Genomic DNA, 40535 nt, shown 5'->3' on the forward strand with positions numbered 1-40535 from the left:
ATTCGATAACCGCCTGGGAGCGATCCAATGCATCCAACATACCGCTTTTTAAGATCAGTTCGCTTTGGTCAAGCCACTCAACGGCAGTTCCCGTAGACTTGCCCGCATCATCAAACAGGGGCATCAGCGTCAGCTGAAAGTTTAGTGAACCTATGCTGATACTCGACGTCATCACCTCTCTGAGGTTTGCCAACATGCCCCGCTGGTGGGCCGGGTTTTTATGAAAGATGTCGATATTCTGACCAATTAAATTATCCGCCGAGAACTGCGGCAGTACTTTTTGCAGTTCGGCTTCCGCTTTTTTCAGCAGTGCCAGTACCGCTTTATTGGCATAAACGATGGTTCGATCCGCGTCAGCAATCATGAAGCAACTCGAACTCATTTCCAGAGTCTGGATCTGTCTGTCTGCATTAGCAGAGGCTTGTGTAGAGGGCTTAAAGAGGTTTAACACGTTCATATGTCACTCCTGATCATCTTGATCGCTTGTATCAAATAGAGCCAGCGTTTCGCTGGAAATAAGGCTTTCAATGTTCACAATAATCACCATGGACTCATGCACCTCGGCAAGACCATGTAAAAACTGGGTATCAAAAGCCACGCCGAATTCAGGTGGCGGCTTGATATCCTCATCATTCAGCTTTATCACGTCTGAAACCGCATCCACCACAATGCCAACAATGCGGTTACAGACATTCAGCATGATCACGATGGTAAACTCGTTATACGTGGCTTCACCGACGTTAAACTTGATGCGCAAATCGACGATGGGCACAATGTCACCACGCAAATTTAAGACGCCTTTGATAAAGGGCGGCGAATTGGCGATTTTGGTCACAGGCTCGTAGCCACGAATCTCCTTCACCGACATAATGTCCAGGGCATATTGCTCCTGGCCCAGAACAAAACTGAGGAATTCTCGCTCAGGCTCCGACGCACTCTCAGCTTGCCTTTCTTTCTCGAGTATCTCGCTCATAGGTCTGTGCCTCCGCTACTTGTGTATTGACGTCTTCCGCCAGTGATTCCATATCCAGAATAATGGCCACCTTGCCGTCACCCATGATGGTGGCTCCGGCTGCGCCAGGAACGCGCTTGTAATGCTGTTCTAAACTTTTAATGACCACTTGCTGTTGTCCCAACAGACGATCAACCATCAAACCGAATCGCTTCTTGCTTGTTTCGATCAGGATGATAATGGCATCGGTTGGTTCGCCAATGGCACCGTCGATATCCATGCGTTTTGACAAATTCAGAATGGGCCAATACTGATCTCTGACCCATAACAAATGCTCATTGGCTATTTGCCGTAACTGGTGAGAGGCCGGTTGAATTGACTCGATAATAGAAACCAGGGGTACCACGAAGACCTGATCGGCAGAAGCGACACACATGCCATCGACAATCGCCAGTGTAAGGGGAACGCTGATAGCGAATGCGGAACCTTTGCCAGCCGATGACTCAATGCTTATGCGCCCACCGATACTCTCAATATTGCGCTTCACTACATCCATACCGACCCCGCGACCGGAGATGTCGGTAACTTGATCTGCGGTCGAAAAGCCGGGCGAAAAGATTAACTGCCAGATATCTTCATCATTGTCACGGTCAGGAACAGCAATACCATTTTCAGTGGCCTTAGCGAGAATTCTCTCTTTATTCAGGCCTGCTCCATCGTCTTTAATACTGATGACAATATTGCCACCACGCTGCGCCGCTGCGAGTGTGATCTGCCCCACCTCAGACTTACCTTGTGCCACCCTTGGTTCAGGCATTTCTATGCCATGGTCGATACTGTTTCTAACCAGGTGAGTCAGTGGGTCCACCAGCTTCTCAACCAACCCTTTGTCAATCTCGGTACCCCCACCTTCTATCTTTAATTCAACCTGTTTACCCAGCTGGCCAGCAAGATCTCTGACCAATCGGGGGAAGCGATTGAATACGAAGGAAATGGGTAACATCCTCATCGACATCACCGCTTCCTGCAGTTCCCTTGTATTCCTCTCTAGCTCGAGTAATCCCTGTTCCAGCTTTTCCTGATCACGGTCTTCCGTTTGTTGCCCGACCACGGCTAACATCGACTGAGTGATCACAAGCTCGCCAATGAGGTTCACCAACATATCTATCTTGGAAGTATCAATCCGAATGGATTTAGATTCGGAAGCATTTTTACCGTTGCTGGAGGAAACTGGGCGCGCTGGTGCAGGAGCGGGCTTTCTGTCACACCCGGATGTTTTTGGTAAGGACGATACTGAGGCATTGGGTGAGGAGGGCTCGTTATCAAAAAAGCCAAAGCCACTATCATCTTGATTTTCTGACTGTGGCTCTGACTCGAAGAAACCGAACGCATCCTCTGCTTCGGAAGTGGTTGATTCAAAAAAGCCGAATCCTCGCTCCTCATTGCCGGAATCAGATTCAGGACAATCGTTATCTATCGTCTCTTGTAATAGCAGAATAGCCTGATCAATTTCAGCCTGGTTAATAGGTTGAGCGTTACGGTAATCTTCCAGAACGGTTTTCAGTACATCTACCGTTTGCAGTAACTGGTTAACGATAGTGGGGGTCAGCTCTTGTGTGCCATTTCGGGCTTTATCCAACAGGTTTTCCATAACATGGGTCAGTCCACCCAACCCGTCAAACCCGAAGATGCCGCTTCCTCCTTTTATGGAATGTGCTGCACGAAATATGCTGTTGAGATGCTCGGTATCCGGTGATTCGGGCTGAATCTCCATTAACAAGCGCTCCATGGTTTCCAGATGCTCCTGACTTTCATCGAAGAACACCTGGTGAAACTGTTCCATTTCAACCGTCATAAGCGTATTTACCCCAAAACCTTAGCAACCAACTGTAGGAGCTTAGAAGGGTCGAAAGGCTTCACCATCCAACCTGTTGCACCTGCCGCCTTGCCCTGACTCTTCATGTCACTGCCCGCTTCGGTTGTCAGCATGACGATGGGTGTCGCAGCAAACGCCGCCATTTGTCGAAGGGCTTTAACCAGAGATATCCCATCCATATTGGGCATGTTGACGTCTGTTAGCACGAAGTCGAAACTATGGTCCTGACAAATGTCCAGCGCATTCTGCCCATCTGTTGCTGCAGTAATGTCATAACCTTCACTTTTTAACGTGACCTCTACCATCTGTCTGATTGAAGGCGAATCATCAACAATTAGAATCTTCTTACTCACCGTTATCTCCTCGTTCACCCGCTTCGGTGCGGACAACCTTCCTTTTAGCTGTCGATTAACTCCCCTGTCATGAAGAAAAAGATGCTTTAAATCGTCATAACAGGACGTCAGTGCATCTGAGTATAAACCCATAAATTCGTGACTCAGGCTGGATTCTGGAAACATTGACATATGTCAAGTTTTGCAGATGACAGCAGGGCTAAGTCCAGACTTGCAGCTATATTGTTGGTAAAGCAGAGACAGGCTGAGTGCTAACAGCGAGATTATCGTGCGCCTGGAGGTTTACCGGTTTTCAAAGCGGCAAACCTATCTCATGTGCCTGCACTGCACTTGCGAGAAAGATACACAAAGAGAGTAACGCGAAGGCCAACACGTTTTCAGACTTAAAAATGGATGAATGCTGTGAAACAAAAATTGTTAATTGCTGATGACGAGAGCGACATCAGAGATCTTCTCAAAGAGTTGTTCGAACACGACTTCTCTCTTTTGTTTGCCAAGAACGGGCAAGAAGTGATGGAGCAGATCAAAAGTAACCCTGCGCTCATAATTCTGGATATGCACTTACCTGGCTTGTCGGGAATCGAAATCTGTCAGCATCTGGCAGAGATCAGTGTTGAGGAGAGACCTTCGGTCATTGTGCTCAGTGGTGATACCTCTGATGCATTAGTCAAACAGGCCTATAGCCTCGGCGTCAGCGATTATATCGGTAAGCCTTTTAACCTCGTGACGTTCCATGAACGCGTGGTGAGGTTCGCTGATGACATCAACTCTATTCAGAAATTACAGCAAAAGGACAAGGAAATTCAGTCTCTTGCACAAACTGCCATGAAGCAGGCGTCTTCTTATGGCAGAGCACTTGAGTTAGTTGCAAAACTGAATGACTGTGACACCCCTCTGGATATTATGCGTGCTGTGGCAAACAACCTGCTTAATCAGGATCTTAAAATTGCCATTCAATTACGCTCAGATTCACAGACCTTTAATTATGATGTCGATACTCAGGAATGCTCACCGATCGAGCTACAGATCTTTGATGTACTCAAAGATCATGGACGGATTTACCACTTTGGTCGGCGCACCATCTTCAATGATCAACATGTCTCGATTCTGGTCAAGAATATGCCCTATGAGGGTACCTTCTCGTTTGATGCCGTATTAGATGTTGCTGCTAAATTAATCCTGGCGGTGAACTCACGTTTTGTTTCGCTTCTGGAACATCAGTCACTGATCAGTACGCGCGATACATTGCAATCTGCCATGCAAATGTTGTCTCAGGGCATTAATAGTATGGAAGCAGAGCGCAGAGAGTTGATTGAACAGATTGAACTTAAAATTGGGCTTAGCTTTCACGAACTCGATATGACTGAAGCACAGGAACAGTTTTTTATGCAGTTGATTGAAAATCAATTGCGCAACCGGGAAAAGAGCACCAATCTGGCACCGCTGCAACAACTGATCACATCCTGTGTGGATGGAATGATGCTCTCTGAATCGAGTAAAGCCCTGAGAAAAGAGCATGTTGAGGTTTCTGATTCTGATGTAGAACTCTTTTGAGAGTGAGAGCAACGATGAGCAAAGTCAAAAAATTGTATGGGCAAGTGAGGTTCACTTACTCAACTAAAGCTGCCAGTGTATGGCACAGGAGATAGGCTGATGTCTCATATCGTAATTATTGAGGATGTCACAGAAATCGGTCTTAACCTTTGTGAATTTGCAGAGCATGCTGGTTTCTCCAGTCGTTTCTTTTCCCGGTTTGATGAAGCCACTCTGTCCGATTTACAGGATGCCTCACATATTATCCTTGATCTGAATATGCCCGGGCATGATGGCCTGGATGTACTCGAGGTACTCAGCAAAGAACGAATCCATGTACCTATTATTCTGTGCTCCGGTGTGGCAGAGGATATCATCGACAGTGCGGTGGATGTATTGCAAGAGTCTGGGCTGGTTTTTGGTGGCAAGCTGCCAAAGCCTTTTAGCTATGAGCAGTTTAAGGACTTAGTGACCGGAGTGGCATTGCCAGCATTGAGCGAAAAATCCCGAATCACGCCCAGAAAGCAAATCAATTTGACCCGGGGTGATCTTGCGATCGCAATACGAAGAAATTGGTTTTATCCCGTATTTCAACCACAGATCGATGTAGAGACGAACACGGTGTTTGGTGTGGAATGCCTTGCCAGACTCAATCATCCGTTATTTGGCCAGTGTGGACCAGATGCCTTTATTAGCAAATTGGTACAAACAGAACTGATCGATACCTTTACAGAACATTTCATCGCCGAGTCACTGTGCCGGCTGGCAAAGATAGGCTTCCCCCCGCAGATGCGAGTGTCATTTAATATCGACCCCAATTCATTGCGCAAAAATTTTCTGGCCAACCTGGCGGCCCATGTTTCCGATCACTACATCAAAGCCAGTCAGATCTGTCTGGAGATTACCGAGCTATCTGCCGTCGCCATGTCAAAAGAACTTAAATCCATCCTGACCAAACTCAGAGTGCATGGTTTTCATATTTCCCTGGATGACTTTGGCACCGGTTTTTCAACGGTGCATGAGCTTGATCTTCTGCCCTTTAATGAACTGAAAATTGACCGTTCATTTGTATCTCACCTTACTGAGCGTTCCGGCACCCTGACCATTATCAAACACACTCTGGGTCTGGCAGCAGATATGAAGCTACTGGTTATTGCCGAAGGCGTGGAAACATCGGAACAAGTGGAACACTTAAAAGCGTTAGGATGTAAATATATGCAAGGTTTCTATTACTCCAAACCTCTTGAGCTCAGCGCCTTAGAATCTTTTTTAGTAAACTATCCACAGCAGCCCACCCCTGCGGGAAGTGGCGTGGAAAACCGGCACGATTAGACGAGCATAAAAACCATGTTGACGGCGATCATTAATCAGGATTTGCAAAAAATCAAAGCCTTGACCGGCAAGTCTTCGCTGCTGGTGGCGATACTCACCAAAACAGGAGAGTTCTGCTCCCTCAACTCAGTGTGGCGGAAAGCATTCAACTGGGAAAAAGAGGAGTTACTGGGAAATGCATTCACCACGCACATCCACCCAAAACATCAAAACAATGCACTGTCCGCATTAAGAAAAGTGGATAAAGGGCAAGAGACCTTAGACTTAAACTGCTTGTATCGGTGTAAAAACGGTGAGTTTGTCGAAGTGCAATGGGCCATGACGCCGGGAACAAAGAACAACGAGACCATCTTAACCGGCAGAGTCATGGCTGAAATCTATGAATTAGAGGAGCGTATTCAGGATAATGCTGCGTTGTTCGAGCGTGCTACCCGTTTGATTCGTTTAGGGCACTGGTCTATTGACCTGTCTTCTAAAGCGCTTTTCTGGTCCAATGAAATCTATAACATTCATGCTCTTACACCAAAGAATTACACACCCGAACTGGACTCTGCCATTGAGTTTTATCACCCCGAAGATAGAGCCATAGTAAGAGAGCTGGTTGACCGGGCTTTTACCACTCCCGCTCCATGGGATTTCAAATTAAGAATCATCCGCAGCGACGGAGAGATACGTACAGTGCACTGTATCGCCGAACCCCATTTTAATGACAACGGTGAGGCCATAAAACTCTCAGGGTCATTTCAAGACATTACCGATCATGAAGTCTTAAATGAACAAGTAGAGCTACTATCCAAGGTGGCTGAAACGACGCTGGCAGGCGTGGTGATCTGTGATGCCAATAAAAATGTGATTTGGGTGAACAATGCATTTGAAACCATCACAAAATACACCGCGGAAGAAGTGTATGGGAAGTCACTGGGCCAGTTCCTGCAGGGCCCAGACACGGATCCGGAAACCGTACAGGAAATTCGCACCACCCTGGCAGCGGGTCAGGACGTCAATGTGGAGATTCTGAATTACGACAAAAATGGCGCACCATATTGGAATCAACTGCTGATTTCCCCCATCACCAAAGGCGGTACCATCGTCAATTTCATTGGTATCCAGCATGACATCACAGCCCGCAAGCGCGAAAGTGAAATCAGCTCACGTAGCCAGAAAATGGGGGCAATAGGAAAATTAGCAGGAGGCATTTGTCATGATATGAATAACATCATGGCCATCATCTCTGGCAATACTCAGTTACTGAAATTAAAAAATTCCAATCCGGATCTGGAAAAATGCATTGCCAACCTGGAGAGAGCCACAGAAAGAGCTTCCGGCGTAACCAAAAGGTTACTAAAAACCGTCAGAAACGAGGCGCGCAAACCAGATATCATCAACCTGGATGAGGAGCTGCGCCACACCATTGAGTCAGTCTCACCTTCTTTTCCAGAGGGTATCATTGTTGGCGCAGATTTAGGTTTTCACGCCTCATTATTTTGCAACAAGCATACCTTTCTGGATGCCATTACTAACTTGTTGGTTAATGCAAAAAACGCCATAGAAAAAGAGGGGCGCATAACGCTTCGCTCTGAACTCTCGTCCTTCTTTCAGCCAACCTTTGGCGAGGTCATACTTCACCCCAGAGAAAGTGAAGAGTATTGCCTGATTCAGGTAGAAGATACCGGAAAAGGAATTAATAAAAGTAACCTCTCAAAGATATTCGACCCGTTTTTTAGCACTAAAGCCGAGAAGAGTAGCGCGGGTCTTGGATTAAGCCTGTTATTTCAATTTGCTTTAGAGGAAGGCTATGGCATCCAGGTGTCTAGCCGGGAGAACATGGGAACCACTTTTTCACTATGGATACCACTTAACCGAACTGACAATTCCGAGTTGGCAATATGAATATCGTTATTATTGATGATGAACCCCTGATCACAGAAGTACTTACGGTTTTTATGGAAAATAAAGGCGCAAACGTACTCACATTTAATCGGGCAGAGGAAGGTTTGGCGCATATTAAAACCCATCACAAAGACATCAATGCTGTGGTCACCGATTATCGGATGCCCGGAACAGTGGATGGCGGCGACATCTATCGGTATATCAGGGCAAATCACACGCACATCATTTGTTTCATCATTTCAGGTTTTATTGACGGCAACCCTAACGGGATTAATCCGGAACATATTATTGGTAAGCCCCTGGATTTTAATGATTTGGTTGAGCGCATTTGGGCCTCATGTACTGAGTAAGGGCAATAGATATGAAACCCGGTTATTTCACGCTGAACGAAGCCAACACTTCATTAAAAACGAATTTAAAATCTGATACTTACGAGATTATTAATTTAATAGAGATAAGACATAAAAGCGGTCTAAACTATAGAGATATCGACACACAGGTCGACGTCACGGATGGTATTAAGGCATAAGTATGTCAAATGGCAGCAGGAGTCGCGAGGCTGAGCTCTCCCAAAAGGTATCAGACCTCGAAAAAGAACTGGAGAAATATAAACTTCGCGCTGAGCGTTACCATCATTTATTCCTCAATATGGAACATGAGGTACATGTCTGGGAGCTGGTGTACAACAGTGATAACAGCATTCGTACCTGGAAGCTGTTGGACGCCAATAGGATGGCATTAAACAACTGGAATAAAGAGCTCGAAGATGTTCAGGGAAAGACCACCGATGAAATCTTCGGTACCGACGCCACCCTACAGTTTTTGCCTGTAGTTGAAAAAATATTTTCTGAGAAAAAGCCGTACTCCTGGGAAACTTACTTCGACGGTACAGACCAGGTGCTGAGTATGACCAGCATTCCCTGCGACGGGTACTTCATCAGTACCGGCATTGATATTTCCTTTATTAAAAGAACCGAAAACGATTTAAGAGAGACCGTGCTCAAACTTAAGGAAGCGATCTCTGCGGGAAACATCGGCCTGTGGGACTGGGATCTGGCTACCAATCAGACCTTCTTTTCTCCGGAATGGAAGCGTCAGCTGGGTTATGAAGATCACGAAATCAAAAACGAATTTCAAGAGTGGGAGGGCCGGGTGCACCCGGATGATGTCGACAAGACCCTGAAAAAAATTAACGCCACGCTAACTGAAGGAAACGAGTATCATGACATCGAGTTTCGGATGCGCCACAAAAATGGTTCTTACCGCTGGATCATCGCTCACGCCTCTCTGCTAAAAGACGACCAGGGTTTACCGGTTCGTCTGGTGGGTTCACATATTGATGTGACTGAACGCAAAGTCATGGAAGAAACCGTATTACAACAACAAAAAATGCAGGCCCTGGGTACATTGGCGGGAGGCATTGCGCATGATTTCAACAACTTACTCACCCCCATTCTGGGGTATGCCCAGCTATTGAAACTCAGGCTGGAAGAAGCGCAAAAAGAAGCGGAGTATGTCTCACAGATTGAGGATTCGGCCAGTCGCGCTAAAGATCTGGTACAGCAGATTCTGATTATGAACCGCGAGTCCGTTGAGCATATCGAAGCGGTATACATCGATAAACTGGTCGCCGAGGTGTTAACCCTGTTCAAAACAACAGCCCATAAAGATATCAGCATCACCCAAGATTTTGAGGACGAACTTCCGGCCATCGGCGCAGATCCCTCAGAATTGTATCGGGTCGTTTTAAATCTGTGTACAAATGCCATCCAGGCGATGCCCAGAGGGGGAGAGCTTAATATTCAGGTGCGTCAGGAACTCGCCAGAATCACCACAGATGCTTCAGACAGCGTCGGCAATATTGAGCCAAGTGATTGTATTTGCCTGACGATCCGTGACACCGGTGTAGGCATGGATGAACCCACTCAAAGCCGGATTTTTGAACCTTTCTTCACAACAAAGCTGAAAGGAGAAGAAAGAGGCTCAGGATTGGGGCTTTCCATCGTTGCCAGTATTGTGCAGCAACACAAAGGCATGATTGAAATTGATAGTAAACTTGGTAAAGGTACCGAGTTCCGCCTGTATTTCCCCATTATTCCTGCGGATATGCCCCCACCCACAGAGACAGAAGAGATATTGGAATACAGTGGCGATGAGGCCATTTTACTGGTCGATGATGAAACGTCGTTGTGTGATTTAGGCGCATCACTACTGAGTCAAATCGGCTATCAGGTAGATACATTTCAGAACGCTCAGAGCGCTCTGAAAGCGTTAGAAAACGACCCGAATCGGTATACGCTAATCATCACAGACTATGCTATGCCAAAAATGAATGGTCTGGAGTTTATTGAGAAACTCAGAGCGTTGGATCTGAATATTCCCATCGTAATGGTAACTGGGTTTACTAACCTGATAAGCGAAGAAAACCGTATAAAGTGGGGTTGTGATGCCCTCATCGGCAAGCCCTATACGATGAGAGAACTCAGCAGGACTATCGGTCAGTTGAAGAAGCAATAACCTTCAGCTCCTTTACCAACAAAAACTTCAGAGAAACCTAGTTATTCGTTATTCATCTTCATGAAGGTTCTCTTTGCAACATGAGAGCGAATACCATAATCTTGATATACCTACTAAAAGCAACCACATAGTAATTGGAACCGCGCTAATATCATGCTTGAAAACATCAGTTTCGCCCAGAAACAGCGACTCGCCTACATCGACTTTTGTTTACTTTTTAAAGGTGCCATTTATCGGCAGGATCTGATCAACCGCTTTGAAGTTGGGTTGTCTGCGGGCTCGCGAGACTTCAGTTTATATAACGAGTTAGCGCCGGTGAATATGAAGTATGATGCCCGGGAAAAACGCTATTGTCAGTGTGCCTCCTTTCGCCCTTTGTTTGAACATGACGCCCAGCGAACACTGCTTAAACTGGCCAACGACATTTCCGATGGGTTTGACGCCATAGGCGATATTCATTTTCCTGTCGAGGCTCCTTCCAGCCTGAATGTGCCGGATATTTTTATCGTTGCAAAACTGGTGCAGGCCATTCTCAGCCACAAGGCCGTGAACGTGATTTATACCTCACTGTCCAGTGGTTCAGGCAGCCGTGAACTGGTACCTCATGCCATCGTTGATAATGGGTTGCGCTGGCATGTGCGGGCTTTTGACCGTAAAACACAAAGCTTCAGAGACTTTGTACTCACCCGCATCAGCAAAGTCACCATCAAAGAAGCACCACTGCCCCATGAAAATCGTGAAGCCGACCAGGAATGGCAGCGGCTGATCCCCTTGCAACTGGTACCTCACCCTAAAAATATTCAGTATCGCACCGCCATCGAGATGGACTACGGCATGGAAAACAGCCAACTGCTTATAAAGGTGCGGGCCGCCATGGCCGGCTATCTGCTCAGACGCTGGAATGTGGATTGTACCGAGCGGGCCACCCTCAAAGGCGCGGAGTATCAACTGTGGTTACAAAATCGTTTTACCCTGAATAAGGTAGACAATCTGACCATTGCGCCGGGTTATCGTGAAGGGGGGATGTGAAGGGGGCATCATTACGATAATCCCATGGTCCATCGCTGCTGCTTTGGTTGCAGACAAACCCGACAGCATCACTGATACAAATGGTTGCAAAAAAGCGCTGCAGTTGATTGCAATAGTCATTGAACAGCAGTGAATCTGTGGTGTATAACAGCACGGGGAAATGGAGTTCTGTACACCCCTAGGTCGCTTATCTTGAGCACAAGTGTTGTCGGCACGCTTTATACCTGACCCCATTCTTTTTAAGGCCCTCTTAACCAATTTCATTTATAAAGGACGCACCGTGAAATTTCATCGAGTCAACAAGCCTCTTCAATACATACTGTTTTCAGCGGTCGCCATTGGCGGCCTCAATGGCTGTGCTTCAACCTCATCAAAGGTAGTGGAAACACCCACAGTAGCCAGCTACAACACCCAATACAGCGGTGAAAAAAATAAGCTGGTCGTGGGCCAGTTTGTAAACCGCTCCAGTTTTCAAAACGGGATCTTTTCAACGGGCACAGATCGCCTCGGCAATCAGGCAAAGACCACGCTGATGAGTCACTTGCAACAAACCAACCGGTTTACGGTGCTGGATCGCGATAACCTTGACATGCTTGCTGGTGAGGCTGAGCTGGCTGGCACACAGCAGCGCCTTTCCGGTGCCAAATATGTGATTACCGGCGATGTCACCGAATTTGGACGCAAAGCCGTTGGCGACAAGCAGCTGTTTGGTTTACTGGGAAAAGGCAAATCACAAATCGCCTATGCCAAGGTGACTCTCAATGTGGTGGATGTGGCCACATCTGAAGTGGTGTATTCGGTACAGGGCGCCGGAGAATACAGTTTATCTGAACGCGAAGTATTGGGCTTTGGCAGCACCGCCAGCTACGACGCCACCTTAAATGGCAAGGTACTGGATTTGGCGATTCGTGAAGTGGTTAACAAGCTCGTCAATGGCCTCGAATCAGGCACATGGAAGATATGATGCGCACACTTGCCATAAAAACCGCGCTGTGTGCAGGCTTAGCGCTACTCGGCTTAAGTGGATGCAAAAGCACAGGGCCACAGTACTATTACGGTGAATACAACACGGCGGTCTACAGCTACTTTAAAGCCGACAAACTGACACTTGAAGAACAAATCAGCATCCTTCAGAAGGTTGTTGAGCAAGCGGCGGCAAAAGGTAAGCCTGTAGCCCCTGGCGTGCATGCCCATCTTGGCATGTTGTATTTCGAGACCGGCAATACTGCACAGGGCAACCAGCACTTTATCCAGGAAAAAACCTTGTTCCCGGAATCTGCCCGCTATATCGACTTTCTGATGAACCAGGGCAAGGACGCATAATATGAATCATGTTAAAAGTTGCATTGTCATTGGTCTGTTGCTGCTCACGATGGGTTGTGTCAGCATGCCGCCGGCACATGATTACAGCGCCTTTCGTGCCGCTAACCCTCGCTCAATTGTCGTACTGCCCCCGATTAATAACACGCCTGAGGTGATTGCACCTTACAGCATGATGTCGCAGGTGATTGCTCCGATTGCAGAGTCAGGTTTTTATGTCTTTCCCGTGGCGCTGGTAGACCAGACCTTTAAGACAAACGGACTCACGGTGGCACAGGATGTTCACGCAGTTCCTGTGCACAAATTGCATGAGATTTTTGGTGCCGACGCAGCCTTATACCTGACCATAGAAGACTATGGAACCAGCTATGTAATTATATCCAGCGATACCGTGGTGCGCGTCTCGGCGACGCTGGTCGACCTGCGCAGCGGCGACGTTTTGTGGCAGGATCAGGCCAGTGCATCATCGGCAGAAACCCGCTCTGACAGTGGTGGTCTGGCAGGCATGCTGATCAGCGCGGCCATCAGTCAGATCATCGAAACAGTCACTGACAGAGGGTTTGATATTGCCGCCATTACCGCGGCAAGGCTGTTATCGGCAGAAGGTCACAATGGCCTGCTGCATGGCCCGCGCTCCCCCAAATACGGTCAGCCAGCCACCAGCGAAAAATCTCAGTAACCGGTCAATAAGCACAAGCCTGGCTTGTGCTTAGTGGATTTATCTCAATCACGCCTCACGGCCCTTCACCTGAACCCATTGTTCACAATCTGAATGCTACCGACAGAGTTCAGCAGAGGTTTTTAACAGGTGACAGATACCGTGTCTCAAGGCAACATGGACAGCAGAATTGAAGATAGTCACTACACTCAATAAAACCGCAATGTTAAGGATCTCACTCATGCTGAGGCTGGCAGGATTGATTCTGATGATAATCTGTGGCTCGGCGCGAAGCGCTGTGCAGCCCCCGACCATTGTGTGGCTGACCGATGACCGTGATGATCTCCAGTATTATCTGAGTGACAGCCCCTACTCCATTGGTATGGACACCACCAATATGGTGCTGACACAACTCAAAGAGTTCGATATCCGCTTTCATTTTGCATCGGTAGCGCGCATGGACAAGCAGTTGCAAGACAGGCCTGATACCTGTGTCGCCAATCGTATCAAAACCCCTGAGCGAGCCCGTCACAATCAATTTAGTTTGCCGCTCAATGTGCACCTTCTGGCTCGTCTTTATTACAACAACCCCAACATCCGTATTCCAGAATCCCTCATCAATGACCGGGGCCAGGTTACCAACCTGCGCGCATTACTCGATGCCAACCCCGGCACCAGCCTGGCACTGCTTGAAGGGATTTCATTTGGTGTCGATGTTGACCAACAACTGCAGCAGCTCTCTGCCCGACAGGTCACCTACTATAACGTCGATAACCGCTATCAGTCGGGGCCCAAGTTATTAAAAGACGGTTTTGTGGATTTCGCTCTGGATTATCCATCGAAAATGAGACACCACCTCAAAACCGGCGCAAAAGAGTCACCTTATCAGTCAATTGGTCTTGCTCAGGCGCAGCAGTTTGTGGTCAGTCATATTGCCTGTAGCGATTCTGCGCTGGGAAAAAGCGTGATAGCCCGGGTCAATCATATTCTCAAGTCAGTCTATGCAGAACAGGCCTACATTGACGCCCATCTGCGTCATACCCCAGAGGCAAATCATCAGGAAATGAAAGCGTTTGTGACCCACATAATCGAAGGTTATCAGGACTGATACCGGCTCTTTCCTGCAACGCGACGAAAAGGGCCACATTCATTCTGTGGGTCACAAACACGAACTGGAGTTTACCCTCTGAAGCAGTGCTACAAAGCGCGATGACAACACCATCGGAGCAATGTGCTGAACGTCCCTTTGTGATGTCATACATCCCACCATCACAGCGCTGTCAGCTAAACCAAACGGATACCCACCGGGTAAAACCGGTTATTTGACGTGTGTGAATTGAAATTAACGGCCGATGGCGATAGGTTGAGCCTCCATAACTGGCCGGTGCAGTTTTACAACAGCATGTTCGGCTCTTCAGGCATTAAATCCGCAAAAGAGAGATAACAATGAATTTAACGCGCAAATGGCTATCCGCCGCCATCGCCACGGCTTTACTTGGCACCGTTGCCGGCTGTGGGCAGAACCCCACGTCGACAGAACAAACTAGTCAGCCACAAACAGAACAGGCCCAGCCTCAGCAAACCGATAATCCCTTGCTGAGCGAATGGAGCGGCCCATATGGGGGCGTACCAGCCTTTGACAAAATGGACTTGTCGTTATTACAACCGGCCATGGAAAAAGCCATACAAAACCATTTGGCCGAGCTGGATGCCATTGCATCACAACAGGCTGAGCCGACGTTCGACAACACCATTGTGGCTTATGAAAAGTCCGGCGCTGATATTGCGCGCGTTTACCCCTACTATGTGATCTGGAGTGCCAACCTCTCCTCCGAAGCGTTTCGGGATATTCAGCGTGAACTGGCACCTAAGCTGGCCCAGTACCAATCGCAGATAAATCAGAATGATGCCCTGTTTCAGCGCATTAAAACAGTTTATGAAAGTGACGCACTGCAAAACATGCGCCCCGATCAGCAGCGTCTGGTGGGCCTGATTTACGACAGTTTTGCCCGTAATGGCGCCACCTTAACCGGTGATGCTAAAGCCCGGTATGCCGAGATAAATCAGGAGCTGTCTAAACTGCATACCCAGTTTGGCAATAACGTATTGGCCGATGAAGAAGGCTACGTGCTGTATCTGACCGATGAGCAGCTCGGCGGCCTGCCTGAGTCTGTTATTAACGCCGCAGCCCAGGCGGCTGCCGATCGCGGTAAAGAAGGCATGTATGCCATTACCAACACCCGTTCATCGATGGACCCTTTCCTCACCTATTCCACGGAACGCGCTTTGCGCGAACAAGTCTGGAATGACTACTATAGTCGCGGCGACAATGGCGGCGAACATGACAATAACGCCATCATCGCTGAGATCCTCAAACTGCGTGATGAGCGCGTCGAGCTACTGGGCTACGACAACTATGCCCAGTGGCGACTGGAAGATCGCATGGCGAAAAACCCGGAAAATGCCATGGATCTGATGATGTCAGTATGGCCCGCAGCGCTGGCCCGCGTCGAACAGGAAGTGGCAGATATGCAGGCCATTGCCGATAAAGAAGGCGACGATATCACCATCAAGCCCTGGGACTATCGTTACTATGCAGAGAAAGTGCGTCAGGCGCGTTATGACCTCGACTCTGATGAGGTGAAGCAGTACCTGCAACTGGATAAGCTGCGTGAGGCCATGTTCTATGTGGCAGGACGTCTGTTTAACTTTGACTTCACACCGGTGGAAGAAGGCAGTGTGCCGGTATTCCATGAAGATGTGAAAGTGTGGGAAGTGACCGACAAAACCAGTGGTGAGCATATTGGTCTGTGGTACCTCGACCCCTTCGCCCGTCAGGGCAAACGCTCAGGGGCCTGGGCCTACAGCTATCGCAATCACACCACCTTTGATGGCGAGCAGACGGTGCTGTCATCCAACAACTCTAACTTTGTTAAAGGTAAACCTGGCGAACCGGTGCTGATCAGCTGGGATGACGCAGAAACTTACTTCCATGAGTTTGGTCATGCCCTGCATGCGCTGGCCTCCAATGTAGCCTACCCCACGTTAAATAGCGGTGTCAGAGATTACACCGAGTTCCAGTCTCAGTTATTAGAGCGCTGGCTGCTCACTGACGATGTGATTGACAACTATCTGGTACATTACCAGACCGGTGAGTCCATTCCTGATGAACTGGTTGCCAAAATCAAAAAGGCCGCCACCTTTAATGAAGGTTTTAAGACCACTGAATACCTGGCCTCCGCGCTGGTAGACATGAAGCTGCATACCAATGACCCGGAAGGTATCGACCCCGACGCTTTCGAACGCAAGACACTGGAAGAACTGGGTATGCCTGACGAAATTGTGATGCGCCACCGCACACCGCACTTTGGCCATATTTTCTCTGGTGAGGGCTATTCAGCGGGCTATTACGGCTACATGTGGGCAGAGGTACTGACCTCTGATGCCGCCGAAGCCTTCGCCAGCGCCCCCGGCGGATTCTATGATGAAACCATGGCAAAAAAACTGGTCGAATACCTGTTTGCAGTGCGTAATGCCATGGACCCGGCCGAGGCGTATCGCGCCTTCCGTGGCCGTGACGCCAAGGTTGAAGCGCTGATGCGTGACCGCGGCTTTCCGGTAAAATAAGTACCCGCTGTACTCAAAAAAGCGAAGCCTTTAAACCGGCTTCGCTTTTTTATTGCCCCTTACTCGAAAAAAAGGGCTGCATCCTCTTGCAGATATCCTTGCCCCGTCATCCTTTTCTTTGCTTAATGTCAGTAACTGACTTACGCTCTGTGGGTGATCTAAGTTAACAGCCTCCCTCATGCGGTACTGACTTGACAGCAAAAGCAGTTCCCCTAACAGCTCAAGGATATCCCAGTGATGAATAAATTTTTAAAAGCGCTCTTCGCGGTCTCGCTCATGGTGTTCAGTCTCGGTCAGGTATCTGCAGGGCCCTACAGCTCAGACGATGTGATCGCCAGTGAGCAACATCAATACAATAAACAGCAAATACTGTCCTTTTTGGCGCATGATGAAGTGCAAAACCAGCTCGTTGCTTTGGGCGTTAGCCGCGAGAATGCGCAGCGACGCATTGCCAATATGACCAAAGAAGAGCTGAACGCGTTAAACAATCAAATCAATGATATGCCTGCCGGCGGCATTGTTGGAACGATTGTCACCGTTTTGGTGGTGGTGGCAGTACTGGATCTGATGGGTGTTACAGACGTTTACCCCTTCATCCGTCCGATTAACTAAGACTCTTTGGCACTCTCACTTTGGCAGGCGGCCTTTTTGGCTAGCCTGTGGGTCTTTCTGAGCGGTTGTCAGAGCCCACCGCAAACCGAGCGGTTGCTGACAACACCTCCCGAAATTGCGCAACAACACCTTATTCCGGATGTACCTTTTTATCCTCAACAACAATATTTTTGCGGCCCGACGACGCTATCTGAAGTAGCGAGTTTTTATGGGCTCGAAAGCCCCCCTCAAGAGGTTGCCCGGAATACCTTTGTTCCCGAGCTCGAAGGCAGTCTGCAAATTGAGATGATTGCTGCGGCCCGACAACTTGGCCTGGTTGCGTACGCTCAGCGTGGCAACCTGAATCAATTATTAAGTCTGGTAGCGGAAAACATGCCAGTAATTGTGCTACAAAACAACGCCATTCCACTGTTTCCACAATGGCACTACGCTGTCGTCACCGGCTACGATCTGGACACAAGCGAGATCATCCTCAATAGCGGCATTACCGAGCAACATCATCTGAACTTTTCGACCTTTGAACGCACCTGGCAGCGGGGCAATTATTGGATGCTGATTATGTTGCCCGGCGACAAAGCAAGCGACCACCTCGATCCATTTGTGTATACCAAAGCCTGTCAGGACTTACTCAATACAAACCAGCATGACATTGGTATTGCCGCCTTGATGACCGCCACAACACAATGGCCCGAATACTGGTTGCCTTACTTTTTGCTTGGCAACCACTATTTCTCGGAGCAGCCCCTGCTTGCAGAAAAATGGTTTGCCAAAGGGTTGTCGTTTGCACGTCAAGAGGTAGCGTATTTGAACAACTACGCCATTTTATTGAGTGAACTGGATTGTAATGATGATGCCTTACAACTTATTCAGGCAGCCCTTGCGATACATCCTGAAGAAACAAACCTTCTCGATAGCCAAAGACAGATTCACCAGGCCGCTGCATCAGCCATTAACAGCGGTTCGCAATGTCAGGCAGCGGCAGACGCTAAGAGGTAGCGGCGAGAATTCAGCTTACCTCAGGTTGTGTCCTATGATGGCATGCTCCCAGTGGTGATTTTTCCTGTGCAAACACAACAAGACTGCTTTGTGATTTCGCGACTACGCACTTTTCGCCGCGGCTTTGCTGCGAATAAACGCCAGCGCCTCATCAGATAAACAGCCATTGGACAAATAAGAGCGGGCTTTGCCCTGATAGAACAACCACCCCCGCGAAGTCGGTTCAATGTGGCTGATGTTTTCCCAGTCAACGCTACTGTTCACATAGGTGGATTTAATGTGAATCCCCTGCTCGTCCAGAGTCAGAGTCACCTCGTGATTGGCCGCCCTGCTGAGCATCTGCCTTGCCAGCCACCAGGGCTTTTTAAAACGCACACTCAAACCTTCTACGACACCGAGTCCGATCAGAAACCAGGCCAGAAAAGCGGTAAAAGGAGTAAACAACAGCACCGCCACTCCTGCAAGGGCCAGCCCCACTGCTGTGCCATAAGCTTTAAGGCCGCGTTCGAGCTTCACCGACTCATCATAGGTCTCACTGAAATGAGGTTTATCGAGAAAGTAAGTGGTGGTGTAGGAAAAACCTGTGTTCATGGTCAGAGCTACCGACGTGCTGATGTGAATGGCCCTAATGTAACCCAATTGCCATGGCGCTGACGAGCCATATGAAAGTGATGCGCGCTCTAGAATCGCCCCTGCGGTTCAAAAATACGCCGGCGCTGGCTGCTGTCATCACATAATCCGCGGCCTACTGATAAATGAGTTTATATAGCGCTATAATAGCCGAAGCATCTGTTACTCCGGGATTGAGAGCAGTCATTCTCCTGGGTGAACTCAGGTCTCAAGGACGTCAACAGAGATAGCGCACGTTAACCCTATGTTATTTATAAAGTTTATACTGACATCTGCGATACTCTTCAGTGCAACCGTCACCGCTGCAGAGTCATATAACTTTGCCTCCATCAACCAGCTTGCTGAGCAAGAAGTCGGGCGTATTGTGCTACCGCAACTTTACGCCAAGCTCAATATCAAGGTGAATATCCGACCTTTGCCGGGAAAGCGCGCAGAATATCATGCTGTTAGCGGACAACTTGATGGTGAGATTATGCGAATCTATTCCTATGGCGAAGAAAATCCAACGATGCTTCGGGTACCAACGCCCTATTATTATCTTGAAACCATGCCTTTTGTGTTGGCTCACCGGCAGCTAAAAATTGGTCACCGAGAAGATCTACTCAGGTTTACGCTAGGTAAAGTCAGAGGCGTCAAACATACCAATAACATGACCAAGGGCATGGATAACGTGCATGATTTCGATTCCACCCTGGAAATGATGCGTATGCTTCAGGGTGGCTATATTGACGTGGCCCTGACTAACACCCTAGACGGCAAGCTGACACTGCGACGTAAAAATATCACTTCAGTAAAAGCTACGGAAGTGGCGCTCGACAGACTGCCACTTTACCATTACATCCACCATAAGCATGAAGATTTGGTTTCACGCATCAATGGCGTTATGGCCAAAAGCAAAGCCAGTGGCGAGCTGGAAAAACTGATCGCTGAGGCTGAACGCCAGGTCATAGCCCGGGTCACCGAACTTAAAACAAAATAGTGGCCTTTGTGAACTAACGATTCTTTCGACCCAACTGATATCACCCAACTATACTTCAATACATATGGCTGGCTACCACGAAGCGGCAGAGTCACATACAACACAGCGCAAAGACTAACGTGGGAAACTGACATGATGATTTTCAGGTTTATGCTGTTGGCTGTTCTACTGATGAGCAGTAAGGTCTTGGCAGAAACTTATCACTTCGCCTCGATTCATTCACTGACTGAACAGGAAGTCGGGCGAATTGTACTCCCCCAACTCTATAACAAGTTAGGTATCAGTATCAGCATCTCCCCTCTGCCCGCTAAGCGCGCCGAGTTCAGCTCGATCAAGGGTAATATGGATGGGGAAATCATGCGCATTTACTCCTATGGCGAAGCTAACCCTTCCATGCTCAGGGTACCCACACCCTACTATTATCTGGAAACCATGCCGTTTCTCAGGGCAGGACATGATCTTCGTATCGAAAATGTGGCTGATCTGTCAGAACTCAGTGTTGCCAGAATATGGGGCGTAAAACACACTCTGGAGCTGACGGATGGGCTGAAAAACGCCCATGACGTGGACAGTACAGAAAAAATGATGCGCCTGCTAATGCAGGGCTTCGTTGATGTCGCACTGACCAGCAAGCTTAACGGACTGATGACGTTACAACGCCACAAATGGGATAGCCTCGAAGCCTATCATAAGCCCCTGGCTCGCCAGCCTCTTTATCATTATGTACATAACAGTCACGCATCACTCTTGCCACGCATAGACCAGGTCATAAAGGACAGTAAACAAAGCGGTGAGCTTCAACGAATGATCGCCAATGCCGAGAAGCTGGTACTAGAAAGCGCTGAAAAAAAACACTAAAAAGCTCAGTCAAATTAGCGGGTTGCCGATATTAATCCTACACTTTAGCCAATGTCGACAGGGTCAGGCACAGCCGCCCCATGAGCTTATATGTGTTTAAACCCTATTCAAGAGCCTTTTAGCAAGGGGCCGTGACGCCAGGCTTAAGAATCCAGAAGCGTAAGGCAATTTGCCAACCCCCATTCAGAAGAGACCATATGTTCAGCATTTCCAGTATTCGCAACAAGTTGATTCTCATAAGCCTCCTGGTTCTTATCGGCATGCTCGGCATGTTGTTATTACAAAGTATTACCAGCTCTACCATGAACAAGCTTAATGCCGTTGATGTTGCCATCAATCAGGTGCAAAGCGGCATGCTGATGCTCCGGCGCAACGAGAAAGATTTTCTGCTCAGAAATGACATCAGCTATCAGGGCAAATTCAATGACAACTACAATGCGCTGCAAACCACCACCAGAGCCCTGAAAGCCGACTTGCAGGATGTCGGCTTTGCCGGTGACAGAGCGCAAACGCTGATTGATATTCTCAGTGAATATAAAAAGAAGTTTGATGAACTGATTAACAAGAGCAGTGAAATAGGGCTCACACCAGAGTCAGGCTATTACGGCGCCCTGCGCAGCGCCGTGCATGATGTCGAAGAACAGGTTAATGAGGTCAACAGCGCTGCGCTCAAAGCAGATATGCTGATGCTAAGACGGCATGAAAAAGACTTTATGCTGCGCAAAGACATGAAGTACACCAACCGCTTTGAAGCGGGCTATGATGACTTTATGAGTACCCTTTCGCAAAGCGATTTACCTGCACAAACCAAAGCTGAGATTGAGCGCCTGATGGGCCAGTACCAGCGACATTTTTCTGCCTTTGTTGCCGGGCAAAATGAATTAGGGCTGACCAGCAAGACCGGACTCATGGGAGAAGTTCGTGACCAGGTGCGTGCCACCGAGGCCGTATTAAGCGATTTGTCAGACGATATTCAGGTGCAGATTAGCGACTATCGAACGCAAGCCACTCTGCGGTCTTCAATCATCAGTCTGCTTACTATCGCGGTAATCATCGCGGTTATCGTGCTGGTTTCTTTGAGTATTTCCAGACCGGTCAGATATGTGGCCGACTTGATGAGAAGCATCAGTGATAACAAAGACTTATCCCAACGCTATGAGTATGACGGTGCCGACGAAATTAACGCCGTGGGTGAGTCTTTGAATCAAATGATGCAGCGGTTCGAAGAGTCCATGTACGAGGTTTATCAGTCAACCGAAATGTTGAGCACCTCTGCTGAAGAACTCAACTCCATTACCCAAAGTACCCGCGACGGGGTTAACCGTCAGCAGCATGAGACCGAATCCGTTGCCGCGGCGATGAATGAAATGACCACAACAGTTCAGGATGTATCCCACTCCGCATCCGAAGCGGCTGAGGCCTCAAAGCAGGCCGACAAAGAATCGGTAAAAGGTCGGCAGTTGGTGAATGATGCAGTAGAGGGGATTCGCGAGCTGGCCAAGAAAGTGGTTCAGACAGCCGAAGAGATCAACGTGCTGGAAGAAGAAGCCAAAAACATCTCCACGGTGCTGCAGGTCATCAGCGAAATTGCCGAGCAAACCAACCTATTGGCACTGAATGCGGCCATTGAGGCAGCGCGGGCCGGTGAACAGGGCCGGGGTTTTGCTGTGGTTGCCGATGAGGTGCGCACGCTGGCGTCAAGAAGCCACGACTCCACCGAAAAGATCAGCACCATTATCGAGCGCCTGCAACAAAAAACCAATGCTGCAGTACATGTTATGAAACAGGGACGGGATCTGGCTGAAAGCTGTGTTGAAAAAGCCGATATTGCTGGCAAGGCACTGGAACAAATCACCATTGAAGTCTCTGCCATCAGTGAGAAAAACTATATGATTGCCAGTGCAGCCGATGAGCAAAAAACGGTATCTGAGGAGATTAACCGCAATGTGGTGAACATTAACGACATTGCCAAAGCCTCCACCGAAGCCGCCTCTCAGACCCTGGAAACCAGCCACTCACTGGCCCAACTGGCAACCGAACTGCAAAATGTTGTGCAGCAATTTAAAATGCGCAAGGTGAACAGCACGCTAAACCGCTGAATCGTCTTTCACCCACTCGACGCGTCAATAGCGATTCAAATCAGTCGTCCATCGCCCGCTGCAGGGCGCTATTCAGTGATGTTAAGCTAAAAGGCTTTTCGATGATATCGAGCGCCCCTAAAGCCAGTAAGTGAGGAATACTGGAATCCGCCATATACCCTGATACAAATAGTATCTTTGCCGAACTATCTATTTCTTTGATTTTTAAAAACGCTTCCCTGCCATCCATAGCTGGCATTACCACGTCTAAAAAGACCACATCAATTTCATTATGATGCTGCCTGAATAACTCGACAGCTTCAGCACCGTTCTTTGCAAAAATCGCCTCATGTCCCGCTGACGACAAATACTCATCATATAAATCCATAATGAGGGGTTCGTCATCCGCGACCAGCACCTTTCTTTTTAACAGCGGTTCTTCACTACTGAATTTCTGTTCTGATTCTGGTTTTCCCTGTTTTGCAAAAGATACCGGTAGCTCTATCTCAAACACCGTACCTTTTCCAGGCTCACTGTCTACAGCAATGCTACCACCATGCTGGGCAATGGCACCCGCAACCGATGCCAACCCCAACCCAGTTCCCTCACCTTGTGGTTTGGTTGTAAAAAAAGGCTCAAAAATACTCCCCTTATTTTCAGGCGAGATTCCTGCACCCGTGTCTTTAACCCGGATAAGGATTTTAGACTCAAAGTGTGGCTGCCCCTTATCACTCACATCATCATGATTGAGTGTTTTTGATGCCGTGTAAAAAACAATATCTCCGCCTGATGGCATAGCATCACGTGCATTCAGTGCAAGGTTCATCAGTGCCATCTTCAATAGTGCTCGGTCACCATGAACAACACATTGGTCTGCACCAAGCTCTGTATTTATGTTGATTTTCTTATCAACAGAGTGGTAGAGGATATCGACAACTTCGTTAATAAGCTCATGGATATCTATATGCTCTAGATGCAGTGTATCCTTGCGGGAGAACGTCAGCAGTTTCCCCGTTAATTTTGCTGACTCGTCTGCGGCTTCAATAACCTTCCTTGCATAATTCTTCAACGTAAGCGAGGTTTCTTTCTTTTCAATTAGCTCTGAAAAACCCCTTATTGTGGTCAGTTGATTGTTAAAGTCATGGGCAATACCCCCAGCGAGACGTCCAATAGCCTCCATTTTTTGAGACTGCCTCTCTTTCTCTTGCTGTCTTTTGTGTGCTGTTATATCTCTTACAATCGCAATAAAATGTTCACTTCCAGGCTCAGACTCAACGAGTTGTAAGTTCACATTCACGTCAAAATCCTTACCATTTTTATGACGGTGAAGCGTTTCGAAGTTCAGAACGTCAACCTCTTTTGCCAAAAGTGGCGCAATGAATTGCCTGAACTGGTTTTCATTAAAACGAGGTTTAATGTCGTAGGGGCGCATGTGATAAAGCTCATCCCTGGAGTATCCGACTTGTCGCTCAGCGCCTCGGTTGGCATATACGAATTGAAGCGTATCAGGCTTAAAAATGAAAACACAATCGTTAGCTTTATCGACAATACTCTTAAACTCCTCCATCTCATTTCTGATTCTCTCGTTCTCTGTGATATCGCGAACTTGACACAGAACCAAAGGTTCTCCTGCTATAATTGTCCCTGCGGCAATAATTTCTGCAATGTACACCTCTCCGTTCTTTCTTTTATGCTGGCTCTTTAACGTCGCCTTAGTTTTTGAAACGTCGGGAAACTCTTCCTCAACTCTGTTTTTATTAAAGTCAAGATCCCAGTCCCAGACATGCAGCTTTAGCATGTCGTTGACTGAATAGCCCAGCATGTCAGCGAAAAGCTGATTGGTTCTGATTATCTTATGATGCCGATCAATAACACAGGAGCCATTGGGCATCGCGTCGACAAAAATACTGAGCAACTGATTTTCATTCAGATTTCTCAATGACAGTGAAGTAAACCAAACCAGCCCAAAAGCGAGCCAATACCCGAAGGTGAAAAATACACCTATCACATTACCATCTACTGAAAACGCTAATTTAAAAAAAACAATACTAATTACGACCAAACACAGCATTGTCAGAAAAAATTGGCGCCGAGCGACTTGCCCATTAAACGAAGGGTGAAAAAGAACACCAATAAAACCGACATTAGACAGCTGAACAAGGAAGGCAACCCCAGCCATAATGCCCAGTGAGGTCGTAAGCAAAGACATCTGGCCGTAAAAATCGCCTAAGGCCAGCACATAACCAAACAGGGAGAGAAGCGGGATAAAAGTAGCAAAAACGGCAGGAAGTTGGGCCAGTTTTCTCTTGTTAATACTTATACATATCAACGAAAAAAATAGCGCCATCAACATAAAAGAAGTGTTGCTACTGACTCTAACACCACGCCCTATGCTTTCAAAAGTCGCTAAACTTTGACGAAATGGAGTTATCGCCTCCATTATGCCACCTTGCATGACAAGCCCATTAGTCAGGACCGATACCAGTAGCCCGGTACAGGCCAGAATTAATGGAACCAGAGAGCTAATGCCTTTTTGATTGTGTGTACAGAGGGCAACGCCCAGCATCACAAACATTAAACAGGTAAAAGGATGAGAGGAGGGTCCGTCGGCAATTGGCCGATATAAAAAAGAGGCTTCAATCCAATAACCCAGAAGTGGTAGCAAGCCGCCCGCCACTAATACCATTGCAATGGATTTTACTAGCTTCCTTTCCATTCGATGGTCCATGTCGTTCTTACCTCCGCTTTGGACTAAACCGAGTCACTCAGTCTGTACAGGGGTTACATTAGTTACCCAGAGGTAAGCAATCTAGCTACAGTATGGGCTTAAAATGCAGGAATTGTACAGAAAATTACCATCTTTTCGGCCGGCATTACGCCGTTAAATCCACCATCTTCAAACTCCAAAACGCTTAAAAAATGCCAACAGCGGAGGGGGTTTGTTATGCTTTTTGCGCGCGACGGTACTGACTCGGTGTTAACCCTGTAAATTGCTTAAACGCTTTATAGAATGATGATCGGGAGTTAAACCCCGTTGCCAGTGCAATATCAAGAACCGACTGCTTGCTTTGCGCCAGCATAGACTTCGCATCATCAATTCTTGCGCCGTTCACAAAGTCAAAAAACGTTGTTTGCAGGTGTTGAGACAACGTCTGTGAAACATACTGTGGTGGCTCGCCGGTTAACGTTGAAAGTTTCGCCAGGGTTAAGTCTGGATCCAGGTGCGCTTGGTCACGGTGAATTGCGGCGGTTAACTTTGCTGCAATATTGGCTAAATCGTGGCTGGTTAAGGCCGAGCGCTCATAAGTTTTTTTGCTCTTTGGTGGCGGCACAGCCTGTTCAGGTAAAGACGCTTCCTCAAAGCCCGGACGCTGTCGCAACCCATTAGCAGCGATGATCCACACAATCGCCACAAGTAGCACCAGCACACCTGTTTCAGACACGCCCATAAACTTCAATCTGTTATCAAAAACCAGTACAACCAGCGCATAGGCCCAGGTAAAGACGATGAGTAACGAAATTCCGCTTAACCACCTGAGACTTCTGCCCTGCTCGTTTGAATAAACATCTTTAAGCCCTTTTCTGTAATGGGCGGTTCGAAAATTCAGCTTTACGAGATAGACGCAGCTTAATACGCACCAAAGGAGTATTGCAGCAAAAAAAGCCATCGAGAGAATGTTTATCCAACGGTCATCACTGGCGTGCTCAGAGAAAAACATGTTGTTAAAGGCAGTGCCGGGAAGCAATAAAAGAGCGAGACCCAAAAGACTTGCGGCCGGCAGTGCAGCAAAGTGCGGCCACATTCCCCATGTCCAAAACCACTGCCCCTTTACCGTTAGCGCCTCATGATAAAACCATAAACCCGGTAGCAGCGTGAAGAAAAGAAGTGGAAGCGCACTGATATAAAGCTGCCTGAGCGAGGGAAAATACGCAAACACCACTGGCCCGGTCGACAACAAAAACAGACACAACAAAACCAGTATTAAAGGACTCTTAGCCTTAGATGGCGCCTGAAACAAAAGCAGCAATAACGTAAAGCTTGCAACGGCCATTGCCATGGTTGCCAAAAAAACCTGAGCCATAAAAACCATCCTCAATCCATATCCCGCTAAAGTAGCATAATGGCGCTGTATTGTGTCTTCGCCACGTATTGCGGACAGACATTTACCATGACCTGATGCGCATTGTTCAATATCTAAACAGCCCACACTCGCGTCGTCGTCAGAAAAATGTCCTCGTTACATGGAAAAGACGAATTGAGACATTCTTATCTTTATTCTCTTCCTCCATTGTCTTGTTCAGTATAAGTATAAAGGAATCGAGAACCATGCATCCCAGTGCCTCTTACCAAAATACGCCCGCTCACTCACTTATGCGATGGGGAGCCAGCGCTTACTTTGCCATGCCGCTTTGTTACGTTGCGATGTTTTTGATATTTGGCGTGGCCCTGTCCATACCTCAGTCAGACGTTGTCAGCGATAAAATTGCATACATTGCCTCAGAGCAATCTCTGTTAAGCCTCGCCTATGTTTTGGGTTATTTACTCTTTGGTTGCCTGCTGCTTGTAGCGGTTCAGGCAACCCACGCCCGACTAATAAGTACATCGTCCCACTTACTTAATTTTGCCACGGCATTCGGGCTGATCTGGGTGGTGTTAATGATGTGCTCAGGCATGATAGCGCTGGTGGGTATGAACACCATGGTCAAGTTGTTCTCACAAGGAAGTTCTCATGCCGACACGCTGTTCTACGTATACAACCCAATCGTTAACGGTTTGGGTGGGGGCATCGAGCTCGTTGGCGGCATGTGGGTACTGGTTTTAAGCATCCACGGCTTGAAAACGGCCCAGCTAGCCAAAGGACTTCACCTCTTCGGCCTCATCGTTGGCCTGCTTGGCATCGGCACGGTTTTTCAGTCCCTTGCCGGCATTAAAGAGGCATTCGGTTTGTCGCAGATAGTGTGGTTTATCTGTATGGGTATTGCCTTGTTAAAAACCCATGGCAGGGCTGAACAATGAGCATCGTGGCAGGGCTGCACTTTGCTATGGGTACGTGTGCAGTGGTCACCGGGTTTACAGCATTGCTTGTAAAAAAGGGAAGCGGGCTACATAAACTCGCGGGAAAGGTTTACGTGTTATCCATGTTACTGCTTTGCCTGAGTGGCTTTTACTTATCCTATGTGCGCGAGCTTCAGTTTACGTTCCTGCTCTCTGCCTTTGCGCTTTATTTAGTCATAACCGGCGTGCTCGCCGCCAGACAGTCGCAACGCACTACAAACACCAGAGCCAAATTAGAGCTGGCCTTTAGTGGGTTACTTTGCACCGCGTGTTTCACGTTATCTGTTTTAGGCATCACCCTGAACTGGTCTTATCCTGACAGAGAACCACCATACGAAGCCTATGCCTTTATAGGTTTGTGTGTTGGGTTATTTATGCTCGGCGACATAAAACAACTTAGGCACGGCAATTTAACCCATACATTGCGGATTAAACGACACCTCACCCGAATAGGGTCGTCGATGTTAATCGCCACTATCGTTTTTTTCCTCGGCAACAATAACGTCCTTCCAGATAGCTTACGCACCGAGTCCATACTGTTGACGCCTATTATCGCCGTGTTTGTGATCACCATGACCTACCGCGTTGTTTACCCATTTATGCAAAGGAGAAAGTAGCGTGAACCCTTTGTTATTCTCAACAGCTCTGCCCGGACGATACCTGAGGTTGTTTGTGCTTTGTATGTTCTTCCTCCTGACCTTATCAACAAGGGTGCAGGCGGAAAACGCACCACACGCCACCATCACATCTCAGGCCATGGCGGCACTTCACAGTGCCAGGCAAGATCTCACAGGCAGACAGGCGCTTAGTCAGATTTCCAAGAACACGGCTTACGAAAAAACCCTATCAGATACAGAAGGCAATCAAACCCTCATGCGCTTCGACCCCTCGCAGCCAGAGGATAAGCATTGGCGTGTGGTGTCGGTAACCGGGAATTCACTTGCCAGCGTAAGCTTACCCAGCCCTTTTGTTCTGACACCCGCCATCGTAGATGCGTTTGCATTGACGTTCTTTAAGGAGGAATCAGACTACTGGGTATTTAAGGGCGATATGGACATCTACGCGTCAGAAGCTGCCGGTGCCAGAGACAGCGAAGCCGAAAACTCAAATCAAAACGTTGATGAGTATCTTGTCGCCTTTGTGCGAGTCGATAAGCAGACACACCGCTTCAGCAGAGTGAGCTTTACGAATCTTGAGGCATTTCATCCAACTACGCTTGCAACAATCGAGCGCTTTGCGATTGATGCATGGTATGAGCCTTTAGTGAACGACGGCCCGCTTATAGCCACAAATACTGAACTGACCGTTTCCGGGCGTTACGGCTTCATGTTCTCGTTTGAAGAAGGGATCAGACAGCGCATTGAGCATATCAATTAATGGGGTAACGCCATTCAATCAAGAACACGTAACACCCATCAGGACAAGAGCGACTCATCATCATGATTAGAAACAGGGATTAAGCCTCTTTCACTTGCCGGGCTGGCCTGACCTCTCCCCCCATTTTCAAGCCCACAAGCAGATGAGGTTTAAAGTTTCATTCTTTAAGTCAATATCATTGAAAGCGTGCCGCGAATTAAGGGAATAGGTCAGTTGCATCATAAGCCAGATAAATGACACCCGTTTTAATGTTGTAACTCACATCATCAATACCAAATAGCCTGTCTATTTCTTCGATCAGGGCATCGCAATTACGCTCAGTGAAATTACTGAGTCTTAGGTTTCGTACGACTAAATTCGTCTCTCTGCCCCCAACTTTATGATCCAAATCGCTCATCATTTTCTCCTCTCTCTGCGGTACAGTTCACAGCTCGAGGTTAAGCAAGCTGAAAAATGAAAAACTTCAGTTCAACGCCTCCCTCATTAAACCTAGTCGCCGGGGAAAAAGCAGCATGATACAGATCAAACTAAGCATAAAAGGCCGCTGCCGGAGATAAGCAGAATTTGACATCATTTATCTGGTTCAGCTGAGTACGCTGAAAATCAGCAAGGAAAGGGACTTCAGAAAAGCGATCGCAGTGTGCTTTTACCGGCTCGCGCAAAACCAGTTAGCGGAAAACTTACGGCTTTATACTCAACATCCATAAGCGCCTGGAAGAAGCCGACACCATAGCGCTAATACTTTGATATAAATATCTATTTTTTGCATATTGGTTGCATCGCACACAGTGTTTCTACCCCAGCAGACAGGGACGTTTTACTGTAGTAAGTAGCGCTAATCCGTCTTATACTCAAGACTTTGTAATGGTGATATCGGAAAACGTACATAGGGATAATTTATGCAAAACCCAACCTCGATATACATATTTGGCGCTTCAACGTTGGGAGAATTAGCCCATACGTATTTACAAGCTCGCTACACCATTATCGGATTCGTTGACAATGATGTGAAAAAGCATGGAACCCGGTTTTTAGACAAACCTGTCTTTGCACCTGAAGACGCAATCAATCAAACTCACATCGTTATTGCCAGTCATTTTGCCACTGAAATTTCAGCCCAGCTGAGAGATTACGGATTCTATAATTTCTCCGTTTTCAAAGCAGGGGTAGCAAAATGTCTATTAGATCTTCAACTGCCTTTGCTCGATTTGGGCCGTGAGCTAAGTCGCGATCCTGAAGCGATGATTTTCGAAGATATTACATTTTCTGTCGGGGGTTCTGGGATCCTGGACTACGCCTTGTTGAAAATGGTCGCCAGAAGGCTATCTCCAAAAGCTTACCTTGAAATAGGTACTTGGCGGGGTGAAAGTATTGCTTCCATCGCTAACATTGTCCCTCAATGCTATAGCATCTCCTTACCAGATGACGCGATAACCCATATGGATACCGCCGGAAAAGGCTTCCCAACAACTAAATTCAGCCGATACTTCTCTAAAAACGTAAAAAATATTAAGCATTATTTAACTGATTCAACTTCATTTGATTTCGAGAAACTAGAAGTGCGACCCAATTTGGTCTACATCGATGGTGATCATTCCTTTGAAGGGATTGCGACAGACACAAAGAACGTATTCAATTATATCGATAAGGACAACAGCATAGTCATTTGGCATGATTTTAAAACCAAGGATAACCGCTATCAACAAATTACTATTAATGCCATTTGGAGCGTAGTGGACAAGGATATTAGTGATAATATCTTTGGTGTCGATAACTCGATGTCTGGTATCTATATTCCCCAAGCATTGCAGTCCCGATTCATTTTTCAACCACACGATGACACTTTGTACTCTTATCAGGTCTCAATGCGCAATAAACCGAATAAAGTTGATTGACGCCGAGCAAGGGCGTCACCCATTGATCAACCATGACGCAAAGAAATAGACATGCTCAGTGACTTCCCGCAAAGCTAAGTCCAGAGCAGAAATGGGAGCCGACTGAGCCATTGGCAGTTCGATAAATCTGACCTTTGATCAGGTGGGTATTTTATTGGAGCAACGTCTCTGCCCCTCCTGATTCGCGAAGTTGTTGAAAGCTCCCCACAGGCCGTAACCACTAATACTTTGATATAAATAATGTTTTGCATGGTGCTCACTTCGCACACAGTGTGTCTGCCCCACCAGACAAGGACATTCTATGAAACTCTTCCAGGTTCTCTCCAGCGTCAGCCAGATTGAAAATCAGGCTCTTTGAGTAACCCGGCGGATGTTTTTGACGTAAGTTTCTGAGGCACTGCAAAGTGCAAGGCCTTGGCCCTGTGATTCCCCTGCTCATAAAAAATATGCCTGTGCTTAAACTTTTTTCCTCCGAGGTTCGACTGAATAAACAACCAAAGCGAAATCAGGAAAAGTAAACATGCACTCACTCATTAAACTCTCCGCTCTTATCTTCCTGTCTGCCACTGTTGCCCAGGCAGCCCCCGCTAAAGAAAAGCATGACGGATACAAAGTCAGAATCTATAACCACTGCCAGCTGGTGAGCGAACATAAGATGACGGCACAACAAATCGAGGTGTACCAGCGCCTGATGCAACATGAACAGGCCATGCACAAGCTGGAGCGCCCAATAAAGGCCATCGAGCCACAAATGGATAAATTGACCGCTCAGATTGAGCAAATTTCAGAACTGGCGGTCCAGGAAACAGACGAAACCCTGCATATCAATAAAAGCTATCTCAGGCAGCAGGAACACATCGCTCAGCAAATTGAACAACTGGTAGAACAACACCGGGCTGACTTTGAGGCACTGGAAAAACAGGGTGAAAAAATAGCGGCGGTGGCAGATGACTTCGAACAGCAACTCAGGCCACTGACCGAAGGCGTTGAACACGACAATATTCAGATTATTTCACCTGAAAAAGCGGCTGAATCCTATCATTGCTACAGCAGCTTATAATCCAGATCTGACGAATCAGAAAAACCACGGCAGGCGACATTGCAGGCCACTGAGCATTTCAGTACCTGCAAGGCGTTAAGCACGGGGATCAGGATGTATACACAGGCACTGTTCACACCGTTATTTCAGGTTATACTGACTCTAAGACCACTGGCGTTGTCATTCAGAAAGAGCTCAGCATGTCGACTCAAGGTTCCACCACATCCTTCATCTTTGCCGCAGGCATCTCAGCGCTGTTGCTGTTGGTCCCTGGGGCAACTCTGGCCATTGGGTTTGACTAACGATGCCCTGCAGGTTGTTCACCTCCGGCACCTCCTCCACCAGACAATTGCTGGGGGCAGTGATCACCCTTTATTTCTGCTTAGCCTGCATGTCTGTTGCCGCCGAAACAGCGGGCGACAACATCCTTTACTATGACCAGGGCGTGGAGGGGCGGTGGGTACCCTATCAACGTGGTGTGGTCGCCGGCACACCAGGTGTTTTTCAACAGATGACCGATGCTATTTCACGCCACGTCGACATTAGCTTCAAAACCGTGAACTTCCCTGCCAAGCGATCCCAGAAGGCCATGAAAGATGGTCTGATTGACCTGGAGTTTATCAGCCTGGAGTGGTTGCCAGGCGGTGAGGCAGGCGAGGCATATGTGGTGAGTGAGCCCTTGTTCAAGGTCAATGAATACGTTGTGACGCTGCAAGGCAACCAGCACCTGTTCCCCAATCGCCAGGCCTATTATGGCCGCATCCTTGGTACCATTGCTGGTTACTACTACTTTGACGACCATAAGTTTCAGCGTGAAGATTTTCTGACCGAAAGCCTGTTGATACAAGGGCTTAAAAGAGATCGGTTCAAGGGCGCCATTCTGGAGCGGGAAACCGCCAAATTCTGGGCCTCGGTTCATAAAGCGGACATTGCCTTTGCCACCCTCCACACAGAGGGCGTTCTGCGCATCAGGTTACAAAAAGACAAGGCTCACTGGTTAGCGCTGATTAACCAGGGCATCGCTGCGATAAAGGCCAGAGGGGAGCTGACCACCATTCTTGAAGACCATGGTATTGACCCGGCCGTAATCATAGAGTGATAAATGGGCCTTTCACCTTAGGGGTGTGAGCGGGGTTTCGAGGTTACATATCACGGAAGTTTCAGCATAGCTAACCGTGCCTCATAAAGCCGCCAAGTCTTTTTTTGCAATGATTTCAGACAAAGCTTCAACCGACGTGATGAGAGACATTGATCCCAGAATATCTGCTTCTGGCACCAATTGGACCCAAGCATAGCTTCGGAAGGCAACAATGAGCGAGGAACGGACATTGGCGGTGACGATTGGTAGGTTAGGTAATAGTGCAGTATGAAAGATGGTTGTTAATTTGGATCTGACCCTTTTTATTCTGTGCTCAAAAGCCGGAATCTGCGTATCCGAACAAAGACGATCTGCGCTCTCTGAGTATTTCCAAAGTCAGAGGGGTCAAACACACCAACAATATGACTGTCGGAATGGCCGATGTACATGACTTCAACTCGCCTGCTGAAATCATGAAAATGCTCGCACAGGGGGTTTGTTGACGTTGCTTTGACCAATACGCATTGGCGGCTTACTGGTATTAGAGAAAATGCAAATCGATACGGTTGTCGCTTCGGGCAAGGCATTGGACAGGCGGGATCTTTTTCACTATATCCACCAGGACCACAGCGATTTAATGTCCCGTATCGATGACATCATCGCAGCCAGGCACGCCAGTGGCGAGCTGAAAAATTTGATTGCTGCGGCAGAACAACAGGTAATGCAGCAAGGTTCTGCCGATACGGGTCACTAGCTCTGTGCATTTTTCATACGCTGTATAGCGATGTGCCTGCCCTGTTTTTTCTTAGTTTCACAGAACCTGCATTAGCACCTCTATATGTCGGTTTTGTTTACAATCTATAATATTTACGGTGGCAATACACTGTAAAATCAAAACGTTAAATAATGGCGCTTTTATTGCTTAAGGTTAATTATCCCTGAAGGGATACCCTTAACCTGGAGAAATAACCATGATTCGTGCTTCATTCTTTGCCCTCACCCTTACCGCGCTCAGCGCTACCGCAAACGCCGGTTTAATCAGCCTTAGCCTTGGCGACTACGATAGTGGATCGGTTGGTCCTTACCCCAAACCCGAGGTGACTATTGGCACGTTCAATTACGATCTGGCCGGCCAGGATATTGTTTCAGCAACCCTTTCAGGTACTTACGGCTCTGAAATTGTGCCAAGCTCTACGGCAGGCTTTGACCTCTTTGGCGACGGCTTGCTGGTTGCGCAATGCATCTACCAGGACCCCGGTTGCTGGGTTTCTGGAGATAATTTTCGCCCCTGGAGCTTTGACTTCAGTGACTTCTTTGTGTTGTCAGATGGCGCCCTGGAGATTTCAGTCATTCAAACGTCAGGTAGTACTATTCGACTGGGCTCAATTGAATTGAATATTGTGACCGCCGACATTCCTGTTCCAGCACCGCTGGCGCTGATAGGCCTCGGCCTTGCCGGCTTAGGCATCACCCGCCGTGGTAAGACTCGCTAAGCGATGATTTCGCGTCATCGCTAGATTTGTGGGTTCGGCGTATGCGCAATACAAGGCCAGCCCCTTTCGGCTTGTAACGAAAGCCACTCGGCAGAAATAAAAAAGCGAACCCAATAGGGTTCGCTTTTTATTATTCAGACCTAAAAAACCAACTGTTGTCGAACTCGAATAAAGTTTGTGACCCAAAAATCAAAGGGTCAGAGTTATTGAAACAGCATAATGCTCCGCTAGTTCCTCACTCTATATACAAACTACATAGAAAAAAACCGCTAGCCTTAGCTAGCGGTTTTTTTGTATTACTGCATTTGTCTGCGAGCAATCTGCATTGCCTCGCACAGATTTTATCCGCTACCGATAACTCTCCACGCTCGGGCAGGAGCAGATCAGGTTTCTGTCGCCGTACACATCATCGATGCGGTTAACCGTGGGCCAGAACTTGCTCTTGCCCACAAAGCCTACCGGATAGGCGGCGGTGTTACGGCTGTAGCCGTGGGTCCACTCGTCATCGCAGATATCGGCTAAGGTGTGGGGGGCGTTATGCAGTGGGTTGTCGGTTTCACTCCACTCGCCGCTTTCCACTTTGGCGATTTCTTCACGAATTTTGATCATGGCCTCACAGAAGCGGTCCAGCTCAACCTTGGCTTCAGATTCGGTGGGCTCGATCATCAGTGTGCCGGCTACCGGGAAGCTCATGGTGGGCGCATGGAAGCCATAGTCGTTCAGGCGCTTAGCGATATCCACTTCGGTGACGCCGGAGGCTTCTTTAAGCTGGCGTAAATCGATAATGCATTCGTGGGCTACACGGTCGTTACGGCCTTTATACAGCACCGGGTAGTGGCCGCTCAGTTGTTTGGCCACGTAGTTGGCGTTAAGAATGGCCACCTCGGTCGCTTTTCTCAGCCCTTCGCCACCCATCATTTTGATGTACATATAGCTGATTGGCAGAATCGAGGCGCTGCCCCATGGCGCGGCCGAAACCGAACCATTGTTTTCACCGGTACCGGGTATTTTCACCACAGGGTGGTTGGGTAAAAACGGCGCCAGATGTGATTTTACGCCAATGGGGCCCATGCCGGGGCCGCCGCCACCGTGTGGAATACAGAAGGTTTTATGCAGGTTAAGGTGCGACACATCGCCGCCAATAAAGCCCGGCGTGGTCAGGCCCACCTGCGCGTTAAGGTTGGCGCCATCCATATACACCTGGCCGCCGTGCTGATGCACGATATCGCAAATTTCACGAATGCCCTCTTCATATACGCCATGGGTAGAAGGATAGGTCACCATAATGCACGACAGGTTATCGGCCATTTCTTCGGCCTTGGCCTTAAGGTCGTCCATGTCCACGTTGCCGTTCTTGTCACAGTTCACCACCACCACTTTGAGGCTGGCCATTTGTGCCGAGGCGGGGTTGGTACCGTGGGCAGAGCTTGGGATCAAACACACATTACGGTGCCCTTCACCGCGGCTTTCGTGATAACGCTGTATGGCAATAAGACCGGCATATTCGCCCTGCGCACCAGAGTTGGGCTGCATGGAGATATTGTCGTAACCGGTAATTTCTACCAGGTCATCACCCAGCTCGTTAATCATCTGCTGGTATCCCTGTGCCTGATCGATGGGGCAAAACGGATGCAGCTTGCCAAATTCCGGCCAGGTGATGGGGATCATCTCGGCGGTGGCGTTGAGCTTCATGGTGCACGAACCCAGTGAAATCATGGAATGATTCAGGGCCAGATCCTTATCTTCTAAGGATTTGATATAGCGCAGCATCTCGGTTTCAGAGTGATGGCTGTTAAACACCTCATGGGTGAGAATATCTGATGTACGCACCAGCTCAGCAGGAATCGACTCACTGCCCTCTGTCGTCACCAGCGCATCCAGGTTGTTCACATCAAGCTGGTGCCCTTCACCTAAGAATATGTCAAACAGCGCGCTGACATCGGCGGCGGTAGTGGTTTCATCCAGGCTTACACCCAACATGCCGTCAAGATCAGTACGCAGGTTAATGCCTGCTTTGAGCGCCCGTTCAACAATCTCGTCTTTGTTGTCGGTTAATACGGTAAGGGTGTCAAACCAGGTGGCGTGCTTGAGTGCCAGCCCTTTTTGTTTCAGGCCAACAGCAAGAATATCGGTCAAACGATGTATACGGTTGGCAATGGTTTTTAACCCCTGAGGGCCATGGTACACGGCAAAGAAAGAGGCGATATTGGCCAGCAGCACCTGCGCAGTACAGATGTTGGAGTTAGCCTTTTCGCGGCGAATGTGTTGCTCGCGAGTCTGCAATGCCATGCGCAGGGCTGGCTGACCACGGCTGTCCTGAGACACACCGATGATACGGCCGGGCAAGGAGCGCTTATAGGCATCGCGGGTGGCGAAAAATGCGGCGTGTGGGCCACCGTAGCCCATAGGCACACCAAAGCGCTGCGCGCTGCCCAGCACCACATCGGCACCCATTTCACCGGGGGATTTCAGCATCACCAGGCTCATAATATCGGCAGCCACCGCCACAATGCCTTTTTTGCTCTGCACTGCGGCAATCAGTTCGCTGATGTCACGCACCTGTCCGGTGGTACCGGGGTACTGTAACAAGGCACCAAACACATCCAGCTCGGCAACCGCTTCAGCGGGGCCAGTCTGCACTTCAAAGCCGAATAAATCGGCACGGGTTTTCACCAGGTCGATGGTTTGCGGGTGCACGTCATCGGCAATAAAAAACAGATTCGATTTTTTGTTTTTAGACACCCGCTTGGCCAGCGCCATGGCTTCGGCAGCGGCAGTGCCTTCATCCAGCAATGACGCCGATGCCAGCTCCAGACCCGTCAGGTCGATGGTCATTTGTTGGAAGTTCAGCAGCGACTGTAAACGGCCCTGGGCAATTTCTGGTTGGTAAGGCGTATAGGCGGTATACCAGCCCGGGTTTTCCAGCACATTGCGCAGAATTACGTTAGGCGTGTGGGTGTCGTGATACCCCATGCCGATATGGCTGCGAAAAACTTTATTTTTGCTGGCAATGGCTTTGAGTTTGGCCAGCGCCTCGGCTTCTGTCTGACTCTCACCCAGCTTAAGCGGCTCGGGTAAGCGGATACCCGCAGGCACCGTCTGCTCAATCAATGCCTCCAGTGAATCGGCACCCACAGTTTCCAGCATGGCTGCAATCTCAGCCTGCCCCGGTCCGATATGACGACGAACAAAGTCCTGCTTTTGTTCCAGTTGCGATAGAGAAAGAGTCGAGTCAGACATAAGGCTCACTTCTTAAGTTCAAAGGTTAAAATTACTGTCGAATGGATTCACTTTGGCGCTTTTAGCCGCGGCTAAAACAAAAACTGGAGCCAGGTGGCATCACACTGACTCCAGTTATGGATGACGAAACTCAGTCTTCGTCAATGCTGTTTTCGTAGCCTTCGGCATCCAGCAGTTCATTAAATTCGCTGTCATCGTCAGCTTTAATACGGAACAACCAGCCATCACCGTAGGGGTCTGAGTTGACCAGCTCTGGCGAGTCTTCCAGATCTTCGTTAATGGCGACCACTTCACCACCAATGGGCGCATACACATCGGAGGCGGCTTTAACCGACTCGGCTACGGCCACATCATCGCCGGCGGCAACGGTGTCGCCCACATCCGGCAGTTCAACAAAAACCATGTCACCGAGCAGCTCCTGGGCGTGCTCTGAAATACCCACGGTGTAGGTACCGTCACCTTCGGGGCGAACCCATTCATGGGAGGCGGCATAACGTAATTCTGACGGGATGTTACTCATTGGAATTCCTCTTATATTCTTTATTTCACAAAAAGCGGCGCGATCGCTGATGTTGCCTTTGTTCTCACTTTTTGCCTAGTGTTCAACCTTTTTGCCGTTACGCACAAAACTGGGCTTCACGACTTTTACTGTAACCCACTTTTTGCGCATTTCCACCTCAGCGGTGGCGCCCACAGGTGCCGGCACTCTGGCCATGGCGATACTGTATCCCAGTGTCGGTGAGAACGAGCCCGAGGTGATCACGCCTTCGCCGCCGTCTACTTTCACTTTCAGGCCGCTGCGCAAAACGCCTTTTTCTTCCATCACCAGGCCAACCAGCTTCTCTTTGCCACTGCGGTTATATTCTTCTACCGCGGCGCGGCCCATAAACTCACGCTCTTCCGGCAACCAGCTGATGGTCCACCCCATATTGGCGGCCAGCGGTGAAATGGTTTCGTCCATGTCCTGACCGTACAGGTTCATGCCCGCTTCCAGACGCAGGGTATCACGGGCGCCCAGGCCACAGGGCTGCACGCCGGCATCCAGCAACTTCTGCCAGAAATCAGCGGCCTGGTCGGCAGGAATAATAATCTCGTAACCGGCTTCACCGGTGTAACCGGTGGTGGCAATGAATAAGCCGCCGCTGTGCACACCAAAGAAAGGCTTCATCCCTTCTACGGCTGCTTTTTGCGCTTCAGTGAACAGGCTGCCCGCTTTTTCTTTGGCATTCGGCCCCTGCACGGCAATCATGGCCAGGTCGGGCTGTTCGATAATCTGAATATCGAATCCCTCAGCCACCTTATTCAGCCAGTTCATGTCTTTTTCACGGGTAGCAGAGTTCACCACCAGGCGGTAATTATCTTCGGCAAAGTAATAGCAGATAAGGTCGTCCACAACCCCACCCTGCTCATTCAGCATGCCGCTATACAGGGCTTTGCCTTCTACCTTGAGCTTATCCACGTCGTTGGCCAGCAAATAGCGCAAATAGGCTTTTGCCTGTGGCCCTTTAATGTCGACAATGGTCATATGAGAGACATCAAACATGCCTGCATCACGACGCACGGCGTGATGTTCTTCAATCTGCGAACCATAATTGATGGGCATTTCCCAACCGTGGAAATCTACCATTTTTGCACCGGCTTCAAGGTGCTTGGCATGCAAAACGGTTTTGCTTGGCGTTGTCGACATGGGCTTACCTGTCTGATGAATAAAAAGTGGCCTGAATTATAGGCCCTTGGTGGTGGTGCAACAAATTGGAATTCTTAATGGAGTGATTAGGATTTGTTATGTATTATCCATTCTTTATTAGCAAAACTGATGGTGTGGTTGGGAGAAAGGTGTGAGGAGTGAGGAGAGAGGCATAGAGCCCGCCTCCTCACGCTTCTCTCCTCACCCTGAATAAAACCGTGGTAATTAGCGCATCAAAGGGCACTGGATGCCCGATAACGGCATTCGGGCATGACTTACGCTGTCATTCCCGCAGGTTGTTGGCGGGAGTCCAGTGCCTTTATTTACCTTATCGCATAGTGGAAATAACGAAGCGGAATCCGGGGGTAATGGCACTTACAGGTGGGATAATAAGTGAGGTGTCAGGCGTAAGATGTGAGGCGAAAAGTCC

Annotated in this window: 35 protein-coding genes (1 of these 35 only partly in view); 24 read left to right on the forward strand and 11 right to left on the reverse strand. The window is 48.4% G+C overall.

Annotation, left to right across the window (positions count from 1 at the left end; genetic code table 11):
• The 4 genes in view from CCY32_RS09590 to CCY32_RS09605 are tightly spaced (at most 8 nt apart) and all read right to left on the reverse strand, a layout consistent with a single transcriptional unit that may run on beyond the window.
• Nucleotides 1-457, reverse strand: partial view of a methyl-accepting chemotaxis protein gene (locus tag CCY32_RS09590; RefSeq protein WP_088330387.1) — the start only. 1718 nt of this gene lie to the left of the window's left edge; 457 of the gene's 2175 nt are visible here — the first part of the coding sequence; it begins with the start codon at nt 455-457; the stop codon falls past the left edge of the window.
• 3 nt (nt 458-460) lie between these two features.
• Nucleotides 461-973, reverse strand: coding sequence for a chemotaxis protein CheW (locus CCY32_RS09595; protein WP_088330388.1), 513 nt, complete (start codon nt 971-973; stop codon nt 461-463).
• Entirely contained in the window at nt 939-2807 is a 1869-nt protein-coding gene (locus CCY32_RS09600; protein ID WP_088330389.1) for a chemotaxis protein CheA, read from the reverse strand. Before CCY32_RS09600 ends, CCY32_RS09595 begins: the two co-directional genes overlap by 35 nt.
• An 8-nt stretch (nt 2808-2815) precedes the next feature.
• A complete protein-coding gene (locus CCY32_RS09605) occupies nt 2816-3181 on the reverse strand; it encodes a response regulator (protein WP_088330449.1) in 366 nt (121 codons plus the stop codon).
• Between the two features lie 402 nt (nt 3182-3583).
• Between CCY32_RS09605 and CCY32_RS09610 the strand changes: the two genes are divergently transcribed.
• The 13 genes from CCY32_RS09610 to CCY32_RS09670 all read left to right on the forward strand — a co-directional run bounded on the left by CCY32_RS09610 (nt 3584) and on the right by CCY32_RS09670 (nt 18695).
• Entirely contained in the window at nt 3584-4735 is a 1152-nt protein-coding gene (locus tag CCY32_RS09610) for a response regulator (protein WP_168171475.1), read from the forward strand.
• 99 nt (nt 4736-4834) lie between these two features.
• On the forward strand, nt 4835-6046 hold the full coding sequence (locus CCY32_RS09615) for an EAL domain-containing protein (RefSeq protein ID WP_088330391.1): 1212 nt from the start codon (nt 4835-4837) through the stop codon (nt 6044-6046).
• A 42-nt stretch (nt 6047-6088) separates the two neighbouring features.
• A complete protein-coding gene (locus CCY32_RS09620) occupies nt 6089-7936 on the forward strand; it encodes a PAS domain-containing protein (RefSeq protein ID WP_168171476.1) in 1848 nt (615 codons plus the stop codon).
• Nucleotides 7933-8286, forward strand: coding sequence for a response regulator (locus tag CCY32_RS09625; RefSeq protein ID WP_088330393.1), 354 nt, complete (start codon nt 7933-7935; stop codon nt 8284-8286). Before CCY32_RS09620 ends, CCY32_RS09625 begins: the two co-directional genes overlap by 4 nt.
• A gap of 181 nt (nt 8287-8467) precedes the next feature.
• A complete protein-coding gene (locus tag CCY32_RS09630; RefSeq protein ID WP_088330394.1) occupies nt 8468-10453 on the forward strand; it encodes a PAS domain-containing hybrid sensor histidine kinase/response regulator in 1986 nt (661 codons plus the stop codon).
• 153 nt (nt 10454-10606) lie between these two features.
• Nucleotides 10607-11482 carry a WYL domain-containing protein gene (locus tag CCY32_RS09635; protein WP_088330395.1) on the forward strand — a complete coding sequence of 292 codons (876 nt, stop codon included), beginning with the start codon at nt 10607-10609 and terminating at the stop codon, nt 11480-11482.
• Between the two features lie 316 nt (nt 11483-11798).
• Nucleotides 11799-12446, forward strand: a complete 648-nt coding sequence (locus CCY32_RS09640; protein ID WP_246840585.1) for a CsgG/HfaB family protein — start codon at nt 11799-11801, stop codon at nt 12444-12446.
• Nucleotides 12443-12805, forward strand: coding sequence for a DUF4810 domain-containing protein (locus CCY32_RS09645; protein ID WP_246840578.1), 363 nt, complete (start codon nt 12443-12445; stop codon nt 12803-12805). Before CCY32_RS09640 ends, CCY32_RS09645 begins: the two co-directional genes overlap by 4 nt.
• A gap of 1 nt (nt 12806) precedes the next feature.
• Entirely contained in the window at nt 12807-13481 is a 675-nt protein-coding gene (locus CCY32_RS09650) for a DUF799 domain-containing protein (RefSeq protein WP_088330397.1), read from the forward strand.
• Nucleotides 13482-13701: 220 nt separating this feature from the next.
• Nucleotides 13702-14568 carry a hypothetical protein gene (locus CCY32_RS09655; RefSeq protein WP_088330398.1) on the forward strand — a complete coding sequence of 289 codons (867 nt, stop codon included), beginning with the start codon at nt 13702-13704 and terminating at the stop codon, nt 14566-14568.
• Nucleotides 14569-14906: 338 nt separating this feature from the next.
• Entirely contained in the window at nt 14907-17087 is a 2181-nt protein-coding gene (locus CCY32_RS09660) for a M3 family metallopeptidase (RefSeq protein WP_088330399.1), read from the forward strand.
• Nucleotides 17088-17324: 237 nt separating this feature from the next.
• On the forward strand, nt 17325-17699 hold the full coding sequence (locus tag CCY32_RS09665) for a PA2779 family protein (RefSeq protein WP_088330400.1): 375 nt from the start codon (nt 17325-17327) through the stop codon (nt 17697-17699).
• Between the two features lie 36 nt (nt 17700-17735).
• Entirely contained in the window at nt 17736-18695 is a 960-nt protein-coding gene (locus CCY32_RS09670) for a PA2778 family cysteine peptidase (RefSeq protein WP_168171477.1), read from the forward strand.
• Between the two features lie 102 nt (nt 18696-18797).
• Here CCY32_RS09670 and CCY32_RS09675 read toward each other — a convergent pair whose 3' ends face one another.
• Nucleotides 18798-19286, reverse strand: a complete 489-nt coding sequence (locus CCY32_RS09675; protein WP_088330402.1) for a YcxB family protein — start codon at nt 19284-19286, stop codon at nt 18798-18800.
• Nucleotides 19287-19569: 283 nt separating this feature from the next.
• On the opposite strand from CCY32_RS09675, the gene CCY32_RS09680 reads away from it, so the two are divergent.
• From CCY32_RS09680 to CCY32_RS09690, 3 genes are all read left to right on the forward strand, one after another.
• Nucleotides 19570-20304: a transporter substrate-binding domain-containing protein gene (locus tag CCY32_RS09680; protein WP_088330403.1), complete on the forward strand. Its 735-nt coding sequence runs from the start codon at nt 19570-19572 to the stop codon at nt 20302-20304.
• Nucleotides 20305-20436: 132 nt separating this feature from the next.
• Entirely contained in the window at nt 20437-21162 is a 726-nt protein-coding gene (locus CCY32_RS09685; RefSeq protein ID WP_246840579.1) for a transporter substrate-binding domain-containing protein, read from the forward strand.
• Nucleotides 21163-21359: 197 nt separating this feature from the next.
• Nucleotides 21360-23261, forward strand: coding sequence for a methyl-accepting chemotaxis protein (locus CCY32_RS09690; RefSeq protein WP_088330404.1), 1902 nt, complete (start codon nt 21360-21362; stop codon nt 23259-23261).
• Between the two features lie 40 nt (nt 23262-23301).
• Here the strand turns inward: CCY32_RS09690 and CCY32_RS09695 are convergent, their stop codons facing one another.
• Both CCY32_RS09695 and CCY32_RS09700 read right to left on the reverse strand, forming a co-directional pair.
• On the reverse strand, nt 23302-25956 hold the full coding sequence (locus CCY32_RS09695; RefSeq protein WP_168171478.1) for a PAS domain S-box protein: 2655 nt from the start codon (nt 25954-25956) through the stop codon (nt 23302-23304).
• Nucleotides 25957-26182: 226 nt separating this feature from the next.
• A complete protein-coding gene (locus tag CCY32_RS09700; RefSeq protein WP_168171479.1) occupies nt 26183-27322 on the reverse strand; it encodes an AraC family transcriptional regulator in 1140 nt (379 codons plus the stop codon).
• Between the two features lie 245 nt (nt 27323-27567).
• On the opposite strand from CCY32_RS09700, the gene CCY32_RS09705 reads away from it, so the two are divergent.
• From CCY32_RS09705 to CCY32_RS09715, 3 genes are read left to right on the forward strand one after another with little or no spacing between them, the layout of a single operon-like run.
• Nucleotides 27568-28257: a hypothetical protein gene (locus CCY32_RS09705; RefSeq protein WP_088330407.1), complete on the forward strand. Its 690-nt coding sequence runs from the start codon at nt 27568-27570 to the stop codon at nt 28255-28257.
• Entirely contained in the window at nt 28254-28913 is a 660-nt protein-coding gene (locus CCY32_RS09710; RefSeq protein ID WP_088330408.1) for a DUF2306 domain-containing protein, read from the forward strand. The genes CCY32_RS09705 and CCY32_RS09710 overlap by 4 nt, the downstream gene beginning before the upstream one ends.
• A 1-nt stretch (nt 28914) precedes the next feature.
• Nucleotides 28915-29673 (forward strand): hypothetical protein, encoded by a 759-nt coding sequence (locus CCY32_RS09715; RefSeq protein ID WP_141096212.1) that lies wholly within the window; start codon nt 28915-28917, stop codon nt 29671-29673.
• 196 nt (nt 29674-29869) lie between these two features.
• Here the strand turns inward: CCY32_RS09715 and CCY32_RS09720 are convergent, their stop codons facing one another.
• Nucleotides 29870-30070 carry a hypothetical protein gene (locus CCY32_RS09720; RefSeq protein WP_246840580.1) on the reverse strand — a complete coding sequence of 67 codons (201 nt, stop codon included), beginning with the start codon at nt 30068-30070 and terminating at the stop codon, nt 29870-29872.
• Nucleotides 30071-30572: 502 nt separating this feature from the next.
• On the opposite strand from CCY32_RS09720, the gene CCY32_RS09725 reads away from it, so the two are divergent.
• The 5 genes from CCY32_RS09725 (at nt 30573) to CCY32_RS09750 (ending at nt 35178) form a co-directional block, all read left to right on the forward strand.
• Nucleotides 30573-31568, forward strand: coding sequence for a class I SAM-dependent methyltransferase (locus CCY32_RS09725; RefSeq protein ID WP_088330410.1), 996 nt, complete (start codon nt 30573-30575; stop codon nt 31566-31568).
• Between the two features lie 520 nt (nt 31569-32088).
• Complete coding sequence (locus CCY32_RS09735; RefSeq protein ID WP_088330412.1) at nt 32089-32628, forward strand: hypothetical protein; 540 nt, start codon at nt 32089-32091, stop codon at nt 32626-32628.
• 283 nt (nt 32629-32911) lie between these two features.
• Nucleotides 32912-33706: a transporter substrate-binding domain-containing protein gene (locus CCY32_RS09740; protein ID WP_088330413.1), complete on the forward strand. Its 795-nt coding sequence runs from the start codon at nt 32912-32914 to the stop codon at nt 33704-33706.
• 529 nt (nt 33707-34235) lie between these two features.
• The gene (locus CCY32_RS09745) at nt 34236-34439 is read left to right on the forward strand and encodes a hypothetical protein (protein WP_088330414.1); all 204 of its coding nucleotides are present in this window, start codon (nt 34236-34238) and stop codon (nt 34437-34439) included.
• A gap of 217 nt (nt 34440-34656) precedes the next feature.
• On the forward strand, nt 34657-35178 hold the full coding sequence (locus tag CCY32_RS09750; protein WP_088330415.1) for a hypothetical protein: 522 nt from the start codon (nt 34657-34659) through the stop codon (nt 35176-35178).
• Nucleotides 35179-35526: 348 nt separating this feature from the next.
• Here the strand turns inward: CCY32_RS09750 and gcvP are convergent, their stop codons facing one another.
• From gcvP to gcvT, 3 genes are all read right to left on the reverse strand, one after another.
• A complete protein-coding gene (gcvP, locus tag CCY32_RS09755; RefSeq protein ID WP_088330416.1) occupies nt 35527-38418 on the reverse strand; it encodes an aminomethyl-transferring glycine dehydrogenase in 2892 nt (963 codons plus the stop codon).
• 130 nt (nt 38419-38548) lie between these two features.
• Complete coding sequence (gene gcvH, locus CCY32_RS09760) at nt 38549-38938, reverse strand: glycine cleavage system protein GcvH (protein WP_088330417.1); 390 nt, start codon at nt 38936-38938, stop codon at nt 38549-38551.
• Nucleotides 38939-39013: 75 nt separating this feature from the next.
• Entirely contained in the window at nt 39014-40105 is a 1092-nt protein-coding gene (gene gcvT / locus CCY32_RS09765) for a glycine cleavage system aminomethyltransferase GcvT (RefSeq protein WP_088330418.1), read from the reverse strand.
• Nucleotides 40106-40535: the final 430 nt, after the last annotated feature.

The organism is Lacimicrobium sp. SS2-24 (assembly GCF_002201535.1).
Classification (GTDB): Bacteria; Pseudomonadota; Gammaproteobacteria; order Enterobacterales; family Alteromonadaceae; genus Lacimicrobium.

What these genes read in the sequence shown, in the direction of transcription:
- CCY32_RS09595 (WP_088330388.1), bottom strand. Translation starts at nt 973, where the DNA reads ATGAGCGAGATACTCGAGAAAGAAAGGCAAGCTGAGAGTGCGTCGGAG.
- CCY32_RS09600 (WP_088330389.1), bottom strand. Translation starts at nt 2,807, where the DNA reads ATGACGGTTGAAATGGAACAGTTTCACCAGGTGTTCTTCGATGAAAGT.
- CCY32_RS09615 (WP_088330391.1), top strand. Translation starts at nt 4,835, where the DNA reads ATGTCTCATATCGTAATTATTGAGGATGTCACAGAAATCGGTCTTAAC.
- CCY32_RS09625 (WP_088330393.1), top strand. Translation starts at nt 7,933, where the DNA reads ATGAATATCGTTATTATTGATGATGAACCCCTGATCACAGAAGTACTT.
- CCY32_RS09630 (WP_088330394.1), top strand. Translation starts at nt 8,468, where the DNA reads ATGTCAAATGGCAGCAGGAGTCGCGAGGCTGAGCTCTCCCAAAAGGTA.
- CCY32_RS09635 (WP_088330395.1), top strand. Translation starts at nt 10,607, where the DNA reads ATGCTTGAAAACATCAGTTTCGCCCAGAAACAGCGACTCGCCTACATC.
- CCY32_RS09645 (WP_246840578.1), top strand. Translation starts at nt 12,443, where the DNA reads ATGATGCGCACACTTGCCATAAAAACCGCGCTGTGTGCAGGCTTAGCG.
- CCY32_RS09650 (WP_088330397.1), top strand. Translation starts at nt 12,807, where the DNA reads ATGAATCATGTTAAAAGTTGCATTGTCATTGGTCTGTTGCTGCTCACG.
- CCY32_RS09655 (WP_088330398.1), top strand. Translation starts at nt 13,702, where the DNA reads ATGCTGAGGCTGGCAGGATTGATTCTGATGATAATCTGTGGCTCGGCG.
- CCY32_RS09660 (WP_088330399.1), top strand. Translation starts at nt 14,907, where the DNA reads ATGAATTTAACGCGCAAATGGCTATCCGCCGCCATCGCCACGGCTTTA.
- CCY32_RS09665 (WP_088330400.1), top strand. Translation starts at nt 17,325, where the DNA reads ATGAATAAATTTTTAAAAGCGCTCTTCGCGGTCTCGCTCATGGTGTTC.
- CCY32_RS09675 (WP_088330402.1), bottom strand. Translation starts at nt 19,286, where the DNA reads ATGAACACAGGTTTTTCCTACACCACCACTTACTTTCTCGATAAACCT.
- CCY32_RS09680 (WP_088330403.1), top strand. Translation starts at nt 19,570, where the DNA reads ATGTTATTTATAAAGTTTATACTGACATCTGCGATACTCTTCAGTGCA.
- CCY32_RS09685 (WP_246840579.1), top strand. Translation starts at nt 20,437, where the DNA reads ATGATGATTTTCAGGTTTATGCTGTTGGCTGTTCTACTGATGAGCAGT.
- CCY32_RS09690 (WP_088330404.1), top strand. Translation starts at nt 21,360, where the DNA reads ATGTTCAGCATTTCCAGTATTCGCAACAAGTTGATTCTCATAAGCCTC.
- CCY32_RS09695 (WP_168171478.1), bottom strand. Translation starts at nt 25,956, where the DNA reads ATGGAAAGGAAGCTAGTAAAATCCATTGCAATGGTATTAGTGGCGGGC.
- CCY32_RS09700 (WP_168171479.1), bottom strand. Translation starts at nt 27,322, where the DNA reads ATGGCTCAGGTTTTTTTGGCAACCATGGCAATGGCCGTTGCAAGCTTT.
- CCY32_RS09705 (WP_088330407.1), top strand. Translation starts at nt 27,568, where the DNA reads ATGCATCCCAGTGCCTCTTACCAAAATACGCCCGCTCACTCACTTATG.
- CCY32_RS09710 (WP_088330408.1), top strand. Translation starts at nt 28,254, where the DNA reads ATGAGCATCGTGGCAGGGCTGCACTTTGCTATGGGTACGTGTGCAGTG.
- CCY32_RS09720 (WP_246840580.1), bottom strand. Translation starts at nt 30,070, where the DNA reads ATGAGCGATTTGGATCATAAAGTTGGGGGCAGAGAGACGAATTTAGTC.
- CCY32_RS09725 (WP_088330410.1), top strand. Translation starts at nt 30,573, where the DNA reads ATGCAAAACCCAACCTCGATATACATATTTGGCGCTTCAACGTTGGGA.
- CCY32_RS09735 (WP_088330412.1), top strand. Translation starts at nt 32,089, where the DNA reads ATGCACTCACTCATTAAACTCTCCGCTCTTATCTTCCTGTCTGCCACT.
- CCY32_RS09740 (WP_088330413.1), top strand. Translation starts at nt 32,912, where the DNA reads ATGCCCTGCAGGTTGTTCACCTCCGGCACCTCCTCCACCAGACAATTG.
- CCY32_RS09745 (WP_088330414.1), top strand. Translation starts at nt 34,236, where the DNA reads ATGCAAATCGATACGGTTGTCGCTTCGGGCAAGGCATTGGACAGGCGG.
- CCY32_RS09750 (WP_088330415.1), top strand. Translation starts at nt 34,657, where the DNA reads ATGATTCGTGCTTCATTCTTTGCCCTCACCCTTACCGCGCTCAGCGCT.
- gcvP (WP_088330416.1), bottom strand. Translation starts at nt 38,418, where the DNA reads ATGTCTGACTCGACTCTTTCTCTATCGCAACTGGAACAAAAGCAGGAC.
- gcvH (WP_088330417.1), bottom strand. Translation starts at nt 38,938, where the DNA reads ATGAGTAACATCCCGTCAGAATTACGTTATGCCGCCTCCCATGAATGG.
- gcvT (WP_088330418.1), bottom strand. Translation starts at nt 40,105, where the DNA reads ATGTCGACAACGCCAAGCAAAACCGTTTTGCATGCCAAGCACCTTGAA.